This is a genomic window from Variovorax sp. MHTC-1 (genome assembly GCF_003984645.1).
In the GTDB taxonomy this organism is placed as follows: domain Bacteria; phylum Pseudomonadota; class Gammaproteobacteria; order Burkholderiales; family Burkholderiaceae_C; genus Variovorax.
The window spans coordinates 1-55,510 of the sequence record NZ_RWKI01000015.1; the positions used below are offsets into that span (position 1 = coordinate 1).

Genomic DNA, 55,510 nt, shown 5'->3' on the forward strand with positions numbered 1-55,510 from the left:
CGACTCCGAAAAATAACTAGATCAACACACTGATATGGGGTTGCAACCCGAAGACTGCAACCCCAAAACTGGTGCCCATTGCGGGAATCGGACCCGCGACCTCTCCCTTACCAAGGGAGTGCTCTACCACTGAGCCAAATGGGCAAAACTCAAAATTTCGTCAAAAAACTGTGCCTCGCGTCGAGCCGGACTTATGGAGCGGGAGACGGGAATCGAACCCGCGTCATTAGCTTGGAAGGCTAGGGTTCTACCATTGAACTACTCCCGCATTGCGGTGCGCCAACGCTTCGAGTTTTCGCTCTGCTTTGTCCTTTTCTTCGCTGGTGGAGAGGGCTGGATTCGAACCAGCGTACTCGTAAGAGGGCAGATTTACAGTCTGCTGCCATTAACCACTCGGCCACCTCTCCGGCGAACCTCGGAATATAGCACGGTTGGGAGGGCAGGTCGATGACACGCCCCGCCAAAAAGTTGCTGCGCCACAGGTCGGTCGCGCATTTTACCCGGGTCAATCAAAGGCCCTGCGCTTCACGCCAGGCGCGCGCCTGGCCGAAATGGCCGCAGCCGATGAAAGGCATGGGGGGGCGCAGCGCCGACAGCGGCGAGGGATGGTTCGCGGCCAGCACCTTGTGGCGGCGGGTGTCGATCAGCGCCCGCTTGCTCTGCGCATGCGAGCCCCAGAGCATGAAGACGACCGAGCGCTCGCCCTCCGCGACATGGCGGATCACGGCGTCGGTCAGCACCTCCCAGCCGCGGCCGGCGTGGCTGGCCGGCTGGGCCTCCTCCACGGTGAGGCAGGTGTTGAGCAGCAGCACGCCGTGCGTCGCCCACTTGACCAGGCTGCCGCCGGGGGTTGGGAATGGGGGCGGCGGAGTGCCCAGATCGCGCTCGAGCTCTTTGAAGATGTTGCGCAGCGAAGGCGGCAGCGCCACCCCTGGCGCCACCGAGAAGGCCAGCCCCTCCGCCTGGCCGCGGCCGTGGTACGGGTCCTGGCCCAGGATCACCACGCGCACCATCTCGGGCGGCGTGAGTTCCAGGGCCCGCAGCGGCCGCGGCGGGAAGATCACCGCGCCGGCATCCAGCCTCTCGCGCAGGAAGCCGAGCAGCTTCTGGCCGGCCGGCCCGCCGAAAAAGCCGTCGACCAGCGGCTGCCAGCCTGGCGCGACCGGCCAATCGGCCGGATCGCTGCTTGCCAGTTGGCTCGCTGCCGCGCTCATCGGAAAAGTTCGGCGAGCGCATCGCCCGGTTCGTCGGCGCGCATGAACGCCTCGCCCACCAGGAAGGCGTGCACGCCGGCCGCGCGCAGCTTCGCGACATCCTCGCGCGTCGAAATGCCCGATTCGGTCACGAGCAGGCGCTCGGCCGGCACCTTGGGCAGCAGGTCGATGGTGGTCTGCACCGACACCTCGAAAGTGCGCAGGTTGCGGTTGTTGATGCCGATCAACGGCGTTTTGAGCTTCAGCGCGCGATCGAGCTCGGCGCCATCGTGCACCTCGACCAGCACGGCCATGCCAAGCTGCGCCGCAATTGCTTCGAAGTCTCGCATCTGCGTATCGTCCAGGCAGGCCACGATCAGCAGGATCGCGTCGGCGCCCATCGCGCGCGATTCATAGACCTGGTAAGCATCGACGATGAAATCCTTGCGCAGCACCGGCAGATCGCAGGAGGCGCGCGCCTGCTTGAGGTAGTCGACGCCTCCCTGGAAGAACTGGCGGTCGGTCAGCACCGACAGGCAGGCTGCGCTGATCTTGCCGTCGCCTTCGGCATAGCTCTGCGCGATGTCGGCCGGGATGAACTCTTCGCGCAGCACGCCCTTGCTCGGGCTGGCCTTCTTGACTTCGGCGATCACCGCCGCCTGGCCGGCCGCGATCTTGGCGCGCAGGGCGCCCGCGAAGTCACGCGTGAGCACGCGGCTTTCGGCGTCGAAGCGCACGGCTTCGAGCGAGCTTCTCTTCTGCGACAGCGCGATCTCCTCGCGCTTGACGGCAACGATCTTCTCGAGGATGTCGGACATGGTTCCCTGCTCCCTCAACCGGCGGATGTCGCCTTGACCAGCTCGGCCAGCTTGGCCTTGGCCGCGCCCGATTCGATGGCGGCGCGCGCACGGGCCACGCCCGCGCCGATCGAATCCACCAGATTGGCCGCGTAGAGCGCTGCGCCGGCGTTGAGCACGACGATGTCGCGCGCCGCACCGGGCTGGTTGTCGAGCACGCCCAACAGCATTGCCTTCGACTGCTCCGGCGTCTCGACCCGCAGCGTGCGGTTGCTCGACATCTGGAAGCCGAAGTCCTCCGGATGCAGCTCGTACTCGAGGATCTCGCCATCCTTCAACTCGCCGACCATGGTGGCGGCGCCGAGCGAGATCTCGTCCATGCCATCGCGCCCGTAGACCACCAGCGCATGCTCCGCGCCCAGCCGCTGCAGCGCGCGCACCTGGATGCCGACCAGGTCGGGGTGAAACACGCCCATCAGGATGTTGGGCGCGCCGGCCGGGTTGGTGAGCGGGCCCAGGATGTTGAAGATGGTCTTGATGCCGAGTTCCTTGCGCACCGGCGCCACGTTCTTCATGGCCGGATGGTGGTTCGGCGCGAACATGAAGCCGATGCCGACATCGGCGATGCATTGCGCGATCTGCTCGGGCTTGAGATTGATGTTGACGCCCAGCGACTCCAGCACATCGGCGCTGCCCGACTTGCTGCTCACGCTGCGTCCGCCGTGCTTGCTGACCTTGGCGCCCCCGGCGGCGGCGACGAACATCGAGCAGGTCGAGATGTTGAAGGTGTGCGAACCGTCGCCGCCGGTGCCGACGATGTCCACCAGGTTCGTGGTATCGGCCACCGGCACCTTGGTCGACACCTCGCGCATCACCTGCGCGGCGGCGGTGATCTCGCCGATGGTTTCCTTCTTGACGCGCAGGCCGGTGATGAGCGCCGCCATCATCACCGGCGAGCACTCGCCGCTCATGATGAGGCGCACGATGTGCAGCATCTCGTCGTGGAACACCTCGCGGTGTTCGATGGTGCGCTGCAGGGCTTCCTGGGGGGTGATGGGCATGATGAAGTCTCCCTCGGTGGTTTCAATGGGCGGGATCGGCCGCAGCCGGATTCTCGAACAGCGCGAGCTTGATGCCGAAGCCGACGAACAGGGCGCCCGCGCCGCGCTCCAGCCAGTGCATGCCGCGCTGCACCGCGCCGACACGGCGCGCCGTCCAGCCGGCCAGCAGTGCCCAGGCGAAGTTCACGAAGATCGCATTGAAGTTGAACAGCGCGCCCAGCAGGAAGAACACCAGCGGCTTGTTGGCGGCATCGGGTGCGATGAACTGCGGCACGAATGCCAGGAAGAAGAGCGCCACCTTGGGGTTGAGCACATTGGTCCAGAAGCCGCCGAGGAACACGCTCTTCATGCTGGCGGTGCCTGCGGCATCCGCGCCGGCGCGTCCCAGCGCAGCCGGTTCCTTGGACGGCCGCGACAGCAGCATGCGCACGCCGATCCACAGCAGGTAGGCCGCGCCCAGCCACTTGAGCACGGTGAACAGGGTCGTCGATGCGGCCATCAGCGCGCTCACGCCCACCGCGGCAGCCGTGATGTGCACGAAGCAGCCGGCGGTGATGCCAAGGCCCGCCACGAGGCCGGCGCGCGTGCCCCAGCGCAGCGCGCGGGTCACGATGTAGAGCACGTCGGGGCCCGGCGTGAGATTCAACAGCAGGCCGGCGGCGATGAACAGCAGCAGGGAATGGAGCTCAGGCATGGAAGAAGCTCCGGATCGCGCCGATGGCGCGGTCGATGCCGGCCGCATCGACATCGAGATGGGTGGCGAAGCGCAGCCGGTATAGGCCCGTGGCGAGCACGCCGTTCTGCTTCAGGTGCGCCAGCAGCTCGGCCGAGCGCGCCTGCGCGCCGCCCACTAGATCGACGAACAGCAGGTTTGTCTGCGGCGCCTCGATCTGCAGCCCGGGAACCCCGGCAAGGCCGTCGGCCAGCCGGCGCGCGAGCGCGTGATCCTGTTCGAGGCGGTCGATGTGGTGCTGCAGTGCGTAGGAAGCGGCGGCCGCCAGCATGCCGGCTTGCCGCATGCCGCCGCCCGCCATCTTGCGGATGCGGTGGGCGCGCGCAATGAGCTCGCGCGAACCGCACAGCGCCGAGCCCACCGGCGCGCCGAGGCCCTTGCTGAAGCAGACCGAGACGCTGTCGAAGCACTGTGCGATGCGGCGCGCCTCGGCGCGTGCCTCTGTGCCGTGCTGCGCGGCCTGCACGACAGCGGCATTGAAGAGCCGTGCGCCGTCCAGGTGGCGGGCCAGCCCCTTGCGCTGCGCCAGCTGCGTCGCCTCTTCGACATAGCCGAAGGGCAGCAGCTTGCCGCCGATCGTGTTCTCCAGTGCCAACAGGCGGGTGCGCGCGAAGTGCGCGTCGTCCGGCTTGATCGCGGCCTCGATGTCCTTCAGCGCCAGCGAGCCGTCCGGCTGGTGCTCGAGCGGCTGTGGCTGCACGCTGCCGAACACCGCGGCGCCGCCGCCTTCCCAGCGGTAGCAATGCGCCAGCTGGCCGACGATGTACTCGTCGCCGCGCTGGCAATGGGCCAGGATCGCGCAGAAATTGCTCTGGGTTCCGGTCGGCACGAACAGCGCCGCCTCGAAGCCCAGCATCTCGGCGATCTGCGACTGCAGTGCGTTGACGCTCGGATCGTCGCCGAACACGTCGTCGCCCAGCGGCGCTTCGAGCATCGCCTGCCGCATCGCTGCGGTTGGCCGGGTGACGGTGTCGCTGCGCAGGTCCACCAGGGTTGTCGTGCTCATGCGGCTCACTCCAGGAAGTTCTTGAGCATGGCATGGCCGTGCTCGGTCAAGATCGATTCGGGATGGAACTGGACGCCTTCGATGCGCACCGCCGGCGCATAGCCGGTGTGGCGCACGCCCATGATCTCTCCGTCGTCGGTCCAGGCCGTGATCTTGAGCTCGGCCGGACAGGAGTCGCGCTCGATGGACAGCGAGTGGTAACGATTGACGCTGAACTTTTCGGGCAGGCCGGCGAACACGCCCTCGCCCGTGGTCGTGATCTCGCTGGTCTTGCCGTGCATCAGCTGCTGCGCGCGAATGATCTTGCCGCCGAAGGCCGCGCCGATCGCCTGGTGCCCGAGGCAGACGCCCAGGATGGGCAGCTGGCCGGCGAATTCCTTGATCGCCGCGACGGAGACACCGGCTTCTGCCGGCGAGCAGGGGCCCGGCGAAACCACCAGCCGGGCCACGCCGGCGGCAACGCGCTCGCGCAAGCCCTCGATCGTGATCTCGTCGTTGCGAAACACCTCGACCTCCGCGCCGAGCTCGCCGAAATACTGCACCAGGTTGTAGGTAAAGCTGTCGTAGTTGTCGATCATCAGGAGTTTCATGGCTTGGCTCCGATCCGATGCACGCCCTTGACCACCGGGAACACGTTGAAATTGATGAGCAGGCCCAGCGGCAGCCCCGAAAGCCGCACTGCGGCCTGCGCCTGTGCGCGATGCAGGTCGGTCAACGCATCGACGGCTTTCACCTCGACGATGAGCGATTGCTCGACCACGAAGCCTGCGCGGCAGACCTCGCCGAGCGAGCGGCCCTTGTAGGCGGCCGACACGGGCACGTCGCGCGCGAAGCCGATCTCGCGCTCGGCGAGTTCGATCGCCAGCGCGGCGGCATACGCCTCCGCGGGCAGGCCGATGCCGAGCACCCGCTGCACCTCGACCGCGGCGCCGATGATCTCGTGCGAGAAGTCGTTGTTCTGAAATTCGTCGGCCATCACTCGAGCCCTTCCTCGACCAGTTCGGCAGCGCGCAACAGCGCACGCGCCTTTGCTTCTGTTTCCTTCCACTCCAGTTCCGGCACCGAGTCGGCCACCACCCCCGCGGCCGCCTGCACGTGCAGCATCTGGTCCTTCACGATGCCGGTCCGGATCGCGATCGCGACGTCCATGTCGCCCGCATAGCTGATGTAGCCGCAGGCGCCGCCGTAAAGGCCGCGCTTGGTCGGCTCCAACTGGTCGATGAGCTCCATCGCATGCACCTTGGGCGCCCCGGTCAGCGTGCCGGCCGGGAAGGTGGCCTTGAGCACGTCGATCGCGGTCATGCCGTCTTTCAGCGTGCCTTCGACATTGCTCACGATGTGCATCACGTGGCTGTAGCGCTCGACGGCGAAGGCCTCCGTCACCTTGACGCTGCCGGTCTTGGCGATGCGGCCGATATCGTTGCGCGCCAGGTCGATCAGCATCACGTGCTCGGCGCGCTCCTTGGGGTCGTTGATCAGCTCGGCCTCGGCCGCGCGGTCGAGCTCGGGGGAAGCGCCGCGCGGACGCGTGCCGGCGAGCGGGCGGATGGTGATCTTCTGCTCGCCCTCGCCCGTGTGCTCCTGCCGCACCAGGATCTCGGGCGAGGCGCCGACCACGTGGAAATCGCCCAGGTGGTAGTAGTACATGTAGGGCGAGGGGTTGAGCGAGCGCAGCGCGCGGTACAGCGACAGCGGCGACTCGGTGTAGCGCTTGCTGATGCGTTGGCCGACCTGCACCTGCATGAAGTCGCCGGCCGCGATCAGCTCCTTGGCACGCTCGACCGCCGCCAGATAGTCGGCCTTGGCGAAGCTGCGTTCGGGCGGGTGTGCCTGCGTCGGCCTTACCTGCGGCGCGCTCACCGAGTACTTGAGCTGCTCGCGCAGTTCGCGCAGCCGCCGCTTGGCATTGGCGTAGGCCTCGGGCTGGCCGGGGTCGGCATAGACGATCAGATAGAGCTTGCCCGACAGGTTGTCGATGACCGCGAGCTCCTCGCATTGCAGCAGCAGGATGTCGGGGCAGCCCAGCGTGTCCGGCGGGCAGCTCTTCTCGAGCTTCTTCTCGATATGGCGCACCGTGTCGTAGCCGAAGTAGCCGGCCAGGCCGCCGCAGAAGCGCGGCAGCCCCGGCCGCAGCGCCACCTTGAAGCGCTTCTGGTAGGCCGCGATGAAGTCGAGCGGATTGCCCTCGGCGGCTTCGACGACCTTGCCGCCGGTCACCACCTCGGTCAGCGCGTCGGCGCCGAAGCCGCTCGCGCGCAGCAGCGTGCGCGCCGGCAGCCCGATGAAGCTGTAGCGGCCGAAGCGCTCGCCGCCCACGACCGATTCGAGCAGGAAGCTGTGCTTGCCGCCCTCCTTGGTATGGGCCAGCTTGAGATAGAGGGAAAGCGGGGTTTCGAGGTCGGCAAAGGCCTCGACCATCAGCGGGATGCGGTTGTAGCCTTGCGCGCTGAGGCTCTTGAATTCGAGTTCGGTGATCACGGGTGGGGTCTCCGTCGGCCAGCGACGCTTTTTATGGTCGCTGGCGGGGTCATTCAGGTGAGTGGCCGGGTCGGGATGACCGCTGGCCGCGGGCGCACGGCGTGCGCCATGCAATCAAACAGGCAACGACGATGGCGTGCGCCAAGGCCAGGCTCCCCGGCTGCCTTGACCTGTCTGAATGACGTGATGAATGAACATGGAAGTGTGAGTTTAGCCCAGCGACACGGCCCGTACAAAAAGATACATTGAGGCACTTTAGTTTTACTGACGGAGACACCTCGGATGATCCAGCCTGTACTGCGGCGCGCGCTTGCGCTGACCACCCTCGCCCTCGCCTCGCTCGCTGCTTCGGCCGCCTCGGTCGAAGTGGCCGGCATCAAGCTCGAGGACGCGCTCGATTTCAAGGGCAGCAAGCTTCAGCTCAACGGTGCGGGCGTGCGCTACAAGGCCGTGTTCAAGGTCTACACCGCCGGCCTCTACCTGGGCAAGAAGGCCTCGACCACCGAGGAAGTTCTGGCCGTGCCCGGCGCCAAGCGCATGGCGATCACGATGCTGCGCGACATCGACGCCAACGAACTGGGCAAGCTCTTCACGCGCGGCGTAGAAGACAACTCGCCCAAGAGCGAGATGCTGCAGCTGATTCCCGGCCTGGTGCGCATGGGCCAGATGTTCGCCGACCAGAAGCAGTTGAAGGCCGGGGACGTCTTCACCGTCGACTGGGTGCCGGGCACCGGCACCGTGATCTCGGTCAAGGGCGTGCCGCAGGGCGATCCGATCAAGGAGCAGGCTTTCTTCAATGCGCTGATGCGCATCTGGCTCGGGCCGAACCCGGCCGACTGGAAGCTGAAGGACGCGCTCCTCGGCAAGGGCTAGGGGGCGGCTTCGACAGGCTCAGCCCGAACGGAGTGGTGGGCTAACGTACCAGGTGCACACGCAGCGCACCCAGTTGCGCATACAGCTGCTGCACGGCTTTCGCGTCCAGGCCCGAGAACATCTCGAGCAGCCATTCCTCGTGCTCCTTGGCCATGGCCTCGAAGCTGCGGCGTCCCTTGGGCGTCAGGCTCACGATCCACGCTCTGCGGTCTTCCGGGCTGGCCGAGCGCTGCACCACGCCTTCGCGCTCGAGCTCATCGGTCAGGCCGGTGACGTTGCCGCCGGTCACCATCAGGTAGCGCGAGAGCACGCGCATCTTGAGGCCGTCGCGGTAGCGGTAGAGCTGCGCCATGTAGTCGAAGCGGGCCAGCGAGATGTCGAAGCGCTCACGCAGCCGTTTGCGGATCTCGGCCTCGATCTGCGTGGTGCTGGCCAGCATGCGCAGCCACAGCTTGAGCACTGCATGGTCGCCGGTGCCGGCCCGCGCTTCGTGGCCCAGTTCCTCCGCGTCGCTGAGCAGCGCGTGCGAGGCATCGTTCTGCTTCATGTGACTTCGCCTCCAGACACCGAGATCGACTGGCCGTTGACCGAAGCCGCGCCCTCGCCGCACAGCCAGCGCACCGCATCGGCCACTTCCGCGGGCTGAACGATGCGCCGCTGCGGATTGACGACGGCGAACTCGGCCAGCGCTTCGTCCGCGCTGCGGCCGGTCTTCTGGACCACGTTGGCCACGCTGTCGCGCAGGATGTCAGTGTCGGTGTAGCCGGGGCAGACGGCGTTGACCGTGATGCCCTTTCTCGCCACCTCCAGCGCCAGCGAACGCGTCAGGCCGATCACGCCGTGCTTGGCGGCCGTGTAGGCGCAGACGTAGGCATAGCCCTTCTGCCCCGCCGTGCTCGCGATGTTGACGATGCGGCCCCAGCCGGCTTCCAGCATGTCGGGCAGCGCGGCCTGCGCACACAGGAAGCTGCCGGTCAGGTTGACGGACAGCATGCGCTGCCAGAGCTCGACCGATGTTTTCAGGAATGGCGCGCTCTCGGCCGCGCCGGCGTTGTTGACGAGGATGGCGATCGGGCCGCGCGCCGCGCGCGCCTGGGCAAACGCGCCTTGCACGGCCTGGGCATCGGCCACATCGGCAGCGACCACGCCGTGGCCGCTGCCTGCGAGCGAATCGACGACGCGCTGGAGCGCGTCGCGGTCGCGTCCGAGCAAGGTCAGCGCCGCACCCTCGGCGGCCAGCGTGCGCGCGATCTCCGCGCCGATGCCGCGCGCGGCGCCGGTCACGAGGGCATGGCGCCCGGTCTGTGAATTTGTTTGCATGCCTGAATGGTTTAGTCCTGAATCATTCTAGCGGCGCACGTGTCGGGCCTCAGCGCATCAGCCGCCCGCCGTTCAAGTCCAGCGTTGCGCCGGTCATGAAGGCCGCAGCCGGCGAGGCCAGGTAGACCACGGCCGCAGCCACCTCCTCCGGTTCACCGAAGCGGCCGAGCGGAATGCCGGACGCCAGCGTGCGCTGCTGCATCCGGCTCATCGCATCGAGCACCGGACTGCGCACCGCCGCCGGCGCCAGTGCGTTCACCGTGACGCCGTGCGGCGCCAGTTCCTGCGCGAAGGAGCGGGTCAGCGCCACGATGCCCGCCTTGGATGCCGCATAGTGAACGCCGGTCGCCGCGCTGGCCTGCTGCCCGGCGATCGACGACAGGTTGACGATGCGGCCCGAGCCCCGCTCGCGCATGTGGCGCCCGGCGATGCGGCAGCCGAAGAAGCTGCCGCGCAGGTTCACGGTCAGCACCTCGTCCCACTCCTCGGTCGTGATGTCCCAGATCGAGGCGTACGGCGTGCGTGCCGCGTTGTTCACCATCACATCGATGCCGCCGAAGTGCTGCACGCCGGCATCGAAGCACAGCCAGAAGGCAGCCTCGTCGCGCACATCGAGCTGCATCGCGATGCAGTCGTGGCCGTCTGCGCGCAGCGTCGCCGCGGCCGCATCGACCGTGCCGTCGACATCGGCGAGCACGACGCGCGCGCCCGCCTCGGCCAGGCCACGCGCGATCGCGGCACCCAGGCCTTGCGCGGCACCGGTCACGAAGGCGCCCTGCCCGGCCAGCGAGAACAGCGGTGCATCCGGGTGCGCAGCCATGCGTTTTCAGCCCTTGGCCTGCAGGCGCGCCGCGGGTCCGCGGTCCCAGGTGATCGCGCTCACGCCGCGCTCGCGCAGCTTGTACTTCTGCACCTTGCCGTTCTCGGTGCGCGGCAGATCCGGCAGCAGGTCGACATAGCGCGGCAGCGCAAAGTACGGCAGGCGCGACTCGCAGTACGCCAGCAGTTCGGCAGGATCGATGCGTTGCCCGTCTCGCGCCACCAGCGCGGCCATCACCTCGTCTTCGGCCAGTTCGGAACGCACCGGGTAGACCGCGCAGGCCGCGACACGGGGATGGCTCAGCAGCACTTGCTCGACCTCGAAGGAGGAGATGTTCTCGCCGCGCCGCCGGATCGCGTCCTTGATGCGGTCGACGAAGCGGAAGGCGCCGTCGGCATCGCGCACCACGCGGTCGCCGGTATGAAACCAGAGGTTGCGCCAGGCTTCGACGGTCTTCTCGGGCATGTTGAAGTAGCCGCTCGCGAAGGCGTAGGGCTCATCCGCGCGCAGCAGCAGTTCGCCCGCCTCGCCGTCCGGGAGAGCGACGTCGTCCTCGTCCGCCACGCGCGCCTGGAAGCCGGATCGCAACCAGCCCATCACGCCGCCGCGCGGCGAATCGGGCGAGGTGGCGATGGCGAAATTCGTCTCGGTGGAGCCGTAGCCTTCCAGCAGCCGAACGCCGGTGCGTTCCAAGAAGGCCTGGGCGGCCGCAGCCGGCACCCCGGGGCCGAGCCCGGTGCGCACGCGGTGCTCGCGCTCGCCGGGCCCCTCGGGCTGCGCAAGCAGGATCGGCACCATCGCACCGAGCAGATAGACGACCGTCGCCCCCGAGGCGCGCATGGCCGGCCAGAAGCCCGAGGCCGAGAAGCGCCCTTCGAACACCACTTCGCAGCCCGTGATCGCGGCCTGCGCGAAGGTGTTGAGCGCATTGATGTGAAAGAGCGGCAGCGTGGTGCACAACACGTCCTCGGCTCCCACGCCCAGCACGTCGACGCTGTTGACGCCCCACCAGTGGTACTGCGCATGCGGGCAGATCACGCCCTTGGCCGGGCCGGTGGTGCCGGAGGTGTAGAGGATGGCGAGCGGATCGCCGGGTTGCACATCGGCCGGCGCGAGCGAGGCGCTTGCGGCGGGATACGGCCGCACGCGAATGTCCGGCCACGCAGCGCGAGCTGCGCCCTCGCCCAGCACCCAGATCTCGCGCAGCGACGTGCGCGCGAGATCGGCCGCCTGCAAGCGCTCGATGAAGGCCTCTTCGATCACCAGCAGCTTCGCCTCGCTATTGGCAAGGAAGTACTCGATCTGCGGCCCCATCGACGCGGTGTTGATCGGCACCGCCAAGGCGCCGAGCCAGCCGCAGCCGAGGAACGCTTCGAGGAACTCGATGCGGTTGCCGCTCATCACGGCGACGCGGTCGCCGCGCTGCACGCCGGCCTCGGCCAGCGCCGCGGCGCGAAGGCCCGCGGCCTGCGCTGCATCGCGGTGCGTCCACGACCGCCCCGCGATGTGCAGCAATGGACGTTTGCCGAACAGCGCCGCCTGCCGCTGCAGCATCGCGGGCAGCGTGCGCTCGCCCGGAGGCAGCGGACTCGCCGCTCGCTCAGGCGTCGCCATTGGTGCCACCGCCGAGGTAGGTCGCCTGCACGCGCGGATCGCCGGCCAGTTCCTGCGAAACGCCCGAGAGCGCGATCTCGCCGGTCTCCAGGACGTAGCCGTGGTCGGAGGTCTCCAGCGCGGCGCGCGCGTTCTGCTCCACCAGCAGGATCGACACGCCGTCCTCGCGCAGCTTGCGCACGATGGTCAGGATGTCGCGCACGATCAGGGGTGCCAGCCCGAGGCTTGGCTCGTCCAGCATCAAGAGGCGCGGCGCCGACATCAGCGCGCGGCCCACGGCCAGCATCTGCCGCTCGCCGCCCGAGAGCGTGTCGGCGCGCTGGGCGCGGCGCTCGGCCAGGCGCGGAAAGCGGTCGTACACCGACTGCAGCCGGCGTTTCAGGGCATCGCTGCGGAGCCGGCTGCCGAAGGCGCCGAGCTGCAGGTTGTCGAGCACGGTCAGCTCGCCGAAAAGCTCGCGCTTCTCGGGCACCAGGCACAGGCCGCGCTCCACGCGCGCCTCGACGTCGAGCCCGTGCAGGTCCTCGCCCTCGAAGCGCAGCAGCCCTTTGCAAGGCAAGAGGCCCATTGCCGCGGCCAGCAGCGTGGTCTTGCCGGCGCCGTTGGGGCCGATCACCGAGATGATCTGGCCGTGCTCCAGGTTGAGCGAGACGCCGCGCACCGCATCGACCTGGCCGTACGACACATGCAGGTCGCCGATCTCGAGCATGGCGCTCATTGGAGATCCTCCCCCAGGCTCGTCACTTCGTGTACTTCGCGCACCCCCTCCTGAAGGAGGGGGCGAGCGCCTTCGGGCGGCCGGGCGGCGCTCATACCACGCTCCCGAGGTAAGCCGCCTGCACGCGCTCGTCCGCACGCACCGCCGAGGGCACGCCCTCGACCAGCTTGGAGCCGAAGTTCATCACCACCAGCCGATCCACCAGTTTCATCACGAAGTCCATGTCGTGCTCGACGATAAGGATGGTCACGCCCTCCTCGCGCAGCTTGCGCAGCAGGTCGCCGAGCGCCATCTTTTCCTTGCGGCGCAGGCCGGCGGCCGGCTCGTCGAGCACCAGCAGCACCGGGTCGGCCGCCAGAGCGCGCGCGATCTCCAGGATGCGCTGCGTGCCCAGCGGCAGGCTGCCCGCGAGTTCGTGCGCGCGGTCGCCGAGCCCGATGCGGTCGAGCTGGCGCTGGGCCTCCTGCAGGATCTGGCGTTCCTCGGTGCGATCGAGCCGCAGGCCCGCCTTCAGCACGCCGGAGCTCGTGCGCGAATGGGCGCCGAGCGCGACGTTGTCGAGCAGGCTCATGTGCGGCCTGAGCTTCACGTGCTGGAAGGTGCGCGCCAGGCCCAGCCGCGCGACCTTGCGCTGCGGCAGCCCGGCGATGTCCTGGCCCAGAAAGCGCACCTGCCCGGCGGTCATCGACAGCGTGCAGGTCAGCAGGTTGAACATGGTCGACTTGCCGGCGCCGTTGGGACCGATGAGGCCCATGATCTCGCCGGCCTTCACTTCGAAGCTGACGTCGTTGACGGCCACCAGCCCGCCGAAGCGCTTGACCGCGCCCGTGACCGACAGGATCTGCGAGCCGCGATCGGGCAGCGTGCGATGCGGCAGCGGCGAAACGGGCGGCATCGGCACGCGCGGCGCACGCGCTGCCGAGAACCGGTGCGTCCAGCGCCGTACGAAACCCATCAGGCCGCCGCGCGCGAAGTGCAGCAAGAGAATGAAGAGCGTCGCGAAGGCCACGGCCTCCAGTTGCCCGGCGCGCTGGGTCAGGAGCGGCAGCACGTCCTGCAGGCCGTTCTTGAGGATCAGGACCAGCGCCGAGCCGACCAGCGCGCCCGCCAGATGCCCGAGCCCGCCGGCCACGGCCATCAGCAGGTACTCGATGCTGGCGCGCACATCGAAGGGCGAGGGGCTCACGAAGCGGTTCATGTGCGCATAGAGCCAGCCCGCGAGTCCGGCGAAGAGGGCCGCCGTCACGAAGAGCGTGAGCCGCACGCGATAGGCATCCGCGCCGACGCTGGCCAGCAGGATCGCACCGCCGCGCAGGCTGCGGATCGCGCGGCCCGGCCGCGACTGCAGCAGGTTCCGGCTGAACAGCACGGCCAGCCCGACCAGGGCCCAGATCAGGTAGTAGATCGCGCGCGGATCGGCCAGCGACCAGGGGCCGATGGTCAGCGCCGGAATGTTCGACAGGCCGGTATGGCGCCCCAGCGCATCGACGTTGCCGAAGAGCATCGCGATCGACAGCCCCCACGCGATGGTGGACAAAGGCAGGAAGTGTCCGCCCAGCCGCAAGGTGAGCAGGCCGATGGCCAGCGCCGAGAGGCCGGTCAGCAGCAGCGAGAACGCCAGCCCCAGCCAGGGCGACATCCCCTGCGTGGTGCTGAGCCATGCAGTCGCATAGGCGGCGATGCCGACGAAGGCCGCCTGGCCGAAGGAGGTCGCGCCGCCGATGCCGGTGAGCAGCACCAGGCCCAGCGCGACCAGCGCGCCGATGCCGATGTCGTTGAGCAGCGAGACGGTGAAGTTGCCGGCGAGCAGCGGCACCACGGCCATCGCGACGACGACGAGGCCGATCCAGAGCAGGCGCTTGGAGGCCAGGTTCATCGATCTTCCTTCCGCGGGCTTGCTCGCGGCGCCAGCGGCTTCATCGAACACGGGACGCACGACTTCGGGTGTGGGCGCGGCGCTCATTGATCCACCTCCTCTTCTTCCTCTTCCGCATGCACGCTCAGGAACGAACGCAGCATCAACACCGGGATCAGCAGGCTGAAGACGATCACGTCCTTCAGCGCGCCGCTCCAGAAGGAGGCGAAGCTCTCGACCACCCCGACGGCCAGCGCGCCGATCGCGGTCATCGGATAGCTCACCAGCCCGCCGATGATCGCCGCCACGAAGGCCTTGAGGCCGATGATGAAGCCCGAGTCGTAGTACATGGTGGTGACCGGCGCGATCAGCACGCCGATCAGCCCCGCCAGCAGCGAGGCGCAGCCGTAGGCCAGCAGCGCCGTGCGCGCCGGCCGGATCCCGACCAGCCGCGCGCCCACGCGGTTGACCGCAGTGGCGCGCAGCGCCTTGCCGGCCACCGTGCGCTCGAACACGAGAAAGAACATGCCGCTCAACACGATCGCCGCGCTCACCATCAGGATCACCTGGCCGCTCACCGCGAAGCCGTCGCCGAGCGGGATCGAGCCGCCGGCGAGCGGCTGCGTCCGCGAGCCCTCGGGGCCGAAGAACAGCAGGCCCAGGCCCGAGAGCAGGAAGTGCAGCGCCAGCGACACGATCAGGAGCACCAGCACGGACGCATCGGCGATCGGCTGAAACACCACGCGCGAGAGCAGCGGCGCGATCGGCACCACCAGCAGCACCGCGACCGCGATGTGCACCGGCGCCGGCACGCCCGGCCGGCTCGCCAGCCAAGCCAGTAGGCAGGGCACGAGCGGCAGCACGCCCCAGCCCAGCACCGCCTTGGGAATGCGCGCGATTTCGCCGCGGCGCACCAGGCTGCCGACCTCGGTCGCCAGCGCGAGCGCGGTGAGCACCAGCACCAGGCCGATGGTGGGCGGCACGCGCCCGGTTTCGAATGCAGCCAGCGACAGCGCGGCAAAGGCCGCGACGTCGCCGAAGGGCACGAAGACCACGCGGGTGACCGAGAAGATCAGCACCAGCCCCAGCCCGGCCAGAAGATAAACAGCGCCATTCGCCAGGCCATCGATGCCCAGGATCAGTGCCACGTCCGGTGTCATTGAACAGTCCTCCGCTTTGTCTCGCTCTTGCTAGTGCCGGCTCAGTTGGCGAGCTTCCACTGGCCGTTTTCGAGCTTGACGATCACGCGCGCGCGCTCGTCCACGCCGTAGAGGTTGCCGGGCTTGAAGTTGTAGACGCCGTGCGTGCCCACCACTTCCTTGGTGCTCGCGATGGCGTCGCGCAAAGACTGCCTGAACTCGGGCGTGCCCGGCTCGCCCTTGGCGCGTGCCGCGGCATCGGCGAACACCAGCCAGGCGTCGAAGGAATAGGCCGAGTAGGCATCGCTGGTGGGCGCGTTGTTGACCTTCTGGAAGGCGGCGCGGAAGTCCATGGCGACCTTCTTGGTCGGGTAGGCGGCCGGCAGCTGCTCGGCCACGATCACCGGGCCGGTCGGCATCGTCGCGCCCTGGCCCGATGCACCGACGACGCGCACGAAGTCGGGGTTGATGAGACCGTGCTGGCCGTACACCGGGCCCTTGAAACCGCGCTCGGCGAGCGCCAGGAAAGGCAGCGCGCCCGGCGTGCCGGCGCCGCCGGTCATGACGGCATCCGGACGCATCGCGACCAGCTTCAGCACCTGGCCGGTGACCGAGGCGTCGGCCCGCGCATAGCGCTCATTGCCCAGTACCTTGATGCCGGCCGCGGGCGCGGCCTTCATCAACGCGTTGTAGACCAGGTCGCCCCAGGCATCGGAGAAGCCGATGTAGCCCACGGTCTTCACGCCGTCCTTCTTCATGCGCTCGACCACCGCGTCGATCATCAGCTGCGTCGGCTGCGCGACGGTGAAGACCCAGCCGTTCTCGGCCGGATCGAGCTGGATCGGCGTGAGTCCGATCATCGGCACCTTGGCATCGCGCCCCACCTGCGCCATCGCGATGGCGGCGGGGACGCCGGAGGTGCCCATCAGCACGTCGACCTTCTCCTCCTCGACGAGCTTGCGCGCGTTGCGGCCCGCGGCGGTCGGGTCGGAGCCGTCGTCGAGCACGATCAGCTGGATCTTGCGGCCGTTGACCTCCGGCTTGTAGGCCAGCGCGGCCTGCATGCCCTTCGCATAAGGCACGCCGAGCGACGAATTGGGGCCGGAGAGCGAGACGCTCAGGCCGACCTTGAGGTCGGCCGCGAGCGCGGTCATCGCGAATCCGGTGGCAAGGGCGGTGGCCAGCGCACTCTGCGCCAGGGTCTTCATCAAGCTCGTCTTCATGTCGGGGCTCCTGGTGGTGGAAGGGTCAGATGAACAACTGGATGGCCGGCAGTGCGCGGCCGGCATTGAGCAGGTCGATGCGCTTCTGCCGGATCAGGAAGCCCTCGCCGTGGCGAACAAGCAGGTGGCGGCAGGTGCCGGCCAGCAGCACCTGGTTTTCGCCGCGCGCTTCCACATAGATGAAGGGCGTGGTGAGCGCGAGTCCGGCCTCGTTGTCGTGCTCGACCACAGAGCGCTGCATCACATGCTGGCAATGGCTCTTCGGATGCTGCGAATGCGCGCGCGGGTTTTTCAAGCGTTCGACGCGCAGCTGCAGCAGCAGCCGGTCTTCGTAGGCGATGGAGTTGTGGGAGAGCGGGTCGGCCTGCGCGGCGCCCAGCAGCGGCACCCAGTAGTGACCATCGTCGGCGAACAGCGCGAGCCAGTCGTCGAAGCGGCCGGCGTCCAGCAGCGCGGCCTCGTGGGCGACGAAGTCATGCGCTTGCGTCATGCCGAAGGCTCCGTCATGAACTTGGCCCAGGCGCGGAACTGATTGCGCATCAAGAGCTCGTTGGTGCCATTGGTCGTGATCGTGTCCTGCCCGAGCTCTGCGGCATCGAAGTTGCGATGCAGGCTCACCCATTCGTTGCCTTCGGCCGCGAGGCCTTGCTGAATGCTTTCGAACAGGTGCACGTCGTCGTGCGCCACCACCGACATGGGCGAGAAGACCAGCCGGTTGTAGGTCATCGCGCGCTCGAACAGCAGGTCGGGCGCGCCGGCGGCGCGGAAGCTCCACGCCTCGATCAGCGTGCGGTTCGCGGCCAGCGGGCGGATCACGCGGATCGCCTGCGGCGAGCCCTTGACCGAGAGGCTAGGGAACAACACCGAGTTCTGCGGCGAGCGCTGCAAGATCTCCATCGCGCGCTCGGCGCCGTGCGCCTCGCGCATCGCCGCCTCGTAGTCGGGCAGCTGCGCGTAGTTCGAGTGGATGCTGAAGTTCACGCCCAGCACGCTGTGGCCGTTGGCGAACACGCGGCCGCCCATCTTGTCGAAGAAGTCGTAGCCCGAGCCGAAGGGCAGGATCTGCTCCATCGCGATCGGCTTGGGTTCGTCGGCCGTGCGCCCCTGCCACAGCGCGCCGGCCGCCTGCGTGGCCGACTCGTGGGTCGACATCGGATGCACCGTGTCGTTGATGTTCTCGAGGTACATCTTCCAGTTGCAGTGGACGATGTTGCGCAGCACGCCGCCCTCCGCCGTGAGCCTGCCTTCGGGCGAGCGTTCGACCATGTTGTCGATGGAGCGCAGCACCTCGCCGAAGTAGGCCTCGAAGTCCGGGCCGCGATCGGCAATGCGCGTGAAGACGAAGTCGCGGTAGACGGCCGTGTGCTTCAGCTCGGTCAGGCCTTGCCCCGATTCGCATTCCTTCAGGCGCGTGCCGTCGTAGCCGGTCTTGAGCGGAATCGCGAGCGGCGCACCGTCGAGCTTGTAGGTCCAGGCGTGGTACGGGCAGCGGAAGAACTTGCCCGTGTTGCCGCTCTCGTCCGTCACGAGCCGGGTTCCCTTGTGCGCGCAGCGGTTGTAGAACACGCGCACCGCGCCGTCGGGCTGGCGGACCATCATCACCGGACGGCCTGCGAGCTCCAGCGACCAGAAATCGCCGGCATTCGGTACCTGGCTCGCGTGGCCGACGTAGAGCCAGGTGTTGGCGAAGAAGCGCTCCTGCTCCAGCGCGAACAGCTCTTCGCTCAGGTACACGTCGCGGTGCACGCGATCGTCCTGGACGAGCGCGCGGATCGCTTCCGGCGTCATTGCTCACCCCCGTTGCTTGCTCGCTTCGCGTAGCCGCCTCCCCCCTTCCAGGGGGCCCCGCCAGCGGCCCGGCAAAGCCGGTTCCGCGTCGGCTCCCGCACAGAGGCGCGCTGCGCAAGTCCGCGAGAAATCATGGAACAAGCTTCCACTGGCCCTTTTCCATGCGCACCACGACAACGGCGCGCTGGTCGGAGCCATAGCGGTTGTCGGGCTTGAAGTTGTAGACGCCGTGCGTGCCCACCAGCTCCTTGGTGCCGACGATCGCATCGCGCAGCGCCGTGCGGTAGGCCGGCGTGCCGGGCTCGCCCTTGGTGCGCGAAGCGGCGTCGGCCAGCAGCAGGTAGGCGTCGTAGGTGTAGGAGGAGAAGGCATCGGTAGGCACCACGCCGTGCGCCTTCTGGTAGGCGCTGCGGAAGTTCATCGACACCTTCTTGATCGGGTTGTCCGCAGCGAGCTGGTCGGCAACCAGCACCGGCCCGCTGGGCACCTGCAGGCCTTCGATCGATGCGCCGCCGACGCGCACGAAGTCGGCATTGATCAGGCCGTGCGTGCCGTAGATCTGGCCCTTGTAGCCGCGCTCGGCGAGTGCGAGATAGGGCAGCGCGCCCGGCGTACCGGAGTTGCCGGCGAACACCGCATCGGGGCGGCCCGAGATGATCTTCAGGACTTGGCCTGCCACCGATGAATCGCTGCGTGCGTAGCGTTCGTTGGCCACCACCTTGATGCCGGCGGCCTCCGCGCTTTTCACCAGCGAGTCGTAGGCCAGGTCGCCCAACGCGTCGGAGAAGCCGATGAAGGCCACCGTCTTCACGCCCGACTTCTTCATGCGCTCGACCACGCCCGCCACCATCAGCGGAAAGGGCTGCGAGACGGTCACGGTCCAGGCGCCCTCGGGGCCGGGGATGGTGACCGGCGTCGGCGAGATCAGCGGCGTGTTGAGCTCGCGCGCCACGGCCGCGATGGCCATTGCGCTGGGCACGCCCGAGGTGCCGATCAGCACGTCGACCTTGTCCTCCACCACCAACTTGCGCGCGTTGCGGCCGGCAGTGGTGGGGTCGGAGGCGTCATCGAGCACGATCAGCTCGACCTTGCGGCCGGCCAGCGTCGGATGCTCGGCAATGGCAGCGCGGATGCCCTTCTCGTAAGGGATGCCGAGCGCGGAAATCGGGCCGGACAGCGAGCTGATGAAACCGATCTTGAGGTCAGCGGCCGTGGCCTGCGCGGCCGCCAGGGCGATGGCCGTGAGGCCGGCAAGTTGAAGAAAGGTTCGCTTCATCTCAGTCATCCAATAGGGAAGTTCGTTCGGGGAACGCCGCGGGAACCGGCTTTGCCGGGCCGCTGGTGTTGCCCCCGGTGAGGGGGTTGGCGGCTACGCGAAGTGAGCAAGCCTGGGGGAGAGTCCTTTCACGGCACCAGCTTCCACTGGCCTTTTTCCAGCTTGACGACGACGCGCGAGCGCTCGTCCGAGCCGTAGCGGTTATCGGGCTTGAAGTTGTAGACGCTGTGCGTGCCGACCAGCTCCTTCGTGCTGACGATGGCATCGCGCAGCGCCACGCGGTAGGCCGGCGTTCCGGGCTCGCCCTTGGCGCGCTGCGCCGCGTCGAGGAAGAGCAGCCAGGCGTCGAAGGTGTACGCCGAGAAGGCATCGGTAGGCGGCGCGCCGTTGGCCTTCTGGTAGGCCGCGCGGAAGTCCATCGAGACCTTGCGGATCGGGTTGGAGTCCGGCAGCTGCTCGGCCACGATCACCGGGCCGGTGGGTGCCAGGAGGCCCTCGACCGAGGTGCCGCCGACGCGCACGAAGTCGGGGTTGATCAACGCATGCATGCCGTAGATCTGGCCCTTGTAGCCGCGCTCCGAGAGCGCGAGGTAGGGCAGCGCACCGGGCGTGCCCGAAGTACCGGTGATCACCGCATCGGGACGCAGCGCGACGATCTTCAGCACCTGGCCCGTGACCGAGGCATCGGCGCGCGCATAACGCTCGTTCGATACCACCTTGATGCCGGCCGGCTCGGCGCTCTTCGTCAGCGCGTCGTAGACCAGGTCGCCCCAGGCGTCGGAGAAGCCGATGTAGCCGACCGTCTTCACGCCCGACTTCTTCATGCGCTCGACCACCGCGCTCACCATCAGCGGCGCAGGCTGCGGCAAGGTGACCATCCAGGCGCCCTCCTCGCCGGGCAGGTTGGCGTTGGCGATCGAGATCAGCGGCGTCTTGGTTTCGCGCGCGACGGCAGCGATGGCCAGCGCGCCGGGCGAGCCGGCCGTGCCGATGATGACGTCGACCTTGTCCTCGTCGATCATCTTGCGCGCGTTGCGCGCCGCGGTGGACGGGTCCGACGCATCGTCGAGCTGCACCAGCTGGATCTTGCGCCCGCCCACTTCGGACTTGTAGGCCAGCGCGGCCTTCATGCCCTTCTCGTAGGGAATGCCCAGCGAAGACACCGGCCCCGAGAGCGAGGTGATGAAGCCGACCTTGTAGTCGGCAGCCCAGGCACTCGCGGCGCTCAGGGCGCCGACGCCGACGACGATGCCCGCCAGGGCGCGGATGGGGCTTGGAACTTTCATGACGATCCTCCAGGGGTTGAGCTGAGCCTTAACATGATTTATGAAATGTTTAGACCTAAACAATACTAGCGAGACGATGGTGCAATGACAAGGGAGACAACCAGAGGTTTTTGCGTTTGGCGCGCGATGCACCGCTACAGCGCGAGACTGCCCACACTGGTGCCGCCGCACACATAAAGAACCTGGCCGGTGACGAAGCTGCTGGCGGGGTCGACAAAAAAACGCACGGCCCGCGCCACGTCGGATGATTCGCCGAGGCGCTGCACCGGCACCGAGGCGGCGAGCTCGCGTTCCTTCTCGCTGCCGGCTTCCACCACGTCGTAGAACATGTCGGTGCGGATCGGCCCGGGCGCCACCACGTTCACCGTGATGCCGTCGGCCGCGAGCTCGAGCGCCCAGGTGCGCGCCATGCCCAGCATGCCGGCCTTGGTGGCCGAATAGTTCGTTCGCGTGGCCAGGCCGACCGCTGCGCGCGAGGACAACAGCACCACGCGGCCGAAGCGCTCGGCGCGCATCGCGGGCAGGGCCGCCTGCACCAGCTGGATCGCGCAGCCCAGGTGCAGTTCGACCAGCGCATCCAGGTCGTCGAGCTTCGCGTCCGCGAGCAGCGCGGGCCGGATCACGCCGGCGTTGTGCACCACGGTCCGCACCTCGAAGCGCTGCACCAGTTCGCGCGCGGCCTCGGCGGTGGCGGCGCGGTCCATCAGGTCGACCTCGATGTTGAACAACTTGGGATGGTCGATCTCGCACCGGCGCCTCGCCAGCGACACCACCTCGTAGCCCTGCGCGAGCAGGTCCGCGCAGATGGCCTTGCCGATGCCGGCACTGCCGCCGGTCACGGCGGCGACGGGATGCGTGAGGTTCATGGTGCTCTCCTGTTCTTGCCCCCTCTCCCGCCCCGCGGGAGAGGGTTGGGGTGAGGGTGAATGCCGCGCGAGGCACCCTCATCCCCCGCCTTCTCCCGCAAGCGGGAGAAGGAGCCTGACGCCCTCATGCGGCATCCCCCACCAGCGCCAGCACGCGCAGCGGGCTGCCGCTGCCCTTCTCGATCTTGAGCGGCGGGCAGATCAGCACCGCGCCGGCCGGCGGCAGCAGGTCGAGGTTGCTGAGGCACTGCAGCCCGTAGCGCCCGGCGCCGTGCATGTAGTAGTGGCACGGATAGGGCGGGCGCAGGTGGTAGCCCTGGCCGGCGTCGGTCCCGATGGCTTCCGAGCCGAAGCCCAGCACCTCGCGCTGCTCGACCAGGAAGCGCACGGCCTCCGTGCTCGGACCCGGGGTGTGCTGCCCGGTCTCGTCGAAGTTCTGGTACGCCTCGGGATCCTGGCGCTTCGACCAGTCGGTGCGCATCAGCGCCCAGGCGCCCTTCGGGATGCGGCCATGCTTCGCCTCGTAGCGCTCGATATCTTCCACCGTGAGCAGGTAGTCGGGATCGGCCGCCGATTGGCTGGAGCAGTCGATCACGCAGGCCGGCGCCACGAAGTGCTGCACCGGGATCGTGTCGACCGAGTTGTTCGGCAGGTCGCGGCCCGAGATCCAGTGGATCGGTGCATCGAAGTGCGTGCCGGTATGCTCGCCGCAGGAGAAGTTGTTCCAGTACCAGCCGGGCCCGCGCTCGTCGTACTTGGACACCTCCTCGATGCGGAAGGGCCAGCACTGGCCCATCTCGGGCGGCAGCGCGATCTGCGGGAACTCGGGCGAGAGCGTCTGAGTGAGGTCGATCACGCGGATGCGGCCCGTGGCCATCGCGCTCACGAGGCCGCCGAGGATCTCGGCGGTGGACATCAGTTCGGTGGTTGTCGTCATCTCATCCTCCAGCTGCGAGCTCGCGCTCCAGCACTTTGGGGTTGTCGCGCCAGCGCTCCAGCCATTCCTGCGCCACGTCGCCCGGGTACACGTCCTCGATGCCGTCGCGCAGCGCCTTGACGATCGCGTTGGCCAGCGCGCTCGGCGCCAGCTTGGGCGGCGGCATGTGCTGGTTCCATTCGTCGTCGATGGGCCCGGGGAACACATTCACCACGCGGATGCCGGCCGGCCGCATCTCGGCGCGCAGGCACTGCGCGAGCGAGTAGGCCGCGGCCTTGGACGCGCTGAAGGTGCCGTGCGGCGGAAAGTTGGACAGCGCATAGATCGACAGCAGGTTGACCCAGGCCGTCGCGCTGCTCACGCCGTCGGCCGAGCGCCCCTTGAGCGCCGGGCCGAACTCCTGCGCCAGCCGCAGCAGGCCGAAGTAGTTGATGTCCATCTCGGCCTTGGCGACATCGGTGCCGCGGCGCGCGCCGATGCCGAAGCTGCGGTGCACCTCGGCGTTGTTGATCACGATGTCGACCTTGCCGCCGATCTCGCCGGCCAGCTCGCTCACCGATCGGCCATTGGTCAGGTCCAGCGGCACCAGCGTGACTTGCGGCAGCGCCGTGATGTCCTCCAGGCCGCCCATCTTCTTCCACGGCTCGGCATGGCCGACCCAGACGATGTCGGCGCCGGCCTTCACCAGGGCGCGCACGATGGCCTGCCCCACCTCGGTCTTGCCGTCGGTGACCAGCGCCTTGCGGAACTTGGGGTCGCTGGTCATCTCGCGCAGCATCTTGTCGTCGGCCATATGGGCACTCCCTTCGTTCGGAAAACCAATGAGGACGGCCTGTCCTGCGCGGTCGAGCCGGGCGCCGACGCGCACGCGCGCCGGCGCCTCGCCCACTTCGCCGTGCAGGTGCACCATCAGCGTCGGGCCGGCATCGAGGTGCACCAGGCCCAGCCGCCAGGGCAGGCGCTCGCGGAAGAACAGGTCGTTGCTGTGATGCAGCGTGGTGCTGCTGATGAGCTCGCCTTCGCCGGTCTGCTCGCGCCAGTTCAGGCGCGGCGACAAACACTTGTGGCAGGCCTCGCGCGGCGGGTACTGCACCGTTGCGCAGTCTTCACAGGTCTGCAGCTCGAAGCGGCCCTCGGCCGCCGCGGCGGTGATGCCCAGCGCGACGCGGCCGCGGGAGCCCGGCGGCAGGTTCATCTGCCGCGTGCGCAGGACCGGGTTCTTGCGCTTCGGGCGCATCAAGGGCATCGTCATCGCGCCTCCACAGGGCCGCCCCAAGGCAGGCGCGTGGCCTCCTTGGGCGAAAGTGCAGCCGCGCAGCGGCAAACGTGGGGGCTCATCATGCAGGTCTCCCCAAGATGACGGCACCGGTGCAGAGGCAGCGGTCATAGGTCACCATGCCGAAGCCTGCGACCAGGCCGAGCTGCGCGTCGGGCACGGTGCGCGGCCCGGCCGCATCGGTCAGTTGCCGGATCGCTTCCACCATGCCGAGGAAGCCGCCTGCCGCACCAGCCTGCCCGGCCGACAGCTGGCCGCCGCTGGTGTTGTTGGGAAAGCTGCCGTCGAAGCTCATGCTGTTCGCGCGCACGAAGTCCGGGCCCTCGCCCTTCTCGCAAAAACCCAGGTCCTCGAACTGCATCATCACGATGACCGGATAGTCGTCGTAGGTCTGCACGAAGTCGAGCGCGGCGGGCTTCACGCCGGCCTGCGCATAGAGATCGTCGCGGTCCATGCGCCAGCCGCCCTGCACCATCACCGGGTCGTCGGCGAAGGCGTTGTGCCGCTCGATCGCGCCGCGGATGACGGCGTGCGCCAGACCCAGGTCGCGTGCGCGCTGTTCGCTCATCACGAGAAAGGCCTCGGCGCCCGCGCAGGGCATGACGCAATCGAACAGGTGGATCGGATCGGAGATCGGCCGCGCCGCCATGTACTCGTCGAGCGTGAGCGGCTTCTTGAACATCGCGTGCGGATTGCCCAGCGCGTTGGTGCGCTGGTCCACCGCGATGCGGCCGAAGTCCTCGCGCGTCGCGCCGAAGGTACGCATGTAGTTGGCCGTGATCATCGCGAAGATGGAGTTCGGCCCGCCCGAGCCGTAGGGATAGCTCGCATCGCGCGCGAAATTGCTGAAGCTGCCCAGCGTCTGGCGGAAGGAGTCGACGTGGTTGGTGTCGGCGCCGACGCAGGCCACGATCTCGGCATCGCCGGCCTGCACGGCACGCGCAGCGCGGCGCAAGCACATCACGCCGGAAGCGCCGCCGGTGGGCACGTGGTCCAGCCAGCGCGGCGACAGGCCGAGGTGCTGCGTCACACCCACCGCCGTGTCCGGCGCCAGCGAGAAGCTGCTGAGGCACAGCCCGTCGATCTGTTCCTTCGGCACGCCGCTGGCCTGGACCAGCGCTTCGAGCGCCTGGCCGATGAACCAGTGCGCGGTGCGCGTCGAGTAGCGCACGTAAGGCACCGTGATGGGAACGGCCACCGCGACGCCTTCGTAGGACTGCCGGCGCTTCATGCTTGCCTCTTCTTCATCGCGCGGGTGTCGATGCAATGGCCTTGCCCCGGCAGTGCCTGCGCCAGTTCGCGCAGCTGCCCGCGCTGGATCTTCTGCGAAGCGGTAAGCGGCAGCGCATCGACGAAGGCGACGTAGCCCGGCGCCTTGTAGTAGGCCAGCTGCGCCAGCGCATGCTCGACGATGCTGGCGGCGATCTGCGCGTGCTGCGACGCGTCGAGCGCCTCGCGCACCACGATGCAGGCCAGCACCTCGTCGCCGCGCACCGCATCGGGCGTGGCGGCCACGGCCGAGGTCTTCACGGCCGGGTGCTGGTTGAGCACGCTCTCGACCTCGACGGCCGAGATGTTCTCGCCGCTGCGGCGGATCACGTTCTTTTTGCGATCGACGAAGAAGAAGTTGCCGGTCGCGTCGCGCCGCACCAGATCGCCGGTGTGGAACCAGCCGCCGGCCCAGGCTTCGCGCGTGGCTTCCTCGTCCTTCAAGTAGCCGGAGAAGAAGTAGCGCCGCGGGTCGTCGCCGGCGGAGCGCACCAGCAGTTCGCCCGGCGCGTCGCCAGTCACCTCCTGGCCTTCGTCGTCGACCAGGCGGATCTCGACGTGGTCCTGCTGGCGCCCGAAGCAGCTCGTGCCCACCAGGCGCGGCTCGCGATTCGCCATCACGCAGGCGGCCGCGCCGGTCTCGGTCATGGCCCAGGCCTCGACCAACGGAAAGCAGAAGCGGGCCTCGAAGGGCGCATGGTTCTTGCGGTCGACGCCGGCGCCGAAGCCCCAGCGAATCGCATGGTCCTTGTCGGCCGCCGACGGGGCGGCCGCGAGCAGCATGGCCGGCATCACGCCCAGGTAGTGCGCGATGGTGGCGCCGCTTTCGCGCGCGCTTTGCAGCCAGGTCTTCGGGTGGAAGCGATCGAGCTGCACCAGGCAGCCGCCTGCCACCAGCACCACCATGGTCGAGAAGGCCATCGCGTTCATGTGGTTGAGCGGCAGCGGCGTGATAACGCGCTCGGCATCGCAGCGCATGCTGCACACGCCGTCGAGCGCGGCATACCACTCGCCGGCCCGCAGGAAATAGGCGTTGCTCAGCATGCAGCCCTTGGGCCGGCCGGTGGTGCCCGAGGTGTAGAGCAGGCCGCATTCGGTGCCGGTGCCGATCGCTTCGCCGGCACGCGGCGCGGCGACCTGCGCGGGTGGCACTTCGTCATCGGGGCCCATGGTCGAGAAGGCGATGCCGGCCTGCGCCGCCGCGGTGCGCAGATCGGCCGCGCGCTCGGGCAGGGTCACGGCCAGGCCGATCTCGCTGTGGCCGATCAGGTAGACCAGTTCGGCCGAACGCATCTCGGCATTGATCGGCACCACGCTCACGCCCAGCGCGTTGAGCGCGAACCAGTGGAACAGAAAAGCCGGCCGGTTCTCCAGCAGAAGGCCGACCCGGTGGCCATGGCCGTAGCCGGCTTGCGCATAGGCCGTGCGCAAGCGCTCGACCTCTGCAGCAGCTTCGCCCCACCGAATGGCACCGGCTGCGATGCCGTAGGCGCGGGCGGTCACCGACTCGGTGAACAGGAACTCGGCCGCGGGCGTGCGCGCCGCGGTGGCCGTGAAGAGGTCGTGGACGGTGGCGTGCATCGCGCCCCTAGATGAAGAGCTGCACGGCCGGCAGGGCGGCGTCGCAGTTGAGCAGGTTGACACGCTTGCGCGTCATGCGCAGCGCGCCATCCACCAGCGTCAGGTGATGAAAGAAGGTGCCGACGTAGAACTGCAGCTCGTCGCCCTGCGACTCGGTGTAGTGGAACTCGGTGCGCACGATGAAGCGATTGCCGGCTTCGTCGAACTCCTCGACCGTGGGCGTCTGCAGCAGGTGATGGCAACGGCTCGGCGGCTGCTGCGAGAAGGCGCGCGGGCTCTTGAGACGCTCGACGCGCAGATCGCGCAAGAGCTTGTCCTCGTAGAGGTGCGAGGTGTGGTTGATGCCGTCTTCCTGGTCGGGGACGAGCGGCACCCAGTAGAAGGCGTCGTCGGTGAAGAGCGCGTTCCACTCCTCATAGCGCTTGGCGTCGAGCAGGCGGCACTCGTTCACCACGAAGTCGATCAGATCTTGATGAATGATTGCACTCATATCAGTCGCTCCGATCGCGGCGGCTGTTCATTCGGGAAACACCCCGGAACCGGCTTTGCCGGGCCGCTGTTGGTGCCCCCGGTGAGGGGGAAGGCGCGCGCGACACGAAGTGCGCGGAGAGACTGGGGGAGGTCCATTTCTACATGGTCTCCGTCATGTAGCGCGCCCAGCTGCGGTACTGATTGCGCATCGGCAGCTCGTTGGTTCCGCCTGTCGTGATCTCCCCGCCGGCCAGCTCGGCCGGGTCGTAGTTGCGGTGCAGGCTGACCCACTCGTTGCCGCTTGCATGCAGCCCGGCCTGGATGCCGCGGTAGGCCTGGAGGTCGTCATGGCCCACCACCGAGAAGGGCGAATTGATGAGCCGGTTGTACATGGTGGTGCGCGCAAGCAGCTCGGGCGGCGCGCCTTTCAGGCGGAAGGTCCAGCTTTCGATCAAGGTCTTGTCGACCGCGATCGGCTTCACCACGCGGATCGCCTGGATCGCGCCCTTGATCGTAAGGTTTGGGTAGTACACGGTGTTGTGGCGCGCCATGCCGAGGATCTGCGCGGTGCGCTCCTCGCCGTACCTTGCCTTCATCGCCTCGTCGTAGGCGGGAATCGCCTTGTACTTGCTGTGGATGCTGAAGTGCACGCCCGTGAAGCTGTGGCCGTTGTCGTAGGTGCGGATGCCCATGTCCTCGAAGAACTTGTAGTCCGACATGAAAGGCACGAACTGCTCGACAGCCATCGGCTTGGGCTCGTCCTCCGGCTTGTCGGCCCACATGCGCTTGGCGGTGCCGGCCGAGGACTCGTGCGCCACCATCGGATGCATGGTGTCGTTCAGGTTCTCGACGAACATCTTCCAGTTGCACTGGTGCATGAAGCGCAGGCAGCCGCCGGCGATCTCGAGCTCGCCCTCGGGCGAACGGTCGGCCATGTTGTCGATGGAGCTCAGCGAGTCGCCGAAGTACTCCTCGAAGCCGGGCCCCACGTCGTTGATCTTGACGAAGATGAAGCCGCGGTAGCTGCGCACGTTCCGGAGGGTCGTCAGGCCCTTGGCCGATTCGCATTCGTGCAGCTGCGTGCCCTCGTAGCCGTTCTTGAGCGGGATCGCGAGCAGCGAGCCGTCGGTCTTGAAGGTCCAGGCGTGGTAGGGGCAGCGGAAGAACTTGCCCGTATTGCCGCAGGGCGCGGTCACGAGACGCGAGCCCTTGTGGGCGCAGCGGTTCATCATCGCGCGCACCGAGCCGTCGGCATGGCGCACGATGATCAGCGGCCGGCCGGCGATCTCGTTGCTGATCCAGTCGCCGGGCTTGGGGAGCTGGCTTTCGTGCCCGGCATAGTTCCAGGTGTTGGCGAAGAAGTGCTCCTGCTCCAGCTCGAAGATTTCCTGGCTGGTGTAGAGGTCGCGGTGCACGCGGTCGGGCTGCACCAGCGCGCGCACGGCATCGGGGTTGTCTCGGTAGGAAGCCATGTTCTTCTTGCTCCTTCAGATGTCCAGCACCAGCCGCGGCCCCTTGGCGCGCGAGATGCAGATCTGCATGACGTTGCCCTCGGCCTTCTCGCGCGCGCTCAGCACGTAGTCGCGATGGTCGATCTCGCCTTCGAGCACAGCCGTCGTGCAGACGCCGCATTCGCCGCGCTTGCAGTCGAACATCGGGTCGCAGCCGTGCTCGATCAGGCAGTCGAGGATGCTCTGATCGGCCGGAACCGTAAAGCGCTGTCCCGATTGCGCCAGTTCCACCTCGAAAGCCTGGTCGCCCTCTTCGACCACCGGCGTGGTGAAGAGTTCGAAGTGCACGCGGTCGTGTTCCCAGCCACGGGCCTGGGTGCGAGCCAGCACGGCATCGAGCATCACCTTGGGTCCGCAGACGTAGAGGCGGTCGCCGGCCGGGCAGTCGTCGAGCACGGCATCGATGTCGAGCGGCGCGCCGGCGTCGACGTCGGCGTGGACGCGAAGGTCGTCGCCAAGCAAGGCCTGCAGCTCGGGCAGGAAGGCCATCAGCTCGCGGCTGCGCCCTGCGTAGTGCATGCGCACGGGCGCGTCTTCGGCCCGGCGGCGTGCGGCCATGCTGGCGAGCGGCGTGACGCCGATGCCGCCGGCGACCAGCACCGTGCCGCCGGGGCCGGTGTGCAGCGGGAAGTCGTTCTTCGGCGCTTCGATGCTGAGGAGATCGCCCTCCTTCACGCGCTCGTGCATGAAGCGCGAGCCGCCGCGGCCCTCGTCTTCCCTGCGCACAGCGATCCGGTACTCGGCGGGCGCGTTGGTGGCGTTGCGCGCGGTCGCGAAGTTGATGAGCGAGTAGTGGCGCCAGTCCTGCTTGCCGTCGGGCAGCTGCACCTGGACGCGGATGTGGGCGCCGGCGGCGTAGCCCGGCAGTTCGCGGCCGTCATCGGCGCGAAGGCGCAGCATCCGGATCAGCGGATTCAGTTCGCGCGCTTCGACGACGCGCAGTTGGAGGGTGGCGGTCATGATGTTGTTCGCATCCCTTGATCAGGCCAGTGCGTGCTGCGCCAGCGAGGCGCGCAGCTTGTGGCCATGTTCATCGGCCAGCGCGGCGTCGCGCAGTTCGCGCAAGGTGGCCGGCGCGAGCCCTGCGCCGGCGCGCTGGAAGGCGGCCATCACCGTGTCGTAGTTGCGCAGGCCGCGCTCGTGCGTGTCGCTGTAGCCCTTGACCAGGCGCTGGCACTGCGCGACTTCGACCGCGAGTTCGGGATGGCTCGCCGCGGTGGCGGCGATGCGCTGCAGCCATTCCTCGATGCGGCGGTTCTCCTCGGCATAGCGCAGCGTGGACCGGCGCCAGCGCTTCATCGCGGCAACGGTGCGCAGCATCAGGTAGCCGTGCAGCGAGCTGGTCTGGATCACGCGGCCCTTTCGCGTGAGCCGTTCCACCAGCCGGCGCGGGAGGCTCGAATTCATCAGCCAGCCTCCGATGCCGGCGGGCAGCGTTTCGCAGATTTCCTGCAGGCGCGGATGCATGTACTCGTTGATCGCGAGCACTTGCCCGTCCTTCACGCCGGCCTCGCCGCGCACGCGCTCGAAGCGCGAGTCACGGGTCTTGAGCGCGGCGACGCGGGCCGTGTCTTCGTAGGACATCCACAGCGCCAGGTGGCGTGCGGTCTCGCGCAGCAGGCGGTGCTCGTCCCGGCTCGGCAGCGCGGCGATCGCGGCCGCGCGGTCGAGGTAGAGGTCGGCGTAGGCCAGGTCCTGGTAGTCGATGAGCCGGCGCACGCCTTCCAGCAGCACCGGATGCACCGCGGCGGGGAAGTCGCGTTGCACGCGCTCGACCAGCGCGCGCACGGCCGGGTGCTTCGGCTGCGGCGCCGCGGCGGGCAGCGCCATCGGCGCCTCTTCCACCGCTGCACCTTGCGCGCGCATGAAGGCGGCGCCGAAGGCCTTGAGGCTGGGCTTGACGCCGAGGCCGCCGCGCTCGATGGTGGCCTCGAACTGCGCGCGGCTGAAGGGCAGCACGCCGGCGCCGGCCAGCGCCCCGAACAGCACCGCGCTGATCACGCTGCCCGCGTCTTCGGCGGCTTGCGCCATGTCGAAACGGATGAAGCGCTTGGCGGCCTTGTCCGCATGCGCGAGCAGCTCGGCGCTGTCGACGCGCCCGTCGCCCATCGCGCTCTTCTCGGCGATCGAATAGACGCGGTGCGTCGATGCGACCAGCGTGGTGCGCTCGCGCGTGACCAGCCCGCGCTGCACCGCGCGGCCGGCTTCCATCAGCTCCGAAGCCAGCACCACATCGACATCGCCCGGCAGCGGCATCAGCGCCAGCACCGGCCGGCCGCCGTCGGCCTGGGCCTGCGCCTCGGGATAGAGCTCGACGTAATAGATGGTGGCGCCGGTGCGCTGGGCCACGCCAGGCACCGAGGTGGTCTGCGCGACGTAGCCGTTGGCCTCGCCCATATCGACGATCCAGTCGGCCAGCACGCCGCCGCCCTCGCCGCCCATGGCGAGGATTGCGATCTTGATCGGTTGGGTCATTGCTCGCCCCCAGGCTTGCTCGCTTCGTGTAGCCGCCAACCCCCTACCGGGGGCGATACCAGCGGACCGGCGAAGCCGGTTCCGCGGTATCCCTGGACTTGTAACGCTGCGTCGTTGTGTCGCATAGCGAGATTCATTCAGAAGGCGTACTCGGCGCGGCGCTTGGCCTCGCCACGCTGGAGCCAGCCGATCACGCCGCTGCGCACGCGTTCGCGCAAGCGGTCCCAGCTGTTCGGGTTGCTGACGATCTGCGCCTTGTAGAACGACGGGCAGAGTACCGCGGCATGCGAGACATCGCCGCAGTTGCCGCAGCCGACGCAGCTCTCGAGCACGGTCGCGACCGGGTCGGTGCGCAGCGGATCGGGATTGGCCTTGATCGACAGCGAGGGACAGCCCGACAGGCGGATGCACGAGTGGTCGCCGGTGCAGGTGTCGGCGTCGACGCCGAACTTGTCGCGCACCATGCGCTTGCCCTCGGCGATCGCCTTGCGCACCAGCGGCTTCTCGCGCCGCTGCTTGTTGAGCATGCATTCGGACTGCGCGATCAGGACTTTGGGGCCCTTCTCCTTGGTGGTCAGCGCCTCCTTGAGCGCATCGCGCATGCCGGCCACGTCGTAGGTGCGGCGGATCGTCCGCACCCACTTCACGCCCACGCCGCGCACCGCGCGCTCGATCTCGTGGCCGGTGCTGCGCGTCGCATTGTGCGCAGTGGACGACAGGATGTCCTGGCCGCCCGTGGCCGAGGTGTAGTTGTTGTCGACCACGATGGTCAGGTTGTCGCTCTTGTTGAAGACCGCGTTGGCGACGCCGCTGGTGAGGCCGTTGTGCCAAAAGCCGCCGTCGCCCATCATCGAGATCGCGCGCCTGCCAGCGGGTGCATTGAGCGCCGCGGCGCCGGCGCCGCCCAGGCCATAGCCCATGGTGGTGTTGCCGATGTTGAAGGGCGGCAGGATCGAGAACAGGTGGCAGCCGATATCGGCGCTGACGTGATGCGGGCCGAGCTCGCGCTCCACCAGCTTCATCGCGCTGAAGATCGGGCGCTCCGGGCAGCCGGTGCAGAAACCCGGCGGGCGTGCATGCACGTTTTCGTCCAGCGGCAAGGCAGGCTCCGGCGCGCCATCGACACCGACGTCGGCGACCTCGATCAGCGGGATCACCTTGCGCACCGGCGCAGGCACCGGCAACGGCTGCAGCCGGCCGTAGCGCTCGCCGAAGCTGCGCGCGCCCTTCAGCAGTTCGGCGGCGGTGTATTCGCCGGCCACCGGCAGCATGTCCTTGCCGTGCAGCGCCGTGGTCGAGCCGGCCTGGCGCAGGATGGCCGCGAGGTTCTGCTCGACGAAGTTGGGCTGGCCTTCTTCGACGATCAGGACCGCGCGCTTGCCTTCGCAGAAGCGCAGCACCTCGCTCTCGATGACCGGATAGGCCACGTTCATCACGTAGAGCGGCACCTCGCTGTTGCCGTAGACGTCGGCCAGGCCCAGGCGCTCGAGCGCGCGCAGCAAGGTGTTGTAGCTGCCGCCCTGCACGATGATGCCGATGTCGTCGGCGTCTTCCGAGAAGAACTCGTTGAGCTTGTGGTCCTCGATGAAGCGCACGGCGGCGGGCCAGCGGTCCTTCACCTTTTCCTGCTCGTGCAAGAAGCTGGCCGGCGGCAGCACGATGCGGCTGACGTCGCGCTGCGGGTTCTCGAGCGCGTCCTTGATCGTGAAGGCGGGCCGCCGGTTGGCGCCGGCCACGAACTGCCCGTGCACGTGACAGGCGCGGATGCGCAGCTGCAGCATCACCGGCGTGCGGCTGGCCTCCGAAAGCTCGAAGCCCTTTTTCACGGCATCGACGATCGAGGGCAGATTGGGCCGCGGATCGAGCAGCCAGATCTGCGACTTCATCGCAAAGGCGTGGCTGCGCTCCTGCATGATCGAGGAGCCTTCGCCGTAGTCTTCGCCCACGATGACCAGCGCGCCGCCGGTCACGCCGCCCGAAGCCAGGTTGGCCAGCGCGTCGGAGGCCACGTTCGTGCCTACCGTCGCCTTGAAGGTCACGGCGCCGCGCAGCGGATAGTTGACCGAGGCGGCCAGCGTGGCGGCGGCCGTGGCCTCGCTGGCGCTGTTCTCGAAGCGGATGCCCTGCTCGGCCAGGATGTCCTGGGCGTCGGCCAGCACGTCCATCAGGTGCGAAATGGGCGCGCCCTGGTAGCCGGCGACATAGGAAACACCCGATTCGAGCAGCGCCTTGGTGACGGCCAGAATGCCTTCGCCCCGGAACAGCTCCCCCTCCGAAAGTCGGAGCTTCTTGACCTCCTCGACGAACGATCGTTCAGCCATGATGTGCCTTGTTCCTCATGACGGCATTGGCCGCCTCATCGTGCAGCCCATATAATGTTTACAAGTGAATGTATCCACAATCATGAATTACCCTAGACATGCAAGCTGCGTGCCCGACACTGCACCGGGGGCCGTTCATGGCAACAAAGGCCGCTAAGCCGCCGCGCTTCGTCGACGACTACCTGCCGGCGCTGCTGGCGCAGGCCAGCCAGCTGATCTCCTCGGAGTTCCATGCGGTGGCGCGCCAGCACGGCTTCTCCGTCTCCGAGTGGCGGGTGATGGCCTCGCTGGCCGGCGGCGAGCCGATCAGCATCGGGCAGCTGGCGCAGGTCACGGTGACCAAACAGCCGACGGTGACGCGCCTGCTGGACCGCATGGAATCCAAGGGCCAGGTCGAGCGCCTGCCCCATGACAGTGATCGCCGCGTCACGCTGGTGCGCATCACGCGCAAGGGCGCCAAGACGGTGGAGCACCTGATGGAGCTCGCCAGAGAGCACGAACTTCGGGTGCTGGAGCCCTTCGGCCTGCTGCGCGCGGAAGAGCTCAAGACCACCCTGCGACAGATGATCGAGCTGCACGCGCACGTGGCCCTGGAGACGGATACGGACGAGAGCGAGGAGTGAACTGCGCTCAGGGGATCAGGACGGCGCGGCCACGATGCCCGCGCTGCGTGATCCACTCGAGCGCCGCGGCCGCCTCGTCGAGCCGGAAGCGCTTCACCTCCAGCTTCAGGCGCCCGTCCCCCAGGCGCGCCAGCAGTTCGGGCGCAGCGGCCCGCCCCGCGGCCTCGCGCCTGAACATGTTGAGCGGCAGCAGCGCCACGTCTCGCTGCAGGAAATGCGCGATGTCCAGCGCCAGCGTGTTGCCGGCCGTGTAGCCGATCAGCACCGCGCGGCCGCCGGGCGCCACGCAGGGCAAAGCCGCTTCGAGCACCGGTCCGCCGACGGTATCGACCAGGAGCGTCGCCGGCGCGCCGGCCTCGGTGATCACTTCGGCACCCGCATCGCGCGCCAGCTGCACCACCATCGATCCGACGGCGCCGGAGGCACCCGTCACCCGCACGCGCTCGCCGGCCTGGAGCTTGGCGATCTCGTGCAGCGCGACCCAGGCCGAGGTGCAGGGCGAAAAGAACGCAGAGCCGAGGGCCATGTCGACGTGGTCGGGCAACAAGCCCAGCGCCTCGTCGGGTGTGTCGATCAGCTCGCACCAGGTGCCATCGGCCGTGGTGCCCAATCCGGCGCCGCGCAGCCAGACGCGCTGGCCCGGCGCGAAGCGCTCGCTCGCGATCACGGTGCCCGCGGCTTCGACACCCGGAACATAAGGCAGCGGCGGATGCTTGAGAAAGCCGCCGCTCCAGACGGTGCGGTCAATATGGCCCACGGTGGCCGCGGCCATGCGCACGACGCTGCGGCCGGCGCGAGGCAGCGGGTCTTCCACCTCTTCCAACACCGCCGCGGCGCCGAAAGCATGGACGCGCACCGCCTTCACGGCAGCGTCTCCAGAAAGTCGAGCACCGCTGCGGCGAAGGCTTCGGGCATCTGGTCGGGCAAGGGCACCATGCCGCCGACGATGTCGACGATACGTGCGTGCGCCAGGTGCGTCTGCAGTTCGGCCGCGTGCGGCGCGGCGAAAGGGTCCTCGGTAGCGCGCAGGATCAGCGTGGGCTGCTCGATCTTCCCGATGCGCTCTTCCATGCGGTAGGCAGCCACGGCGCGATGGCCTTCTTCGAGCCGAGCGCCGACCATGAGCGCGTCGCGCACGAAGGCCTCCAGCAGCTCGGGCCGGCCCGGCGGATAGAAGGGCTGACGCTTCCGCCACAGCGCCGCGAGATGACTGCCGTCGTCGCTCGGCGCCACCTCGTCGATCGGTGGCCGCTCGGCGCGGGCGCGGCGGAAGGCCGCGTCGGCATAAGGCGTGGAAGACAGCACCAGCCCATGCACCCGGTCCGCGAAGGAAGCGGCCAGCTCGACCGCGATGACACCACCCGTGTGATGGCCCACCACGTGTGCGCGGGCGATGCCCAACGCATCGAGCAGCTCGACCGCCACGCGCGACCACTGCTCGATGCTCGCTGGCGCCGGCCCGGCATCGGAATCACCGAATCCCGCGGTGTCCATCGCCATCGCCCGGAAACGCTCACCGATCAGGGGCAGCACGTGCCGGTATTCGGCCCAGCTACGCGGCGACTGGTGCAGCAGCAGCACCGTCTCGGCGCGCGGATCGCCGCAGCTCGCGTAGTGCACCTGTCCGACCGACAGATCTGCGAAGGCGCGGCGGATCTTCATGGCTGCGTCTTGTCGGCCGGCGCCCGCCAGAGCCCCGCATGCCGCAGCATGCCGAGCGTGCGCGCAAGCACGTCGCGCCGGTAGGCCGCCACGTCGCGGCCGTCGTAATCGTAGAAGCCGCTGCCGGTCTTCAGGCCCAGCCGGCCTTCGGCCACCATGCGGTCGACGATGGCCGGCGCAGCATAGCGCCCCTTGTCGATCGACGCCGACATCTCGCGGCTCGCGTGGTGCAGGATGTCGCAGCCGCCGAAGTCGATGAACTCGACCACGCCGAGCGCGGCGAAGCGCAGGCCCAGGCCGTAGCGCGTGGCCTTGTCGATCTCTTCGGCGGTGGCCGCGCCCTCCTCGATCATCCGCGCCGCCTCGTTCATCACCAGCGCCTGCAGCCGCGGCACGATGTAGCCGGGCGAGGCGCCGCACACCACAGGCAGCTTGCCGATCTGCTCCATCAGCTGCTTGGTGCGTTCCAGCACCGCGGCATCGGTGCCCGGGTGGCAGCTCAGCTCGACCACCGGGATCACGTAGGCCGGATTGAGCCAATGCATGTTGAGGAAGCGCTCGGGCTTTCTCACCAGCGCCGCGAGCTGGGTCACGAGGATGCTGCTGGTGGTGGAAGTGAGGATCGCGTCGTCGCTGCAATGCAGGTTGAGCTGCTCGAAAGCCTCGCGCTTGGCCTCCAGCGTCTCGGGCACGCCTTCGAAGAGCAGCTCAGCCCGGCCGAGCGCGCGCGGCGCCTCGGCGGCCGGCACGAGTTCGACGCGGTCGGCAATCGCGCTCACCTGCGCGGCCTCGATGACGCCGAGTTGCGCGAGCCCCGAGAGGCTGCCCTCGATCTCTGCTCGCGCTTCGGCGCGAAGCGTCTGCCAGGCCTCGTCGCTGCGGGGACGCAGATCGATCAATGCGATGCGATGGCCTGCGTAGGCAAAGGCGATCGCGATGCCGCGGCCCATCCGCCCCGCACCGACGGCGGCGAAGCGGGGCGCGGGCGCCTCATTCGCCATCGTGCAGCCTCTTCGTCAGCTCGGCCTGGTCGAGCCCGGCCAGGCCCAGTCGCTCGAAGGTGCGCGGGCCCTGGCGCAGATCGCGGCCGAGGAAGCCGCCTACGATGGCCAGCAGGCCGTGCGCGATCGGCGCATCGACGCCCGCGTAGCGCGCCGCCGAGGCGAGAAAAGCCAAGCCCAGTTCCGTGTCTTCGGTGATGTAGCGATGGGCGTAGAGGTCGATGTTCTCGCGCCAGTCGCCCGACTTGACCAGCTGCTTGTGGGCGTCGCCGTACATCCACCGGTCGTTGTTGTAGTGGTCGGCCAGCGGATAGTGCGGTGCGCCCTGCCCGAACGCCTCGCGCACCGCGATGCGCTCCTGGTCGAGCCGGTCGGTCACATCGCGCACAGCGCGCTGCGTTCCTTCGTTGTGGATGTCCCAGCGCTCGAAGTGCTGCAGCGGCGCGGCGTTCATCACCATCAGCGGCGGGTGGATCACCGGCCCGGCGTTCATCAGGGCACCCGACAGCGCGTCGCCGCAGCCATGCACGCTCGGGTAAGCCTGGCGGATCACCTCCAACGCCTGTGCTTCCTTGCGCGCAGGATAGACGCCGGTCGGCAGGCGGATCGCGCGGATGGTGACGTTGACCTCGCGCTCGCCGTGCTTGCGCGCCAGGTAGGGCAGCGTGCCGGTCTCGGCCCAAGCGACGTCGGCGCGGCTGCCGGCCTCCTTGACGGCGCGCGCCATCACGAAGCTGCCGAAGGTGCCCGGCGGCAGGAACACCACCTGGCCGTCCACCAAGTGCGGCGCCATAGCGCGGGCGATGTCCTGCTGCGCAATGGCGGGGGTCGGAATCACGATCAGCGCCGCGCCGCGCAGGGCCTCGGCGATGTCGGCGGTCGCCAGCGCGATCGGTACCTCGCGCGACCCGCGTGCGTCCTTCAGCGTGATGGCGCCGGCCTGCCGAACAGCGGCGAGCGCATCGGCGTCGCGCCGCCAGAGCCGCACTTCATGGCCGGCTTCCGAAAGGTCGGCAGCGGCGGCATAGCAGCCGTGGCCGCCGCCCAGGATCGCAATTTTCATGGTCGAGAAGAAGTTGTAGGCCGCGGGCCGCCGATCCGCAAATCAACGGGCTCGCAGATACATTACTTTTCAACCATTCAATTGTCAACCATCGAGAACCCGGCCCAGCTCCGCCAGCGAATCGACAAACCCGTCGGCGTCCACGCCGCGCACCGGCTCGCCGTGGTTGTAGCCATAGCTCACCAGCACCACCGGGCAGCCTGCCGCCCGGGCCGCGCGCGCGTCATTGCTCGAATCGCCGACCATCAGGGTGCGCGCCGGCAGCGTGCCCAGCGCCGCGCAGGTCTTCAGCAGCGGCAGCGGATCGGGCTTCTTGCGCTCGAAGGCGTCGCCGCCGAACACCACGTCGAAATAGCCGTCGAGTCCCTTGGCGGTCAGCAGCGGGCGCGCAAAGGCGGTGGGCTTGTTGGTCAGGCAGGCCAGGCGGATTCCGTGCGCACGCAGCGCTGCCAGCCCGTCGATGACGCCCGGGTAAACCTCCGCATGCCGACCGTTGATGGCCAGGTAGTGCTGCTGGTAGCGGCGCCACGCCTGGTCGAATTGAGCCTCGTCGGCATGCAAGCCTTCGCGCACGTGGCGCAGCACCGAATGGATCAGGTGTTCCGAGCCCTTGCCGATCAGGGGCGCGACGGTTTCGGCCGTGACCTCGCGCAGTTCGAGCCCCTCGAGCATGTAGTTCAACGCAACGACGAAGTCGCCGAGAGTGTCGACCATGGTGCCGTCGAGGTCGACGATCGCGGCGTCGAAGTTTGAAAGGTGCAAGCGAGTGGTGTTCAAAGCGCGCGGCGGGAAGCCCGGGATCGCCTTGATTCTGCCGCGTCGAGATCAGGGGCGCAGCGGCAGGGACAAGCGCTAGGCCTCGGCCAACTGCGGGCCAGGTTCAAGCCGGCGGATCGAGGGCGCGGGGATCGCGGCAAACACCTTCCAGCGCGCGGCATGTGCGAGCGTCGTTCGCTGCGCTCCGAGCAATACCTCGTGGCTGCGCGCAATCTTGCGCCAGTTGCCCAGGTCGAAGCTATCGATCGGACTGCGCACGCCTAGGGCGATCAACCCCGACAGCGAAAAGTCCTCCCAGGACGCATAGTGCGCGCGGGCCGCCTCCTGCAGGCGCTTAAGCGCAGCTTGCGCGCCAGCTCTGGACAAGTATCCGGCCGAGAAACCCAGACGCACCAGGTAGGCAGCCTGCTGAATCTCCCAGGCTGCCGGATTCAGATGAACGTTCCGGATCTGCCGGGCCTCGACCAAGCGCGCATCCTGAACCAGGAACCTGCAGATTTCCTCCAGCGCCGCGTACGCGTCGGAGTCGACGACGTGACCGCTGCGCCGGGCCGCATAGGCGGCTCTCTCCGCCGGGAACCCAGTTCCCGGCGATCGAAGCCAGCGCTCGACGAGCCAGACGCATTCGCATCCGCGCTGCACGCGCCAATGCTGCATGAGGATGGCCTCGACTTGTTCTTTAGCAAGCGAGCTGCCCAGTTGATTGAAATCATCCCCTTCGAGCACTGCGAAATTCGCGCTCAGCAGGTAGCCGAAGAGCTGGTCCGGCGACACCGGCTCCGTGGGCCGGAATGCGATCTGCCCAGCCCAGCGGGCTACTGACTTTTCTCCCCAGGCATTCAACAGAAGAACAGCGCAGAGGATCCACAAGGCGACAAGAGCAATCCAGAAATTCATGGCGATGACTCCGGCCGGTGTTGAAGAGGACGCCGCGCAGCCGCGAATACCTTCGTGTGCTTCTTGCCGTGTTCCTTGCTGAGCTTGTAGCCCGCGTAGCGAACGTTGTTGAGCCTCCATTCGCCTCCATGAAGGGAGGCGAGTCCGAGATGACTACGCAATCGGGCTACGTTGGCATCGATCCAGCGGCTGGACGCATCAGGAGCCATGCCCGAGGTCATGGCCCGCAGCCAATCCCTCGACAGCACGCGATCGACGTTGTGGAAAAACTCGAGGGCGAGTTCGAACTCGGCCGGTCTGAGGTTGATCTCCGCTCCATCGACCATCACGGACTTCTGGGAAGGGAGGAAGAGATAGTGGTCCCAGCTCAGCCCCGCGCCGGTGGTCGGCAATCCGTGCTGCGCCATGAATTCCCCGAGACCGTTGTAGATCTCGGCGAAGGACGAAGGCGCCACGAGGACCGAGTCGCCTTCGACGCTGCCCAGCGTCTGCAGCGCCTTCAACAGGTTTTCGCGGGTGACGAACAGTACCGGCACCTTTGCTCCGACCACGCTTCTGGCCTTATGCACCCACGTGCGGAGGTCGATGGAACCAAAGGTGGCGCCCGAGAGAATGCTGAACGAGAGTTCCCGTGAGGTGCCCTCTTCCGAAGCGATCTGCTGGATCACGGACGGGTTGCTGACGATGATCTTGTCCTTGTTGTCCGGGAACATGCGGTTCCACACGTGAATCGCTTTGTCGACATCGAGGATGAAAGGCGCCAGCAGCAGCGCGTCCTTGTGCGTGCACGATGCCGTGATGACCAGCGTGCCGGCGATCTCGTGCATCTGGCGCTGCTGATTGACCTGCGAAACCGCCGAACTCCCCATGGCGATGGAAGCGCTGCCGTAGGCGCCGCCGGTCAGGAAGCTGAACGGCCCTGCGCTGCCGCTCACGGCTGCTGTGACGAACCTCTTGATGTCGGAGACCGTGTTCTGCGCCTCCTGCTCGTTCTCGTCGAAGGAGAAGTACTGCGCATCCATCTTCAGCGAGTCGGCCGCGAGCGGCATTGTCTTGGTCCGCGTGCGCAGGTAGTCGAGCGGGCTCTCGAGACTTTGGTTGACGGTCTTCATCTTCACGCGCAGCGGCTGGATCTTGGTCTCCTGCTCGACGCGGATGGTCGCGTAGTCCGCTGCCGCCTTCGAGACCGACTTGTTGACCTCCTCGCGCTTGGCGACCAGCTCGGCGGGATTGATGTTCATGTCGGTCAGTTCGTTGATCGTCATGTCGAGGCTCTGCCTCATCGAGATGAAGGAGTTCATCGTCTCCTGCGCCGTATCCACAGGCGCCAGCAGCGACGAGATCGCAACCAGGTTGTTCAGCGCCTCCGGCTCGACGATGTTGCCGAGCGTGAGCGAGGGGTCGTAGGGGATCGAGGTGGGCATGTTCGGGTCCTTGGTTTGACGGTGAATCGAAGGGCTGCAACTCGAAGCCCTCGCATCCAGTTTCGGCCGCCAAGCCGTTTTCCGCGCTGACCGAACAGCGACCAAATTGCGACCGGAAGACGATCAAGGGCGAGCGGAGGAAGAGGCGCGCAACGACAAAGCCGAGGCAACCGCCATGCGGCTGCCTCGGCTTTCGCGCGAGCTATAACGACTCAATGCCGAAAGGTCATCTGCCGCTTTTTGCCGTCTTGGTTTCGGCCTTCGCTGTCTCTTCCGATGCCGCGTCGGGGCGGTGCCTGGCCAACCACATCTCGGCAAGCGCCGCTTTCGTAATCGGCTTGACGAAGTAGGTGATCGGCACGCCGCCGCACTCCCCGTCGCTCACCTTCTCGAGGTAGTCGTCGAATGCGGTCACCAGCGAGTTGAGGTTGATCACGTCGTTCTTCCTCTCGTCGATCTCGTCCAGGCCGAGCATCACGCTGCGAGCTTGCGCGCCTTTGAGCTCCGTCAGCTTCCTGGCGTTGACGGCCTCCTTCGACTTCTGTGCGACGCTGGTGGTAGCGGACGGCGACGCAAGATTGCCGAGGCTCTCCATCATTTCCTTCGCATCGAACTTCGCGAACCTTTCGACGCCGGCCTCGAGTTGGTTCGACTTGATCGATGGGACGACGCCCATCGTGATCAAGGTCACGTGGGTCGAGAAGTCCTGCTTGCCCAGAAGTCGCTTGATGTCGTTGACGAAATCGGAATCAGCACCGAGGCCGCCACTCTCGCTCTCGAGCCAGGCAGCGACCTTGAACTTCTCCTGCATGCTCTCGGCGACCTCGGTCATGCTCTGCCCCGAACCCGCGCCCTGGCCGACGTCGGTCACTTCATTCTGCAGAACGTGCACCATTCCCACGAAGCTTGACCCATATGTCGCACCAGTGAGCAGATTGAGCGACTGCTTGTTTGCACCTTCGGCGGCCGCCGCTGCCGTCATTCCCGCAGGGTCGCCGGCCTTCAGCTTGTCAGACGGGAACGCGTGATTCCAGATGCTGATCGCCTTGTCGACGTCAATGACCAACGGCTGCAGAAGCGCCGCCTTCTTGTGCGTGCAGGAGGCCGTCACCACCAAGGTGCCGACGATCTGATGCTCCCTGCGCTGCTTGGCCACCTGGCTGACGCCGGCCGTTGCCATCTCGGTGGCGGCTTCTGGGCCCAGATGATCGGCCGCTCCGGCAATGAGATCCTTGATGCCGGCCATGCTGTTCGCAATCCCCTGCTCGTTCTGCTCGAACGAGAAGTACTGCGAATCCATCTTCAGCGAGTCCGCGGAGATTTCCGGGTTGACGATCTTGCTCGCCTCGTAGTCGACCGGACTTTCAAGCGCTTGATGCACGCTCTGCACCTTCGCCTTCAAGGGCCGTATCTTGGCTTCGTTCTCGATGCGCAGGGTGGCGTAGGCAGCTGCGGCCTTCGAGATTTCCTTCTTGATCTCTTCGCTCTTCGCCTTGATCTCGCGCGGATCCACTTCCATGTCGATCAGCTCGTGCATCGTCATGTCGATGCTGCGCTTCATGGAGATGAAGGAGTTCAGGTTGTCCTGGGCCGCGTCGATCGCCGCGTCGAGCTCGGAGATCTGGGTCAGCGTGACGAAGGCGTCAGGATCGACGATGGCGCCCAATGCCAGCGACGGGTCGTAGGGAATGGTGGAAGGCATGGTCTCTCGATATGGATTGGCCGTGTGGGCAGCTGCCGCGCGGACGCGCTCGAGAAACAGTCTGCTGCACGCACACGCCCGCCGCGCTGACCAATCAACGACCAAGAAATGACCGGCAGATGATTCCGGCTGTCCACCGGAAGAGGCTCAGGCTTCGGTGAGCGACTGCGCGGCCACCACCGCTTCGGTGCGGTTGCGCACGTTGAGCGCGCGGAAGATGGCGGCGAGATGGATCTTGACCGTGCCTTCGCTAATGCCGAGCGCGCGCCCGATCAGCTTGTTCGGCTTGCCCTGCGACAGCAGTTGCAGCACCTCCACCTGGCGCTCGGTCAGCACGTTGCGCAGGTGTTCGAGCGTCTGCGCCGAGGCGGCGGCCGACGCGCGCTGGCTGGCCTCGGCCGGCACCCCGGCCACGATGCCGGGCGGCACGGCCGCGAGCATCATCGGCGGCACGTAGACGCCGCCGGCCAGCACCAGCCGGACGGCCGACAGCATGACCTCGGGCGAATAGGCTTTCGGAATGAAGCCGAGCACGCCACGCTCCAGCGCACTGCGCATGATCGCGGGGTCTTCATAGCCCGAGAGCACGATGACCGGCACCGCCGGGTGGCGGCGCCGGATCTCGTCGACGTGGGCTTGCCCGTCCGCGCCGGGCATGTTCAGGTCGATCACGGCCAGGTCGATGTCGTCGGAAGCGCCGGCGAACAGTTCGTCGACGCTCATTGCCAGAACGAACTCGATGCCGGGTTCGATTTCCGACAGTTTGGCCTTGACCGCCTCGATGACGAGCCGATGGTCGTCGGCGATCAGGATTTTCATGGCAGCCCCAAACGTAGTGAACTCAACGAATACCAAAGATAACGTCGATCGCCATGCGCGGCAAGGCTCGCCCGCTCCACGAACGACATAGTCCCCAAGCGATATGGCGGGCCCTGGAGGGCGTTGAAAGAATGTTCCCGCACCCAACGAACACAGGGACATCGGCATGTGCCATCGATGCAGGCGCAAACCCAAGGCTCCCGCCACCAGCGAAGAATAGCGCGAGCGTTGCATGGCTCGCCTGTTCGACTGTTTCTGCGCCCTTTTTTCATTCGGCCTCGAACTCGACGCGGCGACCGCCGCAGGGCGCGTGAGCCCTGCGCCCGATGCAGCGCAGCGCAGCGCCCTGGATCTGCTCGAGCACGCCCGTGTCGCGGCGCAGGCCGCTGGCATCTCTGCCCACCGCATCGAGTCGGCGTCCTTTGCCATGGTCGCCTGGCTCGACGAGATCGTTGCGCGCAACCCCGGCTGGAGCACCGGCATGACGCCGCTGCAGGTGCAGCTCTTCAATTCCAACAACGCCCACAGCGAGTTCTTCCACCATCTGTCGGCGCTGCAGGCCGACGACGGCGAGGTGCGCGAGATCTACTGGCATGCGCTGGTCTACGGTTTCAAGGGCCAGTACTACTTCGAAAACGGCGACAGCGGCGAGCTCGGCAAGCTCAAGGACCTGCATGGACAGCAACTGCCGGTGCAGCCGTTGGCGCCGGACGCCCTGGACGCCGACCGCATCACCCCCCAGCCCTACAGCGTGCCCGACCCGCCGGGTCGTCCACGCATCCCGGAGCGGCGCGAGCGGGCGCTGTTGCGCGCCACCGGCGCGCTCGCGCTGCTGATTCCGCTCCTGTACCTGCTGGGATCGATGCTGAACGGCCCGCACGAAGCGCCGTTCACGCTGGCGCAGCGCGTCGAGCAGCAGCTGCAGGACTACGCCTGCGCGGACCTCGCCGCCACGGTGGGCGACGACGGCGCGACGCAGGTGAGCGGCTTCGTCTCGGTCGCGGAAGACATGGCGCGCGTGGAGCGCGAGGTGCGTGCCATGCCGGGCGTGAGCGCGGCGAGCTTCCAGCTCCGGTTGCGCGTATGGCCGCACTGCGAGGTGGTCGCCATCCTCAAGCCCTACCAGGCGCGCAATCGCGACAAGCGGCACGGGCTGAAGGTCGCGGCCGCGAGTGCGCAGAACGGCCGGCTGCGCGAAGGCGATCTCGTGCTGGTGCAAGCCACGAATGCCGACTACGACGGCTATCTCTGGGTCGACTACTTCACGGCCGACGGCGCCGTGATGCATCTCAACGCGGGCCGCGGCCAGGCCCGCCTGCGCGCCGGCGAAAGCATCGAGCTGGGCCGCGACATCCCGTCGAGCTGGCTCGTGGGTCCGCCCTTCGGCACAGTGCTGGTCACAGCCCTTTCCTCGCCCACGCCTTTCAATGGCGCCGCCGACAGCCCGCCCTTCGAACTCGCCTCGGCCTATCTGCAACGGCTGCGCGAATCGCTGGCCGCCAACGAAGCGGGCGGCCGGCCGATCGCCGACTTCGTCTTCCTCGAAACCGTCTCGCGCTGAGCAGCGTCTTCGACCCTTCCTATGAACGCCCTGCACCCGCTGCCCACCTACTACTGGCCACTGCTCGCGCTGTGCCTGCTGGGGCTTTTCGCCTTCTGGTGGTTCATGCTGGGCTCGCGCTACGTCGCGCGGCGGCGGCTGCTGCGACGGCGCATCGAAGTCCTCGGGCAGCCATCGACGGCTCCGGAGCAGGCGGCGCTCGCAGCCCTGCGGCAGGCGATCGTGCAAGCGCGCGAACTGCTTCTTCGTTCGCCGGCGCAGCGCGCAGTGCGCAATCCGCTCTACGACCAGCCCTGGCTGCTGTTCATCGGCGACGAGCCGGCGGAACTGCCGGGGTTGCTGGCCGCCGCCCGCCGCGCCTCCCCGCCGCTGCTGCAATCGGAGCGCGACGCCAGCGGCGATGGCTTCTGGCGCTGGCACTTCCTGCGTTCGATGATCGCGATCGAAACCAGCCCGGGCGCGGTGCGCGAGGCGGCCTCGCGGCACGAGCGAAGCCTTTGGTACCAAGCCCTGCTGGCGCTCGCCAATCAACGCGAGCGCCTGCCGCTCAACGGCATCGTGGTTTGCGTGAGCGCGGCGAGCTTGCTTGGCGACGCACAGGCGCTGGCTGCCGATGCGACGCGCCTGCGGCAGCGGGTCGACGAAGCGGCCGAGCATCTGCGGCTGCAGCTGCCCGTCTACCTGGTGGTGACCGGCCTGGAGCGGATCGGCGGCTACGACGAATTCCGCTCCGCATTGCCGCCCGAGGCGCTGGCGCAGGCCCTGGGCCATCGGCTGCCGGCCGACGCGGCGGGCGCCCGGCTCGAAGAACTGTTCGGCCCGATGAAGCTCCGGCTGCACGCCTTGCGCATGGGCCTGCTGTGCAGCCAGCCGGAGCCGGCGCGACGGCTGGCCATTCACGGCTTCGTGGAGCAGCTGCGCGCGCTGCAGCCGGGGCTGCGCACGCTGGCGGCACACATGTTCGACAACGGCCTTGGCCGCTCGCTCGCGCCGGCGCGCTGGCGCGGCCTCTATCTCACGGCCGCACCCTCCCTCGGCGAGGACGACGCTTTCGTCGCCGATCTGTTCCGGCGCTTCCTGCCCAGCGATCAGCCGCTGGCGCGCCCGTAGCGATGCGGCTACTTCTTCGGCGCCGGCGGCGGGGGTGCCGGTTCGATGCGGATCTGGATCTGGCGCGCACCGAAGTTCACGCCGACCAAGAGCGGCTTGCCCGGCTCGATCGCGCGCACCTCGCGCCAGCGCGCGCGGTCGAGATCGCGGTAGGCCGCCATCACGCCGATCGCCTTGATGTCGGCGGCCAGCGTCATCTCGAGCTTCTTGCTGTCGCCGGGCCGCAGCAGCAGCTCTTCGCGCTGGGCCATCTCGGCGCCGAGCGTGGCCTGGTCTTTCTCGAACAGCGAGAAGAAGTCGGCAGCCTCGAAGGCGCCGCTGGTCTTGAGCGCATAGACGCGCACCGTGAGCGGCGAGGCCCGGCCGCGCGCGTCGGGATTGGCATCGGCACCGGCCGCCAGCGTCATCGCGATCGGCGTGACCACAGGCTTCGGCGGCGGCGGAGGGCTGGAGCAACCGGCGGCGAACGCGAGTGCCAGCAGCATGCCAAGGCCCGCCATCGCGCGCCGATGCCCCGCATCCTGAAGACGTCCATAGGGCGAACGGCGTGTACCAGGGTCTCTCATGCTATTTCCTTCGTTGCATTGACCGGCCAGGGAGCATCTTTGATTATCCCTAGTGAACTCGAACAGGCAACATGCTGACTCCCGAACTCGTCGAAGCCCTGCAGGCACCCATCAGCGAAGCCTCGCCATGCGGTGACGACCTCGAGTACGACCCGGCGTTCACCGCCTTGGCCTCGGCGGCGCAAGGCAAGCCCGAGCAGCAGTTCGGCGACACCGTGATCCCCGCAGTGGAACCCGAGTGGCGCACCGTGGCCGATCAGGCGCAGGCCCTGCTGGGCCGGACCAAGGACCTCCGGGCCGCCGTGCTGCTGCTGCGCGCCAGCACGCGAATGCAAGGCATCGCCGGCTTCGTGATGAGCCTGCGCCTGCTGACCGTCCTGCTCGACCGCCACTGGGAAGGCATACATCCAAAGCTGGATGCCGACGACGACAACGATCCCACGATGCGCCTCAACGCGCTCGCGCCGCTGACCGACGAAGCCATGGTGCTGCGCGACCTGTACGAAGCCGATGTCGGCGTGGCGCGCGGGGTCGGGCCGATCCGCGTGCGCGACATCGCGATCGCGCACAACGCACTGGCGCCGGCCGGTGCCGAAACGGGCTACTCCGCCGCGCAGGTCCACGGCGGACTCGAGGCCATCCACGGCGAGACGCCCGAGGTGCTGCAGACGCTGATGGAGATGCCCACGCTGGTCACGCAGCTGCAGACGCTGCTCGTCGAGCGCACCGGCCGCACGGACCTGATCGATCTCGGGCCGCTGCGCGCGATCGCCAACGTATTGAGCAAGGCCTGCGCCGCGGTGGCCGGGCCCGCGGCGCAGGCCGAAGCGGAAGCCGAAGCCGCCGCGGATGCCGGCACCGGCAGCGCCGCCGTCGCGCGCGCCGCGGTACCCGGCGAGATCCGGAACCGGCAGGACGCGCTCCAGACCCTCGACCGCGTGATCCGCTATCTCGAACAGGCCGAGCCGGGCAATCCGGCGCCGCTCCTGATCGCACGCGCCAAGAAGCTCATCGGCGTGAGCTTCTTCGAGATCATGGCCGATCTCGCGCCGAACGCGCTCGACACCATCGAAACCGTGACCGGCAAGCAGCCCACCGCGTGAACGCCACGCATCTCGCACCCCTCCGACACCCACCCTCGCAAGGAGCATTTCCATGTCCAAGAGCAGCCAGAAATTCATCGCCCGGAATCGGGCGCCGCGGGTCCAGATCGAGTACGACGTGGAGCTCTACGGCGCGGAGAAGAAGGTCCAGCTGCCCTTCGTGATGGGCGTGCTGGCCGATCTCTCGGGCAAGCCGGCCGATCCTCTGGCGCCAGTGGGAGACCGCAAGTTCCTCGAGTTCGACGTCGACAACTTCGACGTGCGCATGAAGGCCATGAAGCCGCGCGCCGCCTTCTCGGTGCCGAACACGCTGACCGGCGAGGGCGAGCTCAAGGTCGACATCACCTTCGAGAACATGGACGACTTCTCGCCCGCCGCCGTGGCCAAGAAAGTCGATGCGCTCAACAAGCTGCTCGAGGCCCGCACCCAGCTGTCGAACCTGGTCACCTATATGGACGGCAAGGGCGGCGCCGAAGACCTGCTGGCCAAGGTGCTGGAAGACCCGGCGCTGCTGCAGACGCTGGCCGCCAGCAAGAAGCCCGAAGAAGGCGCCGCGCCGGCCGCCTGACGCCCCATTTTTTGCACACGAGGAGAACCCGACATGGCTGAAGCACTCGAGCAGCAGAGCGCCCTGAAAGACGTTGCCTACGAAGGAAGCGACTTCTCGTCGCTCCTGCAGAAGGAGTTCAAACCGCGCAGCGACGAAGCCAAGAGCGCCGTCGAGGCGGCGGTGCTCACGCTGGCGCAGCAGGCGCTGGCCAACACGCAGGTCATCGGCAAGGACGTGACCAAGTCGATCCAGGCCATGATCGCCGCGATCGACCAGAAGCTCACCGAGCAGATCAACAAGATCCTGCACAACGAGGAGTTCCAGAAGCTCGAGAGCGCCTGGCGCGGCCTGCACTACATGGTGAACAACACCGAATCGGACGAGAACCTCAAGATCCGGGTGATGGACATCTCCAAGAAGGAGCTGCACAAGACCTTGAAGAAGTTCAAGGGCGCGGCCTGGGACCAGAGCCCGCTTTTCAAGAAGGTCTACGAGCAGGAATACGGCCAGTTCGGCGGCGAGCCCTTCGGCGCCATCGTCGGCGACTATCACTTCGACCAGAGTCCGCCCGACGTCGAGCTGCTGGGCGAGATGGCCAAGCTCGCGGCCTCGGCGCATGCGCCCTTCATCACAGGCGCGAGCCCCAACCTGATGCAGATGGAGTCATGGCAGGAGCTCGCCAATCCGCGCGACCTGACCAAGATCTTCGGCACGCCCGAGTACGCCGGATGGCGCAGCCTGCGCGAGTCCGACGACTCCAAGTACATCGGCCTGTGCATGCCGCGCTTCCTGGCGCGCACTCCCTACGGCGCGAAGACGAATCCGGTCGAGGAGTTCGACTTCGAGGAAGAGGTTTCGGGCTCGGACCATAGCAAGTACAGCTGGGCCAATGCAGCCTACGCCATGGCCACCAACATCAACCGCTCGTACAAGCTCTACGGCTGGGGCTCGCGCATCCGCGGCATCGAGTCGGGCGGCGCGGTCGAGAATCTGCCGCTGCACACCTTTCCGAGCGACGACGGCGGCGTCGACCAGAAGTGCCCCACCGAGATCGCGATCAGCGATCGGCGCGAGGCCGAGCTCTCCAAGGCCGGCTTGCTGTCTCTGATCCACCGCAAGAACTCCGACTTCGCTGCCTTCATCGGCGCGCAGTCGCTCAACAAGCCGGCCGAGTACGACGACCCCGACGCGACGGCCAATGCCAACCTCGCGGCGCGCCTGCCCTACCTCTTTGCCTGCAACCGCTTCGCCCACTACTTGAAGTGCATCGTGCGCGACAAAGTCGGCAGCTTCAAGGAAAGAGCCGACATGGAGCGCTGGCTCAACAACTGGATCATGAATTACGTCGACGGCGATCCGGCCAACTCGTCCGAGGAAACCAAGGCCCGCAAGCCGCTGGCCGCGGCCCAGGTGGTGGTCGAGGAAGTCGAAGGCAATCCCGGCTACTACAGCTCCAAGTTCTTCCTTCGACCGCACTACCAGCTGGAGGGCCTGACGGTGTCGCTGCGCCTGGTCTCGAAGCTGCCGTCGGCCAAGGGCGGCAAATAAATTTCGGCGAATCGTTGCAAACGGAACGAGCAGTTCGTTCTCTTTACAGCTTCCGAGCTGGCCCGCAGGGCGCACTGCAAGGAAGCTGATTTTCTTGGGTTCATACAAACTGAAAGGTGGAATCATGGCCGTAGACATGTTTATCAAGGTCGGCGACGTCAAGGGCGAGTCGAAAGACAGCAAGCACAAGGAGGAGATCGACGTGCTGGCCTGGAGCTGGGGTGCCAGCCAGTCGGGCAGCATGCACCTGGGCAGCGGCGGCGGCGCGGGCAAAGTCAGCGTCCAGGACCTGTCCTTCACCAAGTACGTCGACTCCTCTTCCAATGCGCTGCTGCTGGCCTGCTGCAACGGCAAGCACTATCCCGATGCGACGCTGGTGGTGCGCAAAGCGGGCGAAGACGCACAGGAGTACCTCACGATCACGCTGAACGAAGTGCTCGTGTCGGCCGTCTCCACCGGCGGCAGCGGCGGCGAAGACCGCCTCACGGAAAACATCACGCTCAACTTCGCGAAGTTCAAGTACGAGTACAAGCCGCAGAAGCCCGACGGCACGCTCGATGCGGCCAAGACGGCGGCCTGGGACATTCGGGCCAATGTGAAAGCCTGAACGGCTTGATCGAGGGGCGGACGCTCGGCAGCGTCCGGCCCCGGGACGGGCTAGGGCGGCAACCGCTGCGTCACCTCGCCGTCCGCATCGTCGGGATGCGCCCACAGCGTCAGCGCGGTGTAGTTGTCGTAGCTCGGCTTCGCGTTGGCCCTGACCTGCCGGTCGATCTCCTCCACCCATCGGCTCGCGCTGTTCGTCGCGCGCAGCATCTCGAGCAGGCGCTCGTCTCCCAGCGGCTCCCACACCCCGTCGGTGCAAAGCAGCAGCACGTCGCCCGCCATCAAGGGCATGGGCGCAGCCACCGCGATCTCCGGTTGCTCTTCGATCGAGCCCAGTGCCGACAGCAGCATGTTGCGCTGAGGATGAAGGCGTGCGCCCTCCTCGTCGAGCATGCCGCCAGCCACCATCTGCTGGACCAGGCTGTGGTCGACGGTGCGCGCCACCGGCGCACCGGAACGAAACAGGTACGCGCGGCTGTCGCCGCTGTGAGCCCAGGCGATCTGGTTCTCGTGCAGGTCGACCGCGGCCAGCACCACGGTCGATCGCATCGCAGCCAGCTTGCCGCCCTCGGCTTGGCGCGCCACGATGTCGAGGTTGGCGCGCGCGATGAGCCGGTGCAGCAGGCCGGCATCGAGTCCCGGATTCGCCGCGAAGCCTTCCAGCACGCTGCTGCGCGCGATGGCCGCCGCGACGTCGCCGCCGCCATGGCCGCCCGCGCCGTCGGCCACTACGCAGGCGACGTAGCGGCCATCGTTCCAGTGGCCGAACACGTCCTCGTTGTAGCTGCGGCCGCCTTGCTTCGACAAGGTGACGATCTCGATGTCCACGGGCCCTCCTCCTCTTCGTTTTTCTTCAGCCGCCGGACTTCAAGCGCGCCATCTGCTCTTCGTAGGCCTCGATGAAGGCCTTGCCGAACAGCGTGTGGAAGTCGTCCTCCGCCTCGCTCGCGATGCCGCCGTAGAGCGCGATGAACTGGTCCCACAGCTTGGCCTTGCGATTGGCGGCGAACAGGCTGTCGAGTGCCGACCTGGCGGCGATCTTCTTCTCGAGTTCGTCCGGCGCGAAGCGTTCGATGACGTGGGCAAGCGCGGCGCGCATGCCCACCATCACGCCGAACTGGTGGGCGCGCAGATCGTCGAAGGCATCGCGCATCGCGGCCTCGGCCGGCATGAAGCCGCGCACGCCGGGCCCCAGCAGATGCGCGAGCGCGACCTCGACGGTGGGTGAGAACTTGAGCGGGTTGTTGGCCTCCGCCGCGATCATCGTGACCTCGGCGCGCACTTCGCGCTTGAACTCCTGGCGCGTGAGCAGCAGTTGCAGCGTGCCTTCGGTCGCGGCGCGCAGCAGGACGCCAACGCGTTCCATCATTCCCGGCGTGAGCATCTCGGGCATCTGGTGCGTGCTGCCCAGGCCGCGCAGGAAAGCGGCCAGCAGCGCATCGGCCGGCACCGCCGCGGCCGGCGGCGATGGCGAGAAGCCTGGCGCTTTCGCGGCCAGCGGCGGGGGCACGGGTGCTTCGATCCGCGCGCCCGTCATGTCGTCGAAGCTCGGCGAACCGAGCGGCGCGTCCAGATCGTCCAGCAGCGACGAGGCTGCTGGCGGCGTGGTCGCCACCGGCGGCACGTAGCCGAACTGCCCGATCGGCACGTGGTCGCTGCGCGGTGCCGGCGCCACGGGCGCGCGGCCTTGCAGCGCGGCCAGCGGATCGAGTCCGCCTGCCGTGTTCGGCTGTAGCAACGGATCCGCCAGCGGCGAGAGCGCCAGCGGATCGCCGCCCAGGCCGCCGCGGCCTGGGCTGCCGCCGAACAGCTCGTCGATGCCGGCAGCCTTTCCTGCCGGCGGCGCGGCCAGATCGGAGAAGTCGTCGAGCGCGCCCAGGCCTGCCGCGGCCTTCGCGGGTCCGGAGGGCGCAGGCGCCAGCAGATCGGCAAAAGGATCCGTGTCCGCGGCGCGGCCGCCGGCAGCGCCAGGGCCGAAAGGGTCGGGAGGCGGCACGGGCGCACTCGCCGCCGGCGCAGCGCGGCGTGCGGGCGCGGCAGGCGTTGCAGGCGCCAGCCCCGCGAGCAGGTCGGCGAAGGGGTCGTCGTCACTTGCCGCCGGCACGTGCACCGGCGCCGGCCGCAAGGCAGCATCAGGCGCGTCGGCCGCTGCGTGCTGCACCGAGAGTTCGAAACTGCCGATCACCAGCCGATCGCCGCTCGCCAGCTTCACCTCGCTGCCCGAGCCCAGCGGCTGGCCGTTGCGCTGCATGGGATTGCTGCCGTGATCGGCGATGTAGAACTCGCCGTTGCGAAACGAGATCTGCGCATGCAGGCGCGATACCGTCCGGTCGGGATCCTGCAGCACCAGCGTGTTGGTATCGGCACGGCCTATGGTTCCGCCGGCCGGACCGAAGCTGGCGGCGAGCGGCTGCACGGGCGGCGCGCCCCTGACGTTGAGAACAGCGATCCGTATCACCTGGTGGCCTCTTTGCTCTCTGTCTAAGGTGCGAGCAGCAGCACCTTGACCTGACTGGGCGCGATCGACACGCCGGGGCAGTTCGTGCTGTTCTGCAGAGCCACGCTGCTGAGCCGCGTGGCCGGCTTGCCGCCGATCAGCACCGTGAACGCACCGGTCAGGTTGCGCGCCGGGCCCATGACGGTGCCGGAGGCCACGCCGGTGGCGACGCCGGCGTTGTCGCCGTTGGTCATGGGAATGGTGGTTCCCAGGTTGTGTGCCGGCGCATTGCTGAGCAGCACGGTATAGACCGCGTTGACCGCCATCGGCCGCGTGGCGATGTTCGGATAGGGCGTCGGCACCGGCCCGCCGGGTGTCGGCGTCAGGCAGACATCCGGGAACCCGGTGTCCTGGCCGCCCATCTGGGTGTTCGCGAACATGGCGATCCTTTCATCCGACGTGAATCTGGGCGCCGTCGACCTTGGTCAACTCGCGCGAGGAAAGCAGCATCGTCCCGGCCCGGATGTTCGCCACGTGCTCCGCTTTCACGTCGAGGATGCCGGTGCGCACATGCTCCGCCTGCGCAATATGACGATAGCTGCGATCGGCCGACACCTGCAAGCGCGACAACACTGCCTCCGCGGCCTCTGCGAAGAGCCGCGCCGCCGCGGAACGCAGCACGAACTCGACGCCGGTCACGCGCATCAGACGCGCCGCCCAGTGCGCGCTGTCGAACTGCCCGGCGAAAGTCGCGGCCTGCAGATGCACGGCCTGCTGCGCTTCGAGCCGAATGTCTTTGTCCGACTTCAGCGTGAAGCCTTCGGGGGCATGGAGCGTCAAGGGGGCGCCGCTGGCCCGGCTGAGCACCGCGGTCATGAAGAGGCGACCGTCCGGCGTGCGGAACAGGCCCACCTCGTCGCCTGGCTCCGGAACCACCATGCAGCTGAATGCGCGCGCGGCCTCATGCACGCGCCGTTCGAAGCTGACATAGACCACGTCGAAAGCGGTCTCCACGACGCTGCCGACAAGGTAGGCCGAGGCGGCGGGAGACGCTGCGAGCTTCGGCTCGCGTTGGTCGATGACTTCCATGGCATTCACCTTTCTTTCGCTGGCGGATCGACGGGGCTCCACGCTTCGGCCGCGGCGAGCTCGGGGTCTTCGTACAGGATGCTGGCGCCGGCGGGCAGACGCACGCCGGCGCGCCGTGCCTGATGAAACTTGGTGCGCTCCCAGCTCGCGCCTTCGAAATCCGCGCCGGACACATCGGCATGGGAGAAGTCCGCGTAGACCAGGTTGGCGCGCGCGAAGCCGGCGCGCAGGCACCTCGCACGATGAAGCATCGCCTGCTCCAGCCGCGCGCCGATGAAGCGCGCGTCATCGAGCCGGGCATCGCTCCAGATGCTCTGGAAGAAGTCCGCGCCGCTGCCGTCCATGCGCTCGCAGCGCGATTCGATGAACAGGGTGTTGGCGGCCTTGGCCTTGACCAGGTTCGCGTCCGTCAACGTGGCGCCCTTGAAGTTGCATTGCTGCAGCTGCGCGCTCGAGAGGTCGCCTCCTTCCAGATCTGCCTCCATGAACTGGCTGCGCTGCCAGTCGGCACCCGCCAGCCGCTGGCCCGCGAGGCGCACCTTGCTCATGACCGATTGATCGATGCGGCAGCCCCTCAGGTCGGCAGCCGAGAGATCGGCCTGCACCACCACGGACTTGAAGAGCAGCATGTCGGAGAGGTCGATCGCCTCGGTGCGCGTTTCGACCAGCGACAGTTGCACGGCTCTTGCGCCCGCGAGCCTGGCGCCGGCCAGCGAACACTGGATGAAGTTCGCCTCCGTCAGATCCGCCCTGCTGAAGCTGCTGCCGTCGAAGCGGCTCTGGACCGCATTGAATCCCACGCAGACTGAGTCCGACAGATCCACGTCGCAGGCGCTCGACTCATGCAGGGTCGCACCCGTCATCAGCGCGCCCAAGAGGCTGGCGCCGTCCAAGCGGCACTTGCTCAGGATGCTGTCGGCAAAGCTGGCACCGGCCATTGCGCAGCCGCGGAAGTCGACGTTCTCGAACACGGCGCCGCCCAGCCTGGCGCCAGAGAGATCGACGCCTTGCAGCGAAGCGCCTTGCACCGGGTCGGCATTCTCGATCTTCGCCATGAGTTCGCTCTTTTGCATCGGCGTCATGGC

Annotated in this window: 54 protein-coding genes and 3 tRNA genes (1 of these 57 cut by a window edge); 8 read left to right on the forward strand and 49 right to left on the reverse strand. The window is 67.7% G+C overall.

Annotated elements, in window-relative coordinates:
* Positions 1–69: 69 nt before the first annotated feature.
* The 11 genes from EJI01_RS20930 to trpE all read right to left on the reverse strand — a co-directional run bounded on the left by EJI01_RS20930 (position 70) and on the right by trpE (position 7,268).
* Positions 70–144 (reverse strand) — tRNA-Thr (locus EJI01_RS20930).
* 50 nt (positions 145–194) lie between these two features.
* Positions 195–268, reverse strand: a tRNA-Gly gene (locus tag EJI01_RS20935).
* A 53-nt stretch (positions 269–321) separates the two neighbouring features.
* Positions 322–407 (reverse strand) — tRNA-Tyr (locus tag EJI01_RS20940).
* Positions 408–509: 102 nt separating this feature from the next.
* The gene (locus EJI01_RS20945; protein WP_126839058.1) at positions 510–1,214 is read right to left on the reverse strand and encodes a uracil-DNA glycosylase; all 705 of its coding nucleotides are present in this window, start codon (positions 1,212–1,214) and stop codon (positions 510–512) included.
* Positions 1,211–2,011, reverse strand: a complete 801-nt coding sequence (gene trpC, locus EJI01_RS20950; protein WP_126839059.1) for an indole-3-glycerol phosphate synthase TrpC — start codon at positions 2,009–2,011, stop codon at positions 1,211–1,213. The genes EJI01_RS20945 and trpC overlap by 4 nt, the downstream gene beginning before the upstream one ends.
* Positions 2,012–2,025: 14 nt before the next feature.
* Entirely contained in the window at positions 2,026–3,051 is a 1,026-nt protein-coding gene (gene trpD / locus EJI01_RS20955; RefSeq protein ID WP_126839060.1) for an anthranilate phosphoribosyltransferase, read from the reverse strand.
* Positions 3,052–3,073: 22 nt separating this feature from the next.
* The gene (locus EJI01_RS20960; protein ID WP_126839061.1) at positions 3,074–3,745 is read right to left on the reverse strand and encodes a LysE family translocator; all 672 of its coding nucleotides are present in this window, start codon (positions 3,743–3,745) and stop codon (positions 3,074–3,076) included.
* A complete protein-coding gene (gene ltaE / locus EJI01_RS20965; protein WP_126839062.1) occupies positions 3,738–4,790 on the reverse strand; it encodes a low-specificity L-threonine aldolase in 1,053 nt (350 codons plus the stop codon). The genes EJI01_RS20960 and ltaE overlap by 8 nt, the downstream gene beginning before the upstream one ends.
* A 5-nt stretch (positions 4,791–4,795) precedes the next feature.
* On the reverse strand, positions 4,796–5,380 hold the full coding sequence (locus tag EJI01_RS20970; protein ID WP_126839063.1) for an anthranilate synthase component II: 585 nt from the start codon (positions 5,378–5,380) through the stop codon (positions 4,796–4,798).
* Positions 5,377–5,766, reverse strand: a complete 390-nt coding sequence (locus EJI01_RS20975) for a GxxExxY protein (RefSeq protein WP_126839064.1) — start codon at positions 5,764–5,766, stop codon at positions 5,377–5,379. The genes EJI01_RS20970 and EJI01_RS20975 overlap by 4 nt, the downstream gene beginning before the upstream one ends.
* Positions 5,766–7,268, reverse strand: a complete 1,503-nt coding sequence (trpE, locus tag EJI01_RS20980; RefSeq protein ID WP_126839065.1) for an anthranilate synthase component I — start codon at positions 7,266–7,268, stop codon at positions 5,766–5,768. The genes EJI01_RS20975 and trpE overlap by 1 nt, the downstream gene beginning before the upstream one ends.
* 282 nt (positions 7,269–7,550) lie before the next feature.
* Between trpE and EJI01_RS20985 the strand changes: the two genes are divergently transcribed.
* Positions 7,551–8,141, forward strand: coding sequence for a chalcone isomerase family protein (locus EJI01_RS20985; protein WP_126839066.1), 591 nt, complete (start codon positions 7,551–7,553; stop codon positions 8,139–8,141).
* A 40-nt stretch (positions 8,142–8,181) separates the two neighbouring features.
* Here EJI01_RS20985 and EJI01_RS20990 read toward each other — a convergent pair whose 3' ends face one another.
* From EJI01_RS20990 to EJI01_RS21095, 22 genes are all read right to left on the reverse strand, one after another.
* Positions 8,182–8,688, reverse strand: coding sequence for a MarR family winged helix-turn-helix transcriptional regulator (locus tag EJI01_RS20990; protein WP_126839067.1), 507 nt, complete (start codon positions 8,686–8,688; stop codon positions 8,182–8,184).
* On the reverse strand, positions 8,685–9,461 hold the full coding sequence (locus EJI01_RS20995; RefSeq protein ID WP_126839068.1) for an SDR family NAD(P)-dependent oxidoreductase: 777 nt from the start codon (positions 9,459–9,461) through the stop codon (positions 8,685–8,687). The genes EJI01_RS20990 and EJI01_RS20995 overlap by 4 nt, the downstream gene beginning before the upstream one ends.
* Before the next feature lie 49 nt (positions 9,462–9,510).
* On the reverse strand, positions 9,511–10,281 hold the full coding sequence (locus EJI01_RS21000; RefSeq protein WP_126839069.1) for an SDR family NAD(P)-dependent oxidoreductase: 771 nt from the start codon (positions 10,279–10,281) through the stop codon (positions 9,511–9,513).
* Between the two features lie 6 nt (positions 10,282–10,287).
* Positions 10,288–11,895: an ATP-dependent acyl-CoA ligase gene (locus EJI01_RS21005; RefSeq protein ID WP_126839070.1), complete on the reverse strand. Its 1,608-nt coding sequence runs from the start codon at positions 11,893–11,895 to the stop codon at positions 10,288–10,290.
* The gene (locus EJI01_RS21010) at positions 11,882–12,613 is read right to left on the reverse strand and encodes an ABC transporter ATP-binding protein (RefSeq protein ID WP_126839071.1); all 732 of its coding nucleotides are present in this window, start codon (positions 12,611–12,613) and stop codon (positions 11,882–11,884) included. The genes EJI01_RS21005 and EJI01_RS21010 overlap by 14 nt, the downstream gene beginning before the upstream one ends.
* A 91-nt stretch (positions 12,614–12,704) precedes the next feature.
* Positions 12,705–14,489 (reverse strand): ABC transporter permease subunit, encoded by a 1,785-nt coding sequence (locus tag EJI01_RS21015; protein WP_126839146.1) that lies wholly within the window; start codon positions 14,487–14,489, stop codon positions 12,705–12,707.
* 83 nt (positions 14,490–14,572) lie between these two features.
* Entirely contained in the window at positions 14,573–15,628 is a 1,056-nt protein-coding gene (locus EJI01_RS21020; RefSeq protein ID WP_126839072.1) for a branched-chain amino acid ABC transporter permease, read from the reverse strand.
* A 41-nt stretch (positions 15,629–15,669) separates the two neighbouring features.
* Positions 15,670–16,830 (reverse strand): ABC transporter substrate-binding protein, encoded by a 1,161-nt coding sequence (locus EJI01_RS21025; RefSeq protein ID WP_126839073.1) that lies wholly within the window; start codon positions 16,828–16,830, stop codon positions 15,670–15,672.
* Positions 16,831–16,855: 25 nt separating this feature from the next.
* Positions 16,856–17,320 (reverse strand): aromatic-ring-hydroxylating dioxygenase subunit beta, encoded by a 465-nt coding sequence (locus tag EJI01_RS21030; RefSeq protein WP_126839074.1) that lies wholly within the window; start codon positions 17,318–17,320, stop codon positions 16,856–16,858.
* Positions 17,317–18,618 (reverse strand): aromatic ring-hydroxylating dioxygenase subunit alpha, encoded by a 1,302-nt coding sequence (locus EJI01_RS21035; RefSeq protein WP_126839075.1) that lies wholly within the window; start codon positions 18,616–18,618, stop codon positions 17,317–17,319. Before EJI01_RS21035 ends, EJI01_RS21030 begins: the two co-directional genes overlap by 4 nt.
* Positions 18,619–18,748: 130 nt before the next feature.
* Positions 18,749–19,894, reverse strand: a complete 1,146-nt coding sequence (locus EJI01_RS21040) for an ABC transporter substrate-binding protein (RefSeq protein WP_126839076.1) — start codon at positions 19,892–19,894, stop codon at positions 18,749–18,751.
* Between the two features lie 128 nt (positions 19,895–20,022).
* Positions 20,023–21,180 carry an ABC transporter substrate-binding protein gene (locus tag EJI01_RS21045; protein ID WP_126839077.1) on the reverse strand — a complete coding sequence of 386 codons (1,158 nt, stop codon included), beginning with the start codon at positions 21,178–21,180 and terminating at the stop codon, positions 20,023–20,025.
* 134 nt (positions 21,181–21,314) lie between these two features.
* Positions 21,315–22,046, reverse strand: coding sequence for an SDR family oxidoreductase (locus EJI01_RS21050; RefSeq protein ID WP_126839078.1), 732 nt, complete (start codon positions 22,044–22,046; stop codon positions 21,315–21,317).
* Positions 22,047–22,170: 124 nt separating this feature from the next.
* A complete protein-coding gene (locus tag EJI01_RS21055) occupies positions 22,171–22,983 on the reverse strand; it encodes a cyclase family protein (protein WP_126839079.1) in 813 nt (270 codons plus the stop codon).
* 1 nt (position 22,984) lies between these two features.
* The gene (locus EJI01_RS21060) at positions 22,985–24,235 is read right to left on the reverse strand and encodes an SDR family NAD(P)-dependent oxidoreductase (protein ID WP_126839080.1); all 1,251 of its coding nucleotides are present in this window, start codon (positions 24,233–24,235) and stop codon (positions 22,985–22,987) included.
* 85 nt (positions 24,236–24,320) lie between these two features.
* On the reverse strand, positions 24,321–25,490 hold the full coding sequence (locus EJI01_RS21065) for a thiolase family protein (protein WP_126839081.1): 1,170 nt from the start codon (positions 25,488–25,490) through the stop codon (positions 24,321–24,323).
* Positions 25,487–27,109, reverse strand: coding sequence for an AMP-binding protein (locus EJI01_RS21070; RefSeq protein ID WP_126839082.1), 1,623 nt, complete (start codon positions 27,107–27,109; stop codon positions 25,487–25,489). Before EJI01_RS21070 ends, EJI01_RS21065 begins: the two co-directional genes overlap by 4 nt.
* A 7-nt stretch (positions 27,110–27,116) precedes the next feature.
* The gene (locus EJI01_RS21075) at positions 27,117–27,599 is read right to left on the reverse strand and encodes an aromatic-ring-hydroxylating dioxygenase subunit beta (protein ID WP_126839083.1); all 483 of its coding nucleotides are present in this window, start codon (positions 27,597–27,599) and stop codon (positions 27,117–27,119) included.
* Positions 27,600–27,738: 139 nt separating this feature from the next.
* Positions 27,739–29,052 (reverse strand): aromatic ring-hydroxylating dioxygenase subunit alpha, encoded by a 1,314-nt coding sequence (locus tag EJI01_RS21080; RefSeq protein ID WP_126839084.1) that lies wholly within the window; start codon positions 29,050–29,052, stop codon positions 27,739–27,741.
* A 15-nt stretch (positions 29,053–29,067) separates the two neighbouring features.
* Positions 29,068–30,051, reverse strand: a complete 984-nt coding sequence (locus tag EJI01_RS21085; protein WP_126839085.1) for a PDR/VanB family oxidoreductase — start codon at positions 30,049–30,051, stop codon at positions 29,068–29,070.
* Positions 30,052–30,072: 21 nt separating this feature from the next.
* Positions 30,073–31,566 (reverse strand): indolepyruvate oxidoreductase subunit beta family protein, encoded by a 1,494-nt coding sequence (locus EJI01_RS21090; RefSeq protein ID WP_126839086.1) that lies wholly within the window; start codon positions 31,564–31,566, stop codon positions 30,073–30,075.
* A 137-nt stretch (positions 31,567–31,703) separates the two neighbouring features.
* Positions 31,704–33,887: an indolepyruvate ferredoxin oxidoreductase subunit alpha gene (locus EJI01_RS21095; protein ID WP_126839087.1), complete on the reverse strand. Its 2,184-nt coding sequence runs from the start codon at positions 33,885–33,887 to the stop codon at positions 31,704–31,706.
* Positions 33,888–34,024: 137 nt separating this feature from the next.
* Here EJI01_RS21095 and EJI01_RS21100 point away from each other — a divergent pair, with 137 nt between their 5' ends.
* A complete protein-coding gene (locus EJI01_RS21100) occupies positions 34,025–34,510 on the forward strand; it encodes a MarR family winged helix-turn-helix transcriptional regulator (protein WP_126839088.1) in 486 nt (161 codons plus the stop codon).
* 7 nt (positions 34,511–34,517) lie between these two features.
* Here EJI01_RS21100 and EJI01_RS21105 read toward each other — a convergent pair whose 3' ends face one another.
* The 9 genes from EJI01_RS21105 to EJI01_RS21145 all read right to left on the reverse strand — a co-directional run bounded on the left by EJI01_RS21105 (position 34,518) and on the right by EJI01_RS21145 (position 43,855).
* Entirely contained in the window at positions 34,518–35,375 is an 858-nt protein-coding gene (locus tag EJI01_RS21105) for a zinc-binding alcohol dehydrogenase family protein (RefSeq protein WP_126839089.1), read from the reverse strand.
* Positions 35,372–36,172 (reverse strand): alpha/beta fold hydrolase, encoded by an 801-nt coding sequence (locus EJI01_RS21110; RefSeq protein ID WP_126839090.1) that lies wholly within the window; start codon positions 36,170–36,172, stop codon positions 35,372–35,374. The genes EJI01_RS21105 and EJI01_RS21110 overlap by 4 nt, the downstream gene beginning before the upstream one ends.
* Entirely contained in the window at positions 36,169–37,173 is a 1,005-nt protein-coding gene (locus EJI01_RS21115) for a 3-hydroxybutyryl-CoA dehydrogenase (protein ID WP_126839091.1), read from the reverse strand. The genes EJI01_RS21110 and EJI01_RS21115 overlap by 4 nt, the downstream gene beginning before the upstream one ends.
* Positions 37,163–38,236, reverse strand: coding sequence for an NAD/NADP-dependent octopine/nopaline dehydrogenase family protein (locus tag EJI01_RS21120; protein ID WP_126839092.1), 1,074 nt, complete (start codon positions 38,234–38,236; stop codon positions 37,163–37,165). The genes EJI01_RS21115 and EJI01_RS21120 overlap by 11 nt, the downstream gene beginning before the upstream one ends.
* Positions 38,237–38,320: 84 nt before the next feature.
* Complete coding sequence (locus EJI01_RS21125) at positions 38,321–38,998, reverse strand: phosphoglycolate phosphatase (protein WP_126839093.1); 678 nt, start codon at positions 38,996–38,998, stop codon at positions 38,321–38,323.
* A 90-nt stretch (positions 38,999–39,088) separates the two neighbouring features.
* Positions 39,089–39,910, reverse strand: a complete 822-nt coding sequence (locus EJI01_RS21130) for a DUF1266 domain-containing protein (RefSeq protein WP_185878994.1) — start codon at positions 39,908–39,910, stop codon at positions 39,089–39,091.
* Positions 39,907–41,334: a winged helix-turn-helix domain-containing protein gene (locus EJI01_RS21135; RefSeq protein ID WP_126839095.1), complete on the reverse strand. Its 1,428-nt coding sequence runs from the start codon at positions 41,332–41,334 to the stop codon at positions 39,907–39,909. The genes EJI01_RS21130 and EJI01_RS21135 overlap by 4 nt, the downstream gene beginning before the upstream one ends.
* Positions 41,335–41,560: 226 nt before the next feature.
* A complete protein-coding gene (locus EJI01_RS21140) occupies positions 41,561–43,036 on the reverse strand; it encodes a hypothetical protein (protein WP_185878995.1) in 1,476 nt (491 codons plus the stop codon).
* A 147-nt stretch (positions 43,037–43,183) separates the two neighbouring features.
* Positions 43,184–43,855: a response regulator transcription factor gene (locus tag EJI01_RS21145; protein ID WP_126839097.1), complete on the reverse strand. Its 672-nt coding sequence runs from the start codon at positions 43,853–43,855 to the stop codon at positions 43,184–43,186.
* A gap of 232 nt (positions 43,856–44,087) precedes the next feature.
* On the opposite strand from EJI01_RS21145, the gene EJI01_RS21150 reads away from it, so the two are divergent.
* Together EJI01_RS21150 and EJI01_RS21155 are read left to right on the forward strand one after the other, a co-directional pair.
* The gene (locus EJI01_RS21150; RefSeq protein ID WP_126839098.1) at positions 44,088–45,416 is read left to right on the forward strand and encodes a DotU family type IV/VI secretion system protein; all 1,329 of its coding nucleotides are present in this window, start codon (positions 44,088–44,090) and stop codon (positions 45,414–45,416) included.
* A 21-nt stretch (positions 45,417–45,437) separates the two neighbouring features.
* Complete coding sequence (locus EJI01_RS21155; protein WP_126839099.1) at positions 45,438–46,526, forward strand: type VI secretion protein IcmF/TssM N-terminal domain-containing protein; 1,089 nt, start codon at positions 45,438–45,440, stop codon at positions 46,524–46,526.
* Between the two features lie 8 nt (positions 46,527–46,534).
* Here the strand turns inward: EJI01_RS21155 and tssJ are convergent, their stop codons facing one another.
* Positions 46,535–47,092, reverse strand: a complete 558-nt coding sequence (gene tssJ, locus EJI01_RS21160) for a type VI secretion system lipoprotein TssJ (protein ID WP_126839100.1) — start codon at positions 47,090–47,092, stop codon at positions 46,535–46,537.
* Positions 47,093–47,163: 71 nt separating this feature from the next.
* On the opposite strand from tssJ, the gene tssA reads away from it, so the two are divergent.
* The 4 genes from tssA to EJI01_RS21180 all read left to right on the forward strand — a co-directional run bounded on the left by tssA (position 47,164) and on the right by EJI01_RS21180 (position 50,900).
* Positions 47,164–48,195 (forward strand): type VI secretion system protein TssA, encoded by a 1,032-nt coding sequence (gene tssA / locus EJI01_RS21165; protein WP_126839101.1) that lies wholly within the window; start codon positions 47,164–47,166, stop codon positions 48,193–48,195.
* A 52-nt stretch (positions 48,196–48,247) separates the two neighbouring features.
* Positions 48,248–48,763, forward strand: a complete 516-nt coding sequence (tssB, locus tag EJI01_RS21170) for a type VI secretion system contractile sheath small subunit (protein WP_126839102.1) — start codon at positions 48,248–48,250, stop codon at positions 48,761–48,763.
* A 33-nt stretch (positions 48,764–48,796) separates the two neighbouring features.
* Positions 48,797–50,293: a type VI secretion system contractile sheath large subunit gene (tssC, locus tag EJI01_RS21175; protein WP_126839103.1), complete on the forward strand. Its 1,497-nt coding sequence runs from the start codon at positions 48,797–48,799 to the stop codon at positions 50,291–50,293.
* Positions 50,294–50,417: 124 nt separating this feature from the next.
* Positions 50,418–50,900 carry an Hcp family type VI secretion system effector gene (locus EJI01_RS21180; RefSeq protein ID WP_126839104.1) on the forward strand — a complete coding sequence of 161 codons (483 nt, stop codon included), beginning with the start codon at positions 50,418–50,420 and terminating at the stop codon, positions 50,898–50,900.
* Between the two features lie 50 nt (positions 50,901–50,950).
* Here the strand turns inward: EJI01_RS21180 and EJI01_RS21185 are convergent, their stop codons facing one another.
* The 6 genes from EJI01_RS21185 to EJI01_RS21210 form a co-directional block, all read right to left on the reverse strand.
* On the reverse strand, positions 50,951–51,727 hold the full coding sequence (locus EJI01_RS21185; RefSeq protein WP_126839105.1) for a PP2C family protein-serine/threonine phosphatase: 777 nt from the start codon (positions 51,725–51,727) through the stop codon (positions 50,951–50,953).
* 25 nt (positions 51,728–51,752) lie between these two features.
* On the reverse strand, positions 51,753–53,315 hold the full coding sequence (gene tagH, locus EJI01_RS21190) for a type VI secretion system-associated FHA domain protein TagH (RefSeq protein ID WP_312846071.1): 1,563 nt from the start codon (positions 53,313–53,315) through the stop codon (positions 51,753–51,755).
* A 65-nt stretch (positions 53,316–53,380) separates the two neighbouring features.
* Positions 53,381–53,776, reverse strand: coding sequence for a DUF4150 domain-containing protein (locus EJI01_RS21195; protein WP_093110786.1), 396 nt, complete (start codon positions 53,774–53,776; stop codon positions 53,381–53,383).
* Positions 53,777–53,786: 10 nt separating this feature from the next.
* Complete coding sequence (locus EJI01_RS21200) at positions 53,787–54,425, reverse strand: DUF3540 domain-containing protein (RefSeq protein WP_126839107.1); 639 nt, start codon at positions 54,423–54,425, stop codon at positions 53,787–53,789.
* 5 nt (positions 54,426–54,430) lie between these two features.
* Positions 54,431–55,507, reverse strand: coding sequence for a pentapeptide repeat-containing protein (locus tag EJI01_RS21205; RefSeq protein WP_126839108.1), 1,077 nt, complete (start codon positions 55,505–55,507; stop codon positions 54,431–54,433).
* Positions 55,504–55,510 carry the final stretch of a DUF2169 domain-containing protein gene (locus EJI01_RS21210; RefSeq protein WP_126839109.1) on the reverse strand. Its footprint extends 2,645 nt past the window's final position, so only the last 7 of its 2,652 coding nucleotides appear in the window; its start codon lies off the right edge, out of view; it ends in the stop codon at positions 55,504–55,506. The genes EJI01_RS21205 and EJI01_RS21210 overlap by 4 nt, the downstream gene beginning before the upstream one ends.

Bases quoted from the DNA above. Each gene is read 5' to 3' on its own strand.
- EJI01_RS20945 (WP_126839058.1), bottom strand. From the start codon at position 1,214: ATGAGCGCGGCAGCGAGCCAACTGGCAAGCAGCGATCCGGCCGATTGG.
- trpC (WP_126839059.1), bottom strand. From the start codon at position 2,011: ATGTCCGACATCCTCGAGAAGATCGTTGCCGTCAAGCGCGAGGAGATC.
- trpD (WP_126839060.1), bottom strand. From the start codon at position 3,051: ATGCCCATCACCCCCCAGGAAGCCCTGCAGCGCACCATCGAACACCGC.
- EJI01_RS20960 (WP_126839061.1), bottom strand. From the start codon at position 3,745: ATGCCTGAGCTCCATTCCCTGCTGCTGTTCATCGCCGCCGGCCTGCTG.
- ltaE (WP_126839062.1), bottom strand. From the start codon at position 4,790: ATGAGCACGACAACCCTGGTGGACCTGCGCAGCGACACCGTCACCCGG.
- EJI01_RS20970 (WP_126839063.1), bottom strand. From the start codon at position 5,380: ATGAAACTCCTGATGATCGACAACTACGACAGCTTTACCTACAACCTG.
- EJI01_RS20975 (WP_126839064.1), bottom strand. From the start codon at position 5,766: ATGGCCGACGAATTTCAGAACAACGACTTCTCGCACGAGATCATCGGC.
- EJI01_RS20985 (WP_126839066.1), top strand. From the start codon at position 7,551: ATGATCCAGCCTGTACTGCGGCGCGCGCTTGCGCTGACCACCCTCGCC.
- EJI01_RS20990 (WP_126839067.1), bottom strand. From the start codon at position 8,688: ATGAAGCAGAACGATGCCTCGCACGCGCTGCTCAGCGACGCGGAGGAA.
- EJI01_RS20995 (WP_126839068.1), bottom strand. From the start codon at position 9,461: ATGCAAACAAATTCACAGACCGGGCGCCATGCCCTCGTGACCGGCGCC.
- EJI01_RS21000 (WP_126839069.1), bottom strand. From the start codon at position 10,281: ATGGCTGCGCACCCGGATGCACCGCTGTTCTCGCTGGCCGGGCAGGGC.
- EJI01_RS21005 (WP_126839070.1), bottom strand. From the start codon at position 11,895: ATGGCGACGCCTGAGCGAGCGGCGAGTCCGCTGCCTCCGGGCGAGCGC.
- EJI01_RS21010 (WP_126839071.1), bottom strand. From the start codon at position 12,613: ATGAGCGCCATGCTCGAGATCGGCGACCTGCATGTGTCGTACGGCCAG.
- EJI01_RS21015 (WP_126839146.1), bottom strand. From the start codon at position 14,489: ATGAACCTGGCCTCCAAGCGCCTGCTCTGGATCGGCCTCGTCGTCGTC.
- EJI01_RS21020 (WP_126839072.1), bottom strand. From the start codon at position 15,628: ATGACACCGGACGTGGCACTGATCCTGGGCATCGATGGCCTGGCGAAT.
- EJI01_RS21025 (WP_126839073.1), bottom strand. From the start codon at position 16,830: ATGAAGACGAGCTTGATGAAGACCCTGGCGCAGAGTGCGCTGGCCACC.
- EJI01_RS21030 (WP_126839074.1), bottom strand. From the start codon at position 17,320: ATGACGCAAGCGCATGACTTCGTCGCCCACGAGGCCGCGCTGCTGGAC.
- EJI01_RS21035 (WP_126839075.1), bottom strand. From the start codon at position 18,618: ATGACGCCGGAAGCGATCCGCGCGCTCGTCCAGGACGATCGCGTGCAC.
- EJI01_RS21040 (WP_126839076.1), bottom strand. From the start codon at position 19,894: ATGAAGCGAACCTTTCTTCAACTTGCCGGCCTCACGGCCATCGCCCTG.
- EJI01_RS21045 (WP_126839077.1), bottom strand. From the start codon at position 21,180: ATGAAAGTTCCAAGCCCCATCCGCGCCCTGGCGGGCATCGTCGTCGGC.
- EJI01_RS21050 (WP_126839078.1), bottom strand. From the start codon at position 22,046: ATGAACCTCACGCATCCCGTCGCCGCCGTGACCGGCGGCAGTGCCGGC.
- EJI01_RS21055 (WP_126839079.1), bottom strand. From the start codon at position 22,983: ATGACGACAACCACCGAACTGATGTCCACCGCCGAGATCCTCGGCGGC.
- EJI01_RS21060 (WP_126839080.1), bottom strand. From the start codon at position 24,235: ATGACGATGCCCTTGATGCGCCCGAAGCGCAAGAACCCGGTCCTGCGC.
- EJI01_RS21065 (WP_126839081.1), bottom strand. From the start codon at position 25,490: ATGAAGCGCCGGCAGTCCTACGAAGGCGTCGCGGTGGCCGTTCCCATC.
- EJI01_RS21070 (WP_126839082.1), bottom strand. From the start codon at position 27,109: ATGCACGCCACCGTCCACGACCTCTTCACGGCCACCGCGGCGCGCACG.
- EJI01_RS21075 (WP_126839083.1), bottom strand. From the start codon at position 27,599: ATGAGTGCAATCATTCATCAAGATCTGATCGACTTCGTGGTGAACGAG.
- EJI01_RS21080 (WP_126839084.1), bottom strand. From the start codon at position 29,052: ATGGCTTCCTACCGAGACAACCCCGATGCCGTGCGCGCGCTGGTGCAG.
- EJI01_RS21085 (WP_126839085.1), bottom strand. From the start codon at position 30,051: ATGACCGCCACCCTCCAACTGCGCGTCGTCGAAGCGCGCGAACTGAAT.
- EJI01_RS21090 (WP_126839086.1), bottom strand. From the start codon at position 31,566: ATGACCCAACCGATCAAGATCGCAATCCTCGCCATGGGCGGCGAGGGC.
- EJI01_RS21095 (WP_126839087.1), bottom strand. From the start codon at position 33,887: ATGGCTGAACGATCGTTCGTCGAGGAGGTCAAGAAGCTCCGACTTTCG.
- EJI01_RS21100 (WP_126839088.1), top strand. From the start codon at position 34,025: ATGGCAACAAAGGCCGCTAAGCCGCCGCGCTTCGTCGACGACTACCTG.
- EJI01_RS21110 (WP_126839090.1), bottom strand. From the start codon at position 36,172: ATGAAGATCCGCCGCGCCTTCGCAGATCTGTCGGTCGGACAGGTGCAC.
- EJI01_RS21115 (WP_126839091.1), bottom strand. From the start codon at position 37,173: ATGGCGAATGAGGCGCCCGCGCCCCGCTTCGCCGCCGTCGGTGCGGGG.
- EJI01_RS21120 (WP_126839092.1), bottom strand. From the start codon at position 38,236: ATGAAAATTGCGATCCTGGGCGGCGGCCACGGCTGCTATGCCGCCGCT.
- EJI01_RS21130 (WP_185878994.1), bottom strand. From the start codon at position 39,910: ATGAATTTCTGGATTGCTCTTGTCGCCTTGTGGATCCTCTGCGCTGTT.
- EJI01_RS21135 (WP_126839095.1), bottom strand. From the start codon at position 41,334: ATGCCCACCTCGATCCCCTACGACCCCTCGCTCACGCTCGGCAACATC.
- EJI01_RS21140 (WP_185878995.1), bottom strand. From the start codon at position 43,036: ATGCCTTCCACCATTCCCTACGACCCGTCGCTGGCATTGGGCGCCATC.
- EJI01_RS21145 (WP_126839097.1), bottom strand. From the start codon at position 43,855: ATGAAAATCCTGATCGCCGACGACCATCGGCTCGTCATCGAGGCGGTC.
- EJI01_RS21150 (WP_126839098.1), top strand. From the start codon at position 44,088: ATGGCTCGCCTGTTCGACTGTTTCTGCGCCCTTTTTTCATTCGGCCTC.
- EJI01_RS21155 (WP_126839099.1), top strand. From the start codon at position 45,438: ATGAACGCCCTGCACCCGCTGCCCACCTACTACTGGCCACTGCTCGCG.
- tssJ (WP_126839100.1), bottom strand. From the start codon at position 47,092: ATGAGAGACCCTGGTACACGCCGTTCGCCCTATGGACGTCTTCAGGAT.
- tssA (WP_126839101.1), top strand. From the start codon at position 47,164: ATGCTGACTCCCGAACTCGTCGAAGCCCTGCAGGCACCCATCAGCGAA.
- tssB (WP_126839102.1), top strand. From the start codon at position 48,248: ATGTCCAAGAGCAGCCAGAAATTCATCGCCCGGAATCGGGCGCCGCGG.
- tssC (WP_126839103.1), top strand. From the start codon at position 48,797: ATGGCTGAAGCACTCGAGCAGCAGAGCGCCCTGAAAGACGTTGCCTAC.
- EJI01_RS21180 (WP_126839104.1), top strand. From the start codon at position 50,418: ATGGCCGTAGACATGTTTATCAAGGTCGGCGACGTCAAGGGCGAGTCG.
- EJI01_RS21195 (WP_093110786.1), bottom strand. From the start codon at position 53,776: ATGTTCGCGAACACCCAGATGGGCGGCCAGGACACCGGGTTCCCGGAT.
- EJI01_RS21200 (WP_126839107.1), bottom strand. From the start codon at position 54,425: ATGGAAGTCATCGACCAACGCGAGCCGAAGCTCGCAGCGTCTCCCGCC.
- EJI01_RS21205 (WP_126839108.1), bottom strand. From the start codon at position 55,507: ATGACGCCGATGCAAAAGAGCGAACTCATGGCGAAGATCGAGAATGCC.